Here is a 57,671-nt window from a genome sequence, read left to right as displayed (position 1 = left end):
TGATTTTCTTACTCATTTAAATATATTTTCAATCATAAAAACCCTTACAACAATGGGCCAAACAACACTTATAATCTAAAGCTAATGATTTTATAGTAAATTAATCACATTTATAATTTTCGATTAAAATTATATGTTCTGTATTATACACTATTATGAAAAGTTTGTGAAGTCAAACACAAAAAAAGAACGAAAGTCCTTTCACAGTAGACTTTCGTTCTTTCATTTTATATACCATATAGGGTTAAAATCATCTAATTTTCATGGGTATTTTCTGGTACATCAGCTCGCTTTTTATCGCATGAACGTAAGATGAAACAGGTATGAATTACATGCCTAAACGACTCATAATAAGAGCCAATTGTCGCTTAGTTTCTTCGTTATCTTTCTGTAGACGAAGGTTGTCTTCTTTCAATGCCGCATAATCTGCAGTTAATTTTTCATCCTGCGCTTTCATGCGTGCATTTTCAGCTTTCAAAGCAGTCATTTCATCCTGCATTACGTACATAGAGCTGATAGGGCCACCCTTGTAACGCTCAGGAATAGCCTTCTTCTCATCAGAAGAACCGAATTTACGAGTTACACCAGCATTCACCATATTATGACGACTACCAACAGATACTCCTGCATGGAACATAGTATCTTCCGATGTGTAGTGAGCAACACCTAACGCCGCTGCGGTTTCACCTCTGTAATTGCCGATACCAGCCATCACTTGAGTTGGTTCTAACGGATCATATTGAATCGGTTTCAACGCAGACATAGCTGCCGCATGAGCACCTACACGTTGCGTTTCGCCCGCTACGGAATTAATAGCATTAGCCATTCCCTCCGTAACTCCCTTCAATTGATTTACGTTAACCGCATCCGTGCCGTTTACACCAGGACCTACATTGCTAATTGTTTTACCACCGTTATTCAATCCATCTTTAGTAAGACTTACAGTGTTACCGCTAGCAGGAGTAATGGTTATGCCACTGCCGTTCACAACCGTAGAGTTACCACCAGCATCCTTAGTCGTTACTGACGTAAGACCTTTCAAATCTTTCGCCATACGAACTTTAAGATTAGTACCGTCAGATACGACGCCTACATTATCTTCTGTAGTCAACTTGTTAGCATCAGTAATGCCACCGACTACGTTTACCTGTTCGTTAAGCTTTTTATTAATCACATTACCGGAATCGCCACCGTATTTCATACCATCGTCTTTGGTTGCCACTTGATGTGTCTTGCCCTGTTCATCTTGGTACTTAATACGAGTAATAGCATTGCCTCCGAGATCAGAATCACCCTTATCAGCAATTATATCCGCATTGCGACCATCTTTGCCAGTTAAACCGATGTGACCAACGCCGTCTTTGCCCGACATAGATACAGCATCTTTACCGTCTTTACCTGTAACAGCTACTTTGCCGTCTGTACCATTCGCAGCGTCTGGACCTGTAATGGAAACGCCATCTTGACCATTTTTGCCGACTTTCACCTTATCAGTATTGACCGTATCAGCAGTAACTGTTTTGGTAGTAATACTGTCGGTCTTAAGATTCTTAGCCATTTTAATAGTAACATTACCATTTTCGGCTACTGTTTTGATATTTTCGCCAGAATAGTCGCTATCGGCCCCTTGGCCTTCACCTTTTATGGTAACCTTTTGACCTAAATCACGGTGGAAATCACCTGTATTACCGGCAAAATCCATGCCTTTCTTCGTAATGTCATCACCTAAGTTATTAATCTTATTATCCAAGGCTTTATGGGACTTCTGCAATTGATCTTCTGTAGCAGCACGACCGCTTGTGATATTGTTAGGATCCCAATCTTTGTTTTCCAAACCTGTCACATGACCGTCCTTGCCATCAACAGAGACCTTACCTGCTGCAATCTTACCATCTTTACCATCAATAGTTACCTTGTCACCGGCCTTAATCGTACCGTTTGTACCGTCAATCGCCACATTACCAGCCTTGATTGTGCCCTTATCGCCATCGATTTCAACTTTATCACCGGCTTTAATGGTGCCTTTATTGCCGTCGATTGTAACCTTGTCACCGGCTTTGATCGTACCGGTTGTACCATCCATCGCAATTTGTTTCGTAGCATCAGATCCCATTGTTATTTGGTCTTTGAGGCTCACTTTGTAATTTGTAGATCCATCACCATTAGTGGTCTTATCTACTTTGATATTATTACCTTCTGTTACGATTGCCGTAGCAGCGGCTGCAGCTTTATCCAATTGAGATTTATTAACTGCATCTTTAGGATTTGTACCGTCAGCTACATTTGCAATCTTATTGCCGGCTGCATCAATACCATCCTTCATCATAGATGGACCATTAGTAATCTTCACGCCGTCCTTTGTAACAGCAGTCAACGGGTTGCCGTCCTTATCCTGAACGGTCATACCTTCACCATTAACAACGGTTTTACCGTTTACACCATTAGTGCCATTGTTGAAAGTTATGGAATCCAGGCCTTTAAGATTTTTTGCTAAACGAACATTAAGAATATTATTTTTACTAATAACACCAATATTGTTTTCGGTCAACTCAGATTCATTGGTAACACCACCCTTAATGTCCAATTGTTCATTAAGTTTCTTCTTGATGGTAGTACCGGAGTCGCCACCGTATGCCATACCATCATCTTTGCTTGCCACTTCATGGGTTGTGCCATTTTCATCTTGGTATTTAATGCGCGTGATTTCATCTCCATTGAGATTAGCAGCGCCTTTTTCAGCGGTAATATCCACACTTTTTCCGTCTTTACCGCTTAAACCGATGTGTCCAACACCGTCTTTACCGGACATGGACACAGCATCCTTGCCGTTTTTATCTGTAACAGCTACCTTACCGTCAGTGCCATTCGCCGCATCTGGGCCTGTAAGAGATACCCCATCTTTACCGTCTTTGCCGACTTTCACGGATTCAGCCTTAAGGTTTTTATTCATCTTCACGTCGATAGTCGTATTACCTGTTGCTGCATCTTGTTTGATGAAAGTCTTAATATTATCACCGCTATAGTCGGTATCAGCAGCTTTGCCTTCCCCTTGTACGGTCACGATAGAGCCTAATTTATTGGTTTGTACACCGCCTACATTGGCATTAAATTTAAGACCTGTATCAGTTTGACCTGCCAAGGCTTGTTTCAATTGATCCTCTGTTGCAGCACGACCGGATACAACATTACCTGCATTCCAAGTCTTATTATCAAGGCCAGTCACGTAGTTGCCAGTATTAGCAGGGGTTGCACCATCGGACTGTTTACCCATGGTTACAGTGCCAGCTTTCACAGTTTCCGTAGCAGTAACAGATGTAACATTAAGATCTTTCTTCAATTTAAGACCGATTTTCGTATCGTCACCGGTTTGACTGATTTCCGTCGTAATATTGTCGTCGCCGTTTACTGTTACCTTGGAGCCCAGTTTATTCGTTTTTTCGTCGTTATTATCCGCGTCAAAACGAAGACCTTTATTGGTAAGTTCAGTCTTAGCATCATCAATATTTTTGTTGAGTTCAGTTTTGGTGTCACCAATTTTTTTATTGAGCTCAGTCTTGGTATCACCGATATTTTTATTCAACTCGGTCTTAGCGTCGCTAATATTTTTATTTAATTCTGCCTTAGTATCACCAATGTTTTTATTCAACTCGGTCTTAGCATCACTAATATTTTTATTTAACTCAGTTTTAGCGTCATGCAATTGACCGCCGTTAACCGCATCTTTGGAGTTAGCCGCCACGTCACCATCAGCAACATTGGTAATCTTTTGATCGTTCGCATTGATGCCGTTTGGAGATACATAGGTCTTACCGCCTACGATCAAACCGCCACCATTGATGGTTGTACCGCCGGCTGTTACGCTGTCCAAGCCGGTCAATGTTTTTGATAACTTCACGTTCAATGTATTGCCATCAGATACAACGCCAATATTGTTATCCGTTAAATCTGCCGCCGCAGCTCCGCCTTTAATGGCAACAGTACCACCTAGCTTCTTATTGATAGTCGTACCTGAGTCACCATCAAAGTTCAAGCCTTTATCCACTTCAGATTTAGACGCCACATCTTTAATCGTTACGGTTTTCGTTTGATCCGGATGGTTCTTATCTTGAACTGTCAATGCCACGTCACCGTTAGCATCTACAGTATAGTCACCATTGGAGCCTGCCGTAGGATTCGCAACGAGACTGAAGTCCGTTGCACTGGCACCTTGTTTCTTAACTTCATCACTAACCGTTTTCAATTGGTCTTCCGTTGCTGCACGGCCAGATGCAATTGTAGGGTTATCAATACTCCATGACTTATTATCAAGACCTGTTACGTAATTACCCGTATTAGCAGGGGTTACACCATCAGATTGTTTACCCATAGTTACCGTACCAGCTTTCACAGTTTCCGCTGCCGTAACAGTGGTAACGTTAAGATCTTTCTTCAATTTTAGGCCGATCTTCGTATCGTCACCGGTTTGTGTAATTTCTGTGGTGATGTTATCGTCGCCGTTTACCGTTACCTTAGAGCCTAGTTTATTAGTTTTTTCAGCGTTATTATCCGCATCAAAACGAAGGCCTTTGTTGGTAAGTTCAGTCTTAGCGTCATTAATATTATTGTTGAGTTCAGTTTTAGTGTCAGCGATATTTTTGTTTAATTCGGTTTTAGTATCACCAATGTTTTTATTTAATTCAGTCTTTGTATCAGCGATATTCTTGTTTAACTCAGTTTTAGCTTCATGTAATTGACCGCCGTTAACCGCATCTTTGGAATTAGCAGCAATATTACCATCAGCAACATTGGTAATCTTTTGGTCGTTCGCATTGATGCCGTTTGAAGATACATAAGTCTTACCGCCTACGGTCAAACCTCCACTGTTGATGGTTGTACCGCCAGCTGTTACGCTGTCCAAACCAGTTAATGTTTTCGCTAGTTTCACATTTAACACACCGCCATCAGATACGACACCAATATTATTGTCCGTCAAGTTAGCAGCCGCTGCACCGCCTTTAATGGCAACAGTACCACCTAGCTTCTTGTTGATAGTTGTGCCAGAGTCACCGTCAAAGTTCAAGCCTTTATCCACTTCGGATTTAGACGCTACATCTTTAATCGTTACGGTTTTTGTTTTATCCGGATGGTTCTTATCTTGAACTGTCAATGCCACGTCACCGTTGGCATCTACAGTATAGTCACCATTGGAACCTGCCGCAGGATTTGCAACGAGACTAAAGTCCGTTGCATTAGCGCCTTGAGTTGTGATGGCTTCAGTAACTGTCTTCAATTGATCTTCTGTTGCAGCACGTCCGCTGACAGCAGTCGGATTAGTTACGCTCCATGTCTTATTATCAAGACCTGTTACGTAGTTACCCATAGTAGCAGGGGTTACACCATCAGATTGTTTACCCATGGTTACAGTCCCGGCTTTCACAGTTTCCGCTGCCGTAACAGATGTAACATTAAGATTTTTCTTCAATTTAAGACCAATCTTCGTATCGTCACCAGTTTGACTAATTTCTGTCGTAATATTGTCGTCGCCGTTTACCGTTACCTTGGAGCCTAGTTTATTCGTTTTTTCAGCGTTATTATCTGCGTCAAAACGAAGGCCTTTGTTGGTAAGTTCAGTTTTTGCGTCACCAATATTTTTATTCAACTCAGTCTTAGCATCACTAATGTTTTTATTTAACTCAGTTTTAATGTCATGCAATTGACTGCCGTTCACCGCATCTTTGGAGTTAGCCGCCACATCGCCATTAGCAACATTGGTAATCTTTTGGTCGTTCGCATTGATACCATTTGGAGATACATAATTCTTACCACCTACGGTCAAACCAACACTATTGATGATAGTGCCACCAGCTGTTACGCTTTCCAAACCAGTTAATGTTTTAGCTAACTTCACGTTTAACGTACTGCCATCAGATACGACACCGATATTATTGTCCGTCAAGTTTGCAGCTGCGGCGCCACCTTTAATAGATAACTTATCACCCAACTGTTTATTAATTACAGCGCCGCTATCTCCATCAAAGTTAAGGCCTTTAGCAATAGTCGTATTGATTGTGGATATAGCATTTTTATTAGTCGTAATATCTTGCGTATTTTGAGCGATATTTTGCTTATTTTGTGCAATATCAGTCTTATTCTTACCGATGTCAGTTGTATTTTGAGCAATATCAGCCTTGTTCTTAGTTATATCTTGTTTATTCTTACCAATATCAGTCGTATTCTGAGCAATGTCAGTTGTGTTTTGAGCTATTTTATCCTTGTTCGTATTAACTTGCGTATTAACAGATTTCAACTGATCTTCCGTTGCAGCACGACCAGTTACGGCTTGTGGATTATCTACATCCCAAGCAGTATTGGTAAGACCAGTTACCGTGCCTGCAGTACCATCCACAGATACAGGATTAGCAGTTCCTAAGGTGATTTTATCCCCTAATCCGACAGTATATTCCTTACCGCCGGCTGCATTTGTACCTTCATCTACAGTGATATTGCTGTTTTTAGCTTTCACAGTACTTGCCTTAGCAGTTCCACCGATAGCATCCTGCAACTGACTGAAGTTAACCGCATCAGTAGGATCTGTGCCTTTTGCTAGACCGGTAATCTTTTGATTATTTGCATTGATACCGTTTGGCGTTACGTAGGTCTTGCCGCCTACGGTCAAACCACTACCATTAATAGTTGTTCCACCAGCCGTTACGCTATCCAAACCAGTTAATGTTTTAGCTAGTTTCACATTTAATGTGCTGCCATCAGACACGACACCGATATTATTATCCGTAAGATCCGCCATAGCACCACCTTTAATGGTAACAGTGTCGCCTAATTTTTTATTAATCGCAGCACCGCTATCGCCGTTAAAGTTTAATCCTTTATTGATATTGGTTACATTTGTATTGACCTTATCATTAACGGATTTCAACTGATCTTCCGTAGCAGCTCGACCACTTACAGCTTGAGGATTATCCGCGTTCCAAGACTTATTATCGAGCCCTGTTACAAAGTTACCGTTTGCACCGCCTGCACCACCTGATTGTTTGCCCATAGTCACAGTGCCGGCTTTCACAGTATCAGCAGCAGTAATAGTAGTAACATTGAGATCTTTCTTTAATTTAAGACCGATCTTAGTATCGTCACCAGTTTGGCTGATTTCTGTCGTGATATTATCATCGCCGTTTACCGTTACCTTGGAACCCAATTTATTGGTCTTAGCACCGCCTGTATCCGCATCAAATTTGAGACCTGTATTAATCACATCATTCTTCGCAGTCGATATATTATTGTTTAGCTCGGTTTTAGCATTATCTATATTGCCATTCAGTTCAGTTTTAGCGTCATTAATATTTTTATTGAGTTCAGTTTTGGCATCACCGATATTTTTGTTTAATTCAGTTTTAGCATCATTAATGTTGTTATTTAATTCGGTTTTAGCCGCATGAAGTTGACCGCCGTTAACTGCATCTTTGGAATTAGCCGCCACTTCACCATCAGCAACATTAGTTATTTTCTTGTCATTCGCATTAATACCGTTCGGAGTTACATAGGTCTTACCGCCTACGGTCAAACCACTACTATTGATAGTTGTACCCCCAGCCGTTACGCTATCCAAACCGGTTAATGTTTTAGCTAGTTTTACATTTAATGTGCTGCCATCAGATACGACACCGATATTATTATCCGTCAAATTCGCAGCCGCTGCACCGCCCTTGATGCTAAGCTTATCGCCCAACTGTTTGTTAATTACAGCACCGCTGTCTCCATCAAAATTTAGACCTTTAGCAATAGTTGTATTGATTGTAGAGATAGCATTTTTATTAGTCGCAATATCTTGTGTGTTCTGAGTAATATTTTGCTTGTTTTGTGCAATATCAGTCTTATTTTTACCGATATCAGTAGTATTTTGAGCTATATCAGTCTTGTTCTTAGTTATATCTTGTTTATTCTTACCGATATCAGTCGCATTTTGAGCAATGTCAGTTGTGTTCTGAGCTATTTTATCCTTATTTGTATTGACTTGCGTATTAACAGTTTTTAACTGATCTTCCGTTGCAGCACGACCAGTTACGGCTTGTGGATTATTTACATTCCAAGCAGCATTAGTAAGTCCTGTTACAGTTCCTGCGGTTCCGTCCACAGTTACAGGATGTGCCGTACCTACCGCAAGTTTATTGCCCAATCCAACAGTGTATTCCTTACCACCATTCACATTGGCACCTTCTGTTACGGTTACATTTGCATCCTTTGATTTTACTGTAGTCGCCTTTGCAGTACCACCGATAGCACTTTGTAATTGACTGAAATTAACCGCATCGTTAGGCGCTGTACCATTAGCAACACCAGTAATCTTTTGATTATTAGCATTGATGCCATCAGGTGTTACATAGGTTCTAGCACCTACACTCAAACCATTTTTACTAATAGTAGTATTTCCTGCATTAACGCTCTCTAATCCTGTTAAATATTTTGCCAACTTTACAGTCAATCTACCGGTACCATCGGATACAACACCAATATTATTATCGGATAATGCCCCTGTAGCACCGCCTTTAATGACTAGAGTATCACCTAATTTTCTCTTAATCGAAGCACCTGTATCGCTGCTAAAATAGAGCCCTTTTTCAAGAGTATTATTGATAGTGTTAATATCATTCTTATTAGTAGTAATATCACCTTGTATTTTTGTGATATTTCGTGCATTGGCACCAATACGGCTTGAGTTATCTGAGATATTCTGCGTATTTTGATTAATAAAATACTGATTGGAATTAACTCTCTCATTAACCCGCTTTAACTGATCTTCCGTAGCAGCACGCCCTGTAACAGGTGCTGGATTATTTACATTCCATGATGTATTGGTAAGACCTGTGACCGTTCCTGTACCACTATCTATGGTTACAGGATGCGAGGCCGCCCCTTTCCCTACAGTAATCTTATAGTTTAAGCCGACAGTATATTCTTTACCACCTTTCGCCGTTGAGTTTTCCCTTATCGTAATATTACCATCATCATTTGCTTTTACAATGGCTTCTTTAGCTGTACCGTTAATTGCTCGTTGCAACTGACCGTAGTTAACTGCGTCCTGACTACCTGTACCGTCTGCAACACCTCTAAGCTGTTGATTATTGGCATTAAGGCCACCGGTTGACACATAGAGTTTATTGCCTACAGACACCCCTTTATTATCAATCGTAGCAGTTCCTGCTGTTACGCTATCCAAACCAGTTAATTTTTTAGCCAATTTCACATTTAGTGTGCCATTTCCGTCTGCTTGAACCCCAATATTGTTGTCAGCCAGAGCACCGCTAGCGCCACCTTTTATTCTTACTGTGTCACCTAATTTTACTTGGTTCTAAACAAAGTTATCACCATAAAAGAACAATCCCTTATCAATATTGTCTTTATTATATCTAATAGCATCGTGGATCGTGCTTTTACCTGTAAAACCGATATCGCTCATCGTTAATTTACCGGTATCAGGATCGAGCGCCGCATTACCGCCAAGGATATTTTTAGTAGTAGTGGCTAAATTGCCCAGGCTATTTGCTACGGCATATAACTGACTACCGTTAATAGCATCTGTAGACGAAGCATTCATGCGTCCCGCCGCCACATTGGTAATCGTACGTTTTACCGTATCACTACCCACACTAAGCGTGGAGTCAGCACTGCCGCCAGCTAAATTCTTATACCATAAACCATTTACATGCTGATTTGGCGTACTTACCACATTAGCCGTCTTGGAGTTGGCACCTAATGCAATTGATCGTTGTTGATTCACATCAACTAATGCATTTTTACCGATGGCAATGGAATCATCTGAAGCTGCGATTGCAGCTTTACTCATAGCAATAGAATTATTTTTCGTCGCTTTTGCCGTCTCACCGATAGCAATAGAAGCCTCACCGCTAGCCACGCTATCCCAACCCATAGCAGCAGCATTAGTAGCGTCAGCTGTAGAGTTCGCACCGATTGCGCGAGCACCCGCTGCCAATGCTCTTGCACCGTTACCGATGGCTACGCCCCACTCGCCTCTGGATTGAGAGCCGTTACCCATAGCAACGGCACCGCCTTTAGATGCCTTCGCATTATTACCAAATGCCATGGATGATCCACCCCAAGCTCTGGCATTGGTACCAAATGCCTGATCATTATCGGCACCCACATAGTTACCGGCCTCATCATATCCAGCCCAGGATGTATTACCAAGGGCAAAGCCATTTAAAGAAGCTACTTTTGTCAAATTACCGATAGCAACACCATTATTTACTTCAACTGTTGCATTTCTTCCGATTGCAACACCTTGCACATTACCAACATTAGCCCTATTAGTTTTTGTAACAGTAGCACCTGTACCCAAGGCCACACTATTATCTGCCATTGCTGTACTATTGTCACCTATCGCTACAGTACCATTTTTAGCCTGAGCATTATCACCCCATTTTAATGTAGATGCCTGCGCTTCAGTTGGTATAATCCCTCCTGCTAACATAACAGTACAGATAGAAATTCCGAGCATCTTGGCAAACACAGATGTCATTGTCGAGCGTTTCGACATATTCTTCGCTGTTTCAGCCACAACGACATAACATCCTTTTGTACGACTCCAGATTACTTTAAAAATTCGGTTCATCTCATCTTACTCCTTGCATAAAACTATCAAATTATACGAATATAATAAAATATTTTATAACTATTTTAAAAAGTAAAAATACAGTTAATATATGGCTATTTATCGATGCATATCATATTAAACATATCATATTCTATACTAAAAGTAAAAAATTTTTCACTCTACACTCACTTCTAAATCATAAATATTTATGAATATACAAAAAGGCCGTCATATACCTTATGAATATGCTAAATGTACTAATTTTTTCGCATAAAATTAACTTCATGAAAAAAATGTATTTCACCTTAGTAAACTATTATGATCCAATTATTATTCACCTATATCACTCACCTATTTTAATTACATTACAAAATACCATGATATATATGCTCAAATAGCCATTAAATCTATTTTTTGCATGCAAAAAGGCGCCAAAAGCATTTCGCTTTTGGCGCCTTTTATAAGCACTGCCATATCAATATGTTATTTCATATTATTTCAAGCCCGCTTGTTGCATCAATAATGCAATTTGTGCTCTCATTTCTTCATTGTCGCGTTGTACTTTTTCGTACTTAGCTTTCAAAGCAGTCATTTCATCTTGCATTACGTACATGGAGCTGATAGGGCCACCTTTGTAACGTTCAGGAACTGCTTTCTTCGCATCGGAAGTACCGAATTTACGAGTTACACCAGCATTTACCATGTTATGGTGGCTACCAACAGATACGCCTACATGGAACATTGTATCTTCTGCTGTGTAATGTGCAACGCCAAGAGCTGCCGCAGTTTCACCTCTGTAATTACCGATACCAGCCATTACTTGAGTTGGTTCCAATGGATCATATTGAATAGGTTTCAATGCAGACATAGCCGCTGCATGTGCGCCTACACGTTGTGTTTCGCCTGCTACGGAGTTAATAGCATTAGCTAAACCGTCTGTAGCACCTTTCAATTGATTTACGTTAACTGCATCAGTGCCGTTTACACCAGGGCCTACATTGGTAATTGTATTACCGCCGTTGTTGAGGCCGTCTTTAGTAAGACTTACAGCATTACCGCTAGCAGGTGTAATTGTTACACCGCCACCGTTCATAACAGTAGTATTACCTGCAGCATCCTTAGTGGTTACTGTTTCAAGACCTTTCAAGTCTTTCGCCATACGAACCTTAAGGTTGCCAGTACCATCGGATACTACACCTAAATTGTCCTCTGTAGTCAACTTGCTAGCATCAGTAATGCCACCCACTACATTAACTTGTTCGTTAAGCTTTTTCTTGATTACGGAACCGCTATCGCCACCGTATTTCATACCATCGTCTTTAGTTGCCACTTGGTGTGTCTTACCATTTTCGTCTTGGTACTTAATACGAGTGATGTTGTTACCGTCTAAGTCTGGATCACCTTTATCAACGGTAATATCCGCATTACGGCCGTCTTTACCAGTTAAACCGATATGACCAACACCGTCTTTACCGGACATAGATACAGCATCTTTACCGTCTTTGCCTGTGATACCTACTTTGCCGTCTGTACCGTCAGCACCGTTAGGACCGGTAATGGATACGCCGTCCTTACCGTTTTTACCAACTTTTACCTTATCGGTAGTTAAGCTGTCAGTCTTAAGGTCTTTCGCCATCTTGATAGTAACATTACCATCTTGGTCGGCTACTGTTTTAATGTTTTCGCCGGAGTATTTATCGTCAGACTCTGTACCTTCACCTTTGATAGTAACCTTTTGGCCTAAATCACGGTGGAATTCACCTGTATTACCAGCAAAATTCATACCTTTTTTCGTGATTTCATCACCTAGGTTATTAATCTTGTTATCTAAGGATTTGTGAGATTTTTGCAATTGATCTTCTGTAGCAGCACGACCGCTTGTGATGTTGTCAGGATCCCAATCTTTGTTTTCTAGACCTGTCACATAACCGTCTTTGCCATCAACAGATACCTTGCCTGCTGCAATCTTACCATCTTTACCATCGATAGTTACCTTGTCACCAGCTTTAATGGTACCGTTTTCACCGTCAATTGTTACGTTGCCGGCTTTAATCGTACCTTTATTGCCATCAATTGTAACTTTATCACCAGCCTTGATAGTACCTGTAGTACCATCCATTGCGATTTGTTTCGTAGCATCAGATCCCAATGTCACTTGATCTTTAAGACTTACTTCATAGTTCTTGGAACCATTCGCATTGGTGCTAGGTGTCACAGTAATATTATTACCTGCAGATACCGTTGTAGATGCAGCTGCTGTAGCTTTATCCAATTGAGATTTATTAACTGCATCGTTAGGGTCCGTGCCATCAGCAACATTCGTAATCTTGTTACCGCCGTTATTTAAGCCGTCTTTTGTAAGACTTACTGCATCGCCACCAGCACGATTGATGGTCATACCATCACCATTGATAACAGTATTATTGCCGCCGTTTGTGAAAGTAGCAGATGTCAAGCCTTTCAATTCTTTCGCCAAGCGCAATTTCAATGTATCGGAACCGTCGGAAACTACACCAATGTTATCTTCAGCAGCTAATTTGCTTTCATCGGAGATACCGCCCTTAACATTTACTTGATTGTTAAGTTTCTTTTTAATTACATTACCTGTATCGCCGCCATACATCATACCATCATCAAGGGTTGCAAGCGTATGTGTATTGCCGTCTTTATCTTCGGTCACTAAACGATTAATGCTTGTGCCATCTACACCGTTTTTAGCGTCGCCACCTTTAAGTGTAACGCCGTCTTGACCGTTTTTACCAGCAATAGCCACACTATTAGCTTTGAGGTTTTTGTTCATCTTCACATCGATAGTTGTGTTGCCATCTTGATCTTGTGTGATGAAAGTTTTAAGGTTTTCACCGCTGTAGTTAGCATCAGCATCATTACCTTCGCCCTTAACAGTAACTGTAGAGCCAAGTTTATTAGTTTTTACACCGCCACTGTTAGCATCGAATTTCAAACCTTTATTAGTTAATGCGTCTTCACTATCTTTGATTCTATCTTTCAAATAATCCACATTAACCGCTTCGCTACCATCGTTGCCTGTAGCATATGCCACGTTTGTTACGTGAGTACCACCAGCTTTATTAGCATAGGTAGGACCTTCATAAGTTACTTTTGTCTTATCAACAGCACCATTATCCAAATTATACTTAACAGCACGATCATTTAATTTGTCGAGGCTAGATTTAGACGCAACGTCCTTAATCTTAACAGTCTCTTTTGTACCTGCATGGTTTTTATCCTCTACAGTCAAGTCAACATCACCGTTGGAATCAACTGTATAAGCCTCATCTGCAGCAGCTGCATTTTTCACCAAACGGTAATCTGTAGCAGCAGCACCTTGATTCTTAACAACATCACTAATCTTTTTCAATTGATCTTCTGTAGCAGCGCGACCGCTTACAGGATTAGATGTATTCACATCCCAATCTTTATTATCAAGACCAGTTACATAGTTCTTAGTATCAGCGTGTTTACCCATTGTTACACCGCCGGCTTTCACAGTATCTGTAGCTGTCAATGTTTGAACATTAAGGTTTTTGTTCAATTTAACGCCGATTGTAGTATCATCGCCCGTTTGCGTAATTTCAGTAGTGATATTACCATCACCATTTACTGTTACTTTAGAACCAAGTTTGTTCGTTTTTTCAGCGTTGTTATCAGCGTTGAAACGAAGGCCCTTGTTGATAAGTTCATTTTTAGCATCAGTGATATTATTATTCAATTCGTTTTTAGCTTCGTGTAATTGACCGCCGTTTACTGCGTCCTTACTGCCTGCGCCTACAGTGCCATCAGCAACATTGGTAATCTTTTGATTATTCGCATTGAGACCTGTTGGAGATACATATGTCTTACCGCCTACAGTCAAACCGCTATTATCAATCTTAGTATTACCAGCTGTAACACTATCCAAGCCAGTCAATGTTTTAGCTAATTTCACATTCAATGTGCCATTGCCATCAGATTCAACACCGATATTACCGTCGGATAATGTGCCTGTTGCACCGCCTTTAACGGATAGTTTTTCACCTAATTTTTTATTGATAACTGCACCGGAGTCACCATCAAAGTTCAAGCCTTTATCAAGAGTTGTATTGATAGTATTGATATCTTGTTTATTCTTATCAATAGCAGTCTTATTAGTGTTAACTTTATCGTTAACTTTTTTCAACTGATCTTCAGTAGCACCGCGACCAGATACAGCTACAGGATTATCTACATCCCAATCTTTATTTTGAAGGCCTGTCACATGACCAGCATCACCGTCTACAGTTACAGGATGTGCTGTACCTACGGTAATTTTATTACCTAAACCAACGGTATATTCCTTACCACCTGCTGCGTTTGTAGTTTCTGTTACAGTTACATTCGCATCCTTTGGTTTTACAGTGGACGCTTTAGCCGTACCGCCGATAGCAGCTTGTAATTGGCTATAGTTAACTGCATCATTAGGGTCGCTACCATTAGCAACATTAGTAATCTTTTGATTATTCGCATTGAGACCTGTTGGAGACACATACGTTTTACCGCCTACAGTCAAACCGTTGCTATCAATCTTAGTATTACCAGCTGTAACGCTATCTAAACCTGTCAATGTTTTAGCTAATTTCACATTTAATGTGCCATTGCCATCGGAGTCAACACCGATATTACCGTCAGACAATGTGCCTGTAGCACCGCCTTTAACAGTTACAGTGTCGCCTAATTGTCTGTTGCTTACAGTACCAGTATCGCCAGCAAAGTTCAAGCCTTTATTAATTTTTGTATTAATAGTGGAGATGTCTTGCTTGTTTTGAGCGATATTGTTGGCATTATTTGTGATATTTTGCTTATTATCAGCGATATCTTGTTTATTCTTGTCAATTTGAGCCTTATTAGTGTTAACTTTATCATTAACCTTTTTCAACTGATCTTCTGTAGCGGCGCGGCCAGATACAGCCACAGGACTATCTACATTCCAGTCTTTATTTTGAAGGCCTGTTACGTAACCTGTAGTGCCGTCAATCGTTACAGGGTTTGCTGTACCTACTTTAATAGTATTACCCAAAGTCATGTTGATAGTTGTATCACCATTGGCTTGTGTAATTGCGGCATTGATATTGCTGCCGTCACCTTTGATGGTAACTTTAGAGCCTAATAGATTGTTTTTCGCACCACCTGTATTAGCATCGAAGTTAAGGCCTTTATCTATAGTGTCTTTATTGAATTTAATAGCATCATGAATTGTGCCTTTACCAGTGTTACCGATATTGCTCATCGATAAGTTACCAGTATCAGGATCAAGTGCTGCATTGCCACCTAAAATACCTTTTGTAGTGCTTGCTAAATTACCCAAGGTATTAGAAACAGCATATAATTGGCTACCGTTAATTGCATCTGTAGATTGTGCATTCACACGACCTGCAGCTACATTTGTGATAGTACGTTTTAACGTATCACTACCTACACTAAGTGTGGAATCAGCAGAACCGCCGGCATAGTTTTTATACCATAAGCCATTTACCAATTGATTTGCTGTGCTCACCACATTAGCAGTCTTGGAGTTGGCACCTAATGCAATCGATCGTTGTTGATTCGCATCAACTGATGCATTTTTACCGATGGCAATGGAATCATCTGCAGCTGCGATTGCAGCTTTACTCATAGCAATAGAATTATCTGCAGTCGCTTTTGCCGTCTCACCGATAGCAATAGAAGCCTCACCGCTAGCCACACTATCCCAACCCATAGCAGCAGCATTAGTAGCACTAGCTGTAGAGTTCGCACCGATTGCACGAGCGCCTGCTGCTAATGCTTTTGCACCATTACCAATAGCTACGCCCCAGTTGCCTCGAGATTGAGAACCATTACCCATAGCAATGGCACCACCATGAGATGCTTTCGCATTATTACCAAACGCCATGGAAGAACCACCCCAAGCACGAGCATTGGAACCGAATGCTTGGTCATTATCAAGACCTACCAATTTATTGTTTTCGTCAAAGCCGGCACGTGAATTATTCCCCAATGCAAAGCCGTTCGCAGATTGTACACGTGCTTCGTTACCGATAGCTACACCATTATTAGCGATTGTACGCGCATTACGGCCGATAGCCACGGCCTGTGCACCTTGACCGATAGTGCTCGTACCGATAGCAATCGTATTGATATCCTTTGTTGTCGCATCATGACCGATAGCGATACCACCGCTCTTATCCGTGATGCCCGGTGTCGCCGTTGCAGGGTTAACGGTTACTGTTGCACCATGACCGATTGCGATACCATTTTGGCTTTCAGATTCACTAGGATCACCAACACCGACAGTTGCCCCTGTACCCATAGACACACTATAATCACCGCGAGCGTTTGTATTATCACCGATAGCGATACCACCGTCATTTTCAGCTTGTGCACCGTTACCTCTTGTAATAGGTGCCCCCAAAGCATCCGTCGGCATCATAACGCCTGTCAACATAACGGCAACTGCTGTAGCACCTACCATTTTAGAGAATACAACCGACAAAGAGGAACGTTTCGTCATGTTCTTTGCTGTTTCTGCTACAACAACATAGCAGCCCTTTGTGCGATTCCAAATCACTTTAAATACTCGATTCATTAATCTTTCTCCTATAAAACTTATAAAACTTACTAACTATCCTATATATTTAATGAAATAACAATGATGGATCGATGATGTATTGAGAATTCATCGATATTCTTGAATGTGTATATCTAAAATACCACATATTACGGGAATTGTAAACTTTTTTTCATTTTATTTTCATAAAACTTTTGTATTTAAGTTATCAATAATTTCGATAAAATTAAATATACTGAATATTCTGCATAAACAATGTATTTTTTTTTACTATTATTCACCTACTTTCATAAATAATACAAAACTTTCCATAATTATGTGCCAATATCACACCATATATAACCAATTTATTTTCTCTTCATCATTCTGATTTATGATAGACCATATAATAGAATGATATCTTTTCATAAACGGATATCGTACAGTGTTTCTGCCATTTTGACTCAATGTACGTACACAATTACTACATACCTACTTAAGCCAATTAACTATTGCACAATCAATGAAGGTAGCATTTTATTATATAGTAAAAGGAATGACAGGTGAAATTCAAATCGCCTTCATTCCTTTTTTTATTCCAAGTCCCTCTAAAGGCGTATCGGCGGGCTTTATAGGTTTTATAGAAATAGAGCATATGTGTATAAAAACAATTTATACGATTACTCCATGTGTTTTTTAATTTTTATTGTTATACTGAAAGCAGAAAGGAGGAAGATTCTATGTCAGAACTCAATATCTTACAACAAAATATAGATAAACCAAATACGGTTACCGAAGAAGATATCGTAGTTACACGAGATAATCAAACTTTCACAATCAAAGGTCGCTTTAATGGGGAAGAAGGCGTATTCACATATGATGCGGACGTTCAACCTAACGATCAGTTACAATTTCTGCATCACAACTTTACGGCCATCGTAAAAAAAATTACATATAAGGTGATTCAAGGTCAGCGAATCACATTGATTGCAAAATTATATGCATAAAAAATATCGGGGTATTGTTAATACAAACAACACCCCGATATTTTTTATCGGTCATACAATTATAAGAAATACAATACAACACAACAACACTTAATTCTTATAATTGAATCATCTAAAATTATTGAATTGTCGGTGCATTAATCGCTTTGCGAAGATCCACTGTGTGAAGTTCATCCATCGCAGGAGCTGCTTTTTCATCTACAGGTTTCACGCGATTATTACCGTCTTTCATAGCTTCGTTCAAGCTGAAGATCACCATTTCGTTCATGTAGAAACGCAATTCATCATCATGTACATTGGCTGTATTGCGATCCAAGATATCGATGATTTGTTGCGCATAGTCCAATTTAGCGTCTTCAGATACAGTCGCATGTTCTGTAAAGAACTGTTTGTAATCGTTGTACAAACGGTCCAACGCCAAACGCCCATAACTATCGTTTTTATAACGATGACTCACGATGTACCAGCTGCGACGAACGTTCATATAATACAACACATTGTTACGGTACCGTTCTTGACCGGTCATAACGCGGGAATCATCCATGATACGTTTGCCCTTTTGGTCCAATTGGAATTGTGTGAAAGCATTAACAACGTCGCGAACTTCTTCGCTAGGTACAGGAACAGCTACTTCCGCTTCAATTACGTTTAATGGTTCAGCCGGTTGTTCTGGCATCATCAATCGATCTTGAGCCGCATCCGCTTGACCTACCGCGCATACACAAGCAAGTGCCAATACAGGCATAAATGTTTTGAATTTCATAAATCCTCCTAATGATGAGCCGCCCCCCGAAGGGCGGCTTTCATATTCCTTACATGATTCTTACATGACTAGAGTATACTAAATAACCCATTTAATCAAGTCAAATTTACTTTGTAAGCCCTGCTTGTTGCATCAACAATGCAATTTGAGCCTTCATTTGTTCATTATCTTCCTTCACAGAGGATAATTCATCAATACGTTGTTGCATACGTGCATTATCAGCCTTCACAGAAGACAATTCGTTAAGGCTTTCTTGCATGCGTGCATTTTCAGCTTTCAATGCTGTTACCTCATCTTGCAACACATAAACAGAGCTGATAGGGCCACCTTTATAACGTTCTGGAATCGCTTTCTTCGCATCGGAGTTACCGAATTTGTGAGTTACACCAGCATTCACCATATTATGATGACCACCAACAGATACGCCTACATGGAACATTGTGTCTTCTGCAGAGTAATGTGCAACACCTAACGCCGCCGCAGTTTCACCTCTGTAATTACCAACACCAGCCATTACTTGAGTTGGCTCCAATGGATCGTATTGAATTGGTTTCAACGCAGCCATAGCCGCTGCATGTGCGCCTACACGTTGTGTTTCGCCCGCTACAGCATTGATTGCATTCGCCATCTTATCTGTTGCACCTTTTAATTGATTTACGTTAACCGCATCAGTACCGTTTACACCAGCCGCAACATTGGTAATTGTATTACCACCGTTGTTGAGACCATCTTTAGTAAGGCTTACAGCATTACCGCTAGCAGGTGTAATTGTTACACCGCCACCGTTCATAACTGTAGTATTACCTGCAGCATCCTTAGTTGTTACTGTTTCAAGACCTTTCAACTCTTTAGCCATACGAACCTTGAGGTTACCAGTACCGTCGGATACGACACCTAAATTATCTTCTGTAGTCAACTTGCTAGCATCAGTAATACCGCCGATAACGTTTACTTGTTCATTAAGCTTTTTGTTGATTACAGCGCCGCTATCGCCACTGTATTTCATACCATCGTCTTTAGTTGCCACTTGGTGGGTTTTACCATTTTCGTCTTGGTATTTAATACGCGTGATTTCGTTGCCTTCGATATCAGGGTCACCTTTTTCAACAGAGATATCAGCACTGCGACCGTCCTTACCATTAAGACCGATGTGACCTACACCGTCTTTACCGGACATGGATACAGCATCTTTACCGTCTTTACCAGCGATACCTACCTTGCCGTCTATGCCGTTCGCCGTATCTGGGCCTGTGATGGATACGCCATCTTGACCATCTTTACCAACTTTAATAGTCCCTTTATCGCCGTCGATTTCAACCTTGTCGCCAGCTTTGATTGTGCCTGCATTGCCATCGATAGCGATTTGTTTCTTCGGATCGGAGCCCAATGTTACTTGGTCTTTAAGACTTACTTCATAGTTTTTGGAACCATTCGGATTGTCACTTGGCGTAACCTTAATATTATCGCCCGCTGTTACCGTCGTAGTCGCAGCAGCTGCAGCTTGATCCAATTGAGATTTATTGACTGCATCAGTTGGAGCTGTACCAGCAGCTACATTCGTAATCTTGTTACCACCATTATCCAAACCATCTTTAGTTAGACTCACAGGGTTACCGCTAGCAGGTGTAATTTTCATGCCGCCGCCATTTACAACTGTAGTGTTGCCTGCAGCATCTTTAGTTGTTACTGTCTCAAGACCTTTTAAGTCTTTTGCCATACGAACCTTGAGGTTATTGCTACCATCGGATACGACACCTAAATTGTCTTCAGTAGTCAACTTGCTAGCATCAGTAATGCCACCGATTACGTTTACTTGCTCATTAAGCTTTTTGTTGATCACGGCACCGCTATCGCCACCGTATTTCATACCATCGTCTTTGGTTGCCACTTGGTGAGTTTTGCCATTTTCGTCTTGGTATTTAATACGCGTGATTTCGTTACCTTCGATATCAGGGTCGCCTTTTTCAGCAGTAATATCCGCACTACGGCCGTCCTTACCATTAAGACCGATGTGACCTACACCGTCTTTGCCGGACATGGATACAGCTTCTTTACCGTCTTTACCAGTAATGCCTACCTTGCCATCTGTGCCGTTCGCACCATCTGGACCTGTGATAGATACACCATCCTTATTATCACCTTTGCCAACTTTTACAGATTCAGCTTTAAGATTTTTGCTCATCTTCACGTCAATGGTCGTGTTGCCTGTTGCTGCATCTTGTTTGATGAAAGTCTTAATATTTTCACCGCTATAATCGCTATCAGCAGCTTTACCTTCGCCTTGTACGATTACTGTAGAACCTAATTTACTAGTTTGTACACCGCCTACATTGGCATCAAATTTAAGACCTGTTGCAGTTTGATTTGCCAAAGCTTGTTTCAATTGGTCTTCTGTTGCGGCACGACCAGATACAACATTACCTGGATCCCAAGTCTTATTATCAAGACCCGTAATATAGTTGCCTGTATTACCAGGATTCGCACCATCAGCTTGTTTACCCATTGTTACGTCCCCTGCTTTCACAGTGTCCGTAGCCGTAACAGATCTAACATTAAGGTCTTTCTTTAATTTAAGAGCAATCTTAGTATCATCACCAGTTTGAGTAATTTCTGTAGTGATGTTATCATCGCCGTTTACAGTTACTTTAGAGCCTAATTTATTCGTTTTTTCATCGTCATTATCCGCGTTAAAACGAAGGCCTTTATTGATAAGGTCAGTTTTAGTATTATCAATTTTATTATTTAAATCATTCTTGGCATTCGTAATTTGGTCACCAAGATCTTGCTTAACTTGATGTAATTGACCACCGTTAACTGCATCTTTGGAGTTCGGAGCCACGTCGCCGTTAGCAACATTCGTTACCTTTTGGTCGTTTGCATTGATACCATTTGGAGATACATAATTCTTACCACCTACGGTCAAACCGCCGTTATTGATGGTAGTATCACCAGCTGTAACACTGTCCAAACCAGTCAATGTTTTAGCCAATTTTACATTCAATGTACCTGTACCGTCGGATACAACACCGATATTGTTGTCAGACAATGTACCTGTAGCACCGCCTTTAACAGCAACCGTATCACCTAATTTCTTATTGATTGTTGCACCAGAGTCCCCATCAAAGTTCAAACCTTTTTCAATAGTTTTATTGATAGTAACGATATCACCAGCATTCTTTGCGATATTTTGCGTATTATTAGCAATATTACCGGCATTTGTTGTGATATTTTGTTTGTTATCAGCGATAGCTTGTTTATTTTTGTCAATTTGATCCTTATTGGTATTAACCGTATCGTTAACCTTTTTCAACTGATCTTCTGTAGCAGCGCGACCAGGAACAGCCACAGGATTGTCTACATTCCAATCTGTATTTTGAAGGCCTGTTACATGTCCTGCATTACCATCTACAGTTACAGGATGTGCAGTACCAACATTGATTGTATTGCCTAATCCAACAATATATTCCTTACCACCTGCTGCATTTGTACCTTCTGTTACAGTTACATTTGCATCTTTTGCTTTCACAGTAGGCGCTTTATCGATAGAGTTAATCGCATTTTGTAATTGACCATAGTTAACCGCATCATTAGAGTTAGTACCATCAGCTACATTGGTAATCTTTTGGTTGTTCGCATTGATACCGTTTGGAGATACATAGTTTTTACCATCTACGGTCAAACCGCCGTTATTGATAGTAGTGCCGCCAGCTGTAACGCTGTCCAAACCGGTCAATGTTTTAGCCAATTTAATATTTAGCGTATCAGTGCCATTGGAAACAACACCGATATTGTTATCTGTCAATTTAGTTGCATCAGTCACGCCGCCTACAACATTAGTTTGTTCGCCTAATTTACGCGTGAATTTATTATCTACAGCTGCTGCAGCTTTTACATCACCTGCATAGGATACGCCTTTTTCCACTTCTGTTTTAACTGCAAACAATTGGCTACCATTGATAGCATCAGTGGATGTAGCAGAAATACGACCAGCCGCTACATTAGTAACAGTCCGTTCCATACCTGCCTTACCTACGCTTACTGTGGAAGCAGGGTTTGTGCCTGCAAAGTTATGAGTGACCCCATTGATTGTAGCAGAAGGAGTAGCCGCAGCCGCTGCTGTTTCAGAGCCATTACCGATGGCTACGGCATTGTCATTAGCTACTTTCGTATTATTACCAAGAGCTAAACCATTAGCCCCTGTCACAGTAGCACTGTTACCTAAAACCATGCCGTTATCTGCGGAAATAGTGGAGTTACTACCTACTACATAGGAATTATCCGTTGTAATGGTATTCTTATAACCGAACGCACCGGCTGTATTACCTTTAACCGTACCAGCAGTAACCTTTTTAATTTTATCGCCATTAGACTCTGTAGTTTCAGTAACAGTAGCCGACCCTACGGTATTTTCACTACCGATAGCATATGCATTATTACCATATACCTTATTGCCTCTACCAAGAGCGCCTGCAGCAGAACCAGATAGAGTAGCATTTGTCATATCAAAGCCTACTATATTCGCATCGCCGAGGGATGTGGATTTCTCACCATACGCACCGGCTTGGCTACCGATAGCCAGAGAGTTATTCCCCCAGCTACGAGCCATAGCACCAATAGCGGAACTAGCCACACCTTTTGACAAGGAGTTAGCACCGATAGCATTAGAGCCTGTGCCTAAAGACTGTGTCATCATACCAATAGCAAGGCTGGCATTTCCGATAGAAGCAGTATTTACATAGTTCTTACTATCATTAAGACCTGCTGTACCCAATCCACTTGGATGTAATGCAGCCACTTCACGGTTAAAGTTTTTCTGCGTACCTGGCACCGCTAAATCAGGAATAACCTTATATAAATCAGGTTTTGCTTTATCGATATCATCACCGCCGATAGCGATAGAAGAGTGTCCAATAGATCTTACATCACCACCGATAGCGACAGATTGTGTGCCATATACCTTCGCTACACTACCGATAGCTACAGATTGTGAAAACAGCTGTCCGTCACCATCAACAGTAGCATTCTTTCTAATTATATTAGCTTCCGCTGCAGCACCGATGACTACGTCACCACGAGAACCGTAAGAAGCAGCTTCTGCACCCATTACAACTGCGCCGGAGCCAGGTTGTTGATGATACATGGAAATCGTGCTCTTTGCTTGACGACCTATTACAATATCGCCATTTTCCTTTGCCACTGACCCTTGACCGATAGCAATAGTACCCGCAGGATATGGAACCTTCACTCGTTGTTGCCCTTCAGCCTTCGCACCATTACCGATGGCAATACCATTTTCACTTGTTGCTAATGTAGCCGCGTCATTACCTATCGCCACAGACTTAGCACCTGCGGATTTTGCATTATCGCCGACTGCCACGCTATTGCTACCAGTAGCAGCAGCGCCAGGGCCTTGTACTACATTTGCTTCTGCAATCCCCGATACTAAACAACCCGTAATAGCAAACACGCATAAAGCTGCACGGAAAGTAATGCTCGTTCTTGCAGAACTCACACTAGCTTTACCTCCACCGCTCTTAACTAACTCAGATACTACAACGTAGCAATTTTTAGCTTTACTCCAAATTACATTATAAATTCGATTCATGTTATTCCTTTCTCACCGAACTACCGGCTCTACCGGTTAAGCCTTCTATTTATAGCCTCATATAAAATACAAAATAAAAGAAGAAGTAATAGACATAAAAAATCATCTACACTTCTAACATAAAACAATAGTACTCAATACTATAGTTTAAGTACTATTACGTATATCTTTTCCTATAAGATACTCACTCTAGCGACTACTATATCAAAAATATTCAATATTGTAAACAACTTTTTCATGTTTCATTCATTTTTATAGTTTATTTAATAGATTTAAAAAATAAGATAGAAATTCTTCATCTTTTCTATATATTTATGGAATTAAATTTACATATTCACATATGAAAGATTTAGTCTATGTATAAAAAAGCCGAGGCAGTTTGTGCCTCGGCTTTCATCATATGATATAGTCTAAATTTTATTGAATTGTAGGTGCATTAATCGCTTTGCGAAGGTCTACTGTAGGAAGTTCATCCACCGTAGGACCCATTTTTTCATCCACAGGTTTCACGCGATTATTACCGTCTTTCATGGCTTCGTTCAAGCTGAAGATAACCATTTCGTTCATGTAGAAACGCAATTCATCATCATGTACATTGGCTGTATTGCGATCCAAGATATCGATGATTTGTTGCGCATAGTCCAATTTAGCGTCTTCAGATACAGTTGCATGTTCTGTGAAGAACTGTTTGTAATCGTTGTACAAACGATCTAATGCCAAACGCCCATAGCTATCGTTTTTATAACGATGGCTCACGATATACCAGCTACGACGAACATTCATGTAGTACAACACATTGTTACGGTACCGTTCTTGACCGGTCATAACGCGGGAATCATCCATGATACGCTTGCCCTTTTGGTCCAATTGGAATTGTGTGAAAGCATTCACTACGTCGCGAACTTCTTCGCTAGGCACGGAAAGTGCCACTTCTGTTTCAAGCACATTCAATGGTTCAGCCGGTTGTTCTGGCATCATCAATCGGTCTTGAGCCGCATCCGCTTGGCCTACCGCGCACACACAAGCAAGTGCCAATACAGGCATAAATGTTTTGAATTTCATACTTCCTCCTTATGATGAGCCGCCCCAGAAGGGGCGGCTTTCATATTCCTTACATAACAAGACTAAGAATTCTTTTTATTTGGAAAGTCCTACTTGTTGCATCAACAATGCGATTTGAGCTTTCATTTCTTCATTATCGCGTTGTACTTGATCGTATTTAGCAGTTAACTCTAAATCATGTTGTTTCATGCGTTCATTTTCAGCTTTCAATGCAGTCACTTCATCTTGTAATACATATGCAGAGCTGATAGGGCCTGCTTTATAGCGAGCTGGAACTGCTTTCTTAGCATCGGATGTACCAAATTTGTAGGATACACCTGCATTAATCATGTTGTCATGACCGCCAAGAGATACGCCCATATGGAACATTGTGGATTCATTAGTATAATGTGCTACGCCTACAGCAGCAGCTGTGCTGCCTTTGTAGTGGCCTACAGCAGCCAATACTTGAGTTGGTTCCAATGGATCATATTGTAAAGGTTTGAGGCCGGAAATAGCTGCACTAGTAGCACCTACATCAGCAATCTTACCATCCACACTACGCATAGCACTGCTCAATTGGTTTACGTTAACCGCATCAGTGCCGTCCACACCAGGGCCTACATTAGTAATTCTATTACCACCATTGTTAAGGCCGTCTTTAGTAAGGCTTACAGCATTACCTTGAGCAGGCGTAATTGTCACGCCGCCACCGTTCATAACAGTCGTATTACCAGCAGCATCTGTAGTAGTTACGGACTCAAGACCTTTCAAGTCTTTCGCCAACTTGATGTTATAGCCATCACCAGCAGCGTTTTTCACAACACCGATATTGTTGTCCACCAAACGATTCACATCAGCACCACCAGTAAGGTTCATAGTATCTCCCAAACCACGAACCACTTTACCGCTATCGCCAGGTTGGTCACCTTGGAATACACGGCCTGTTCTTGCTTTGTTATTGAAGTCGTCATTAACAGCTTTCAATTGATCTTCTGTTGCCGCACGACCAGGAACTGCTACAGGGTTTTCAGGATTCCAAGTTTTGTTATCCAAACCTGTTACGAAGTTTCCTTCTTTACCGTCGGAAGTTTGCTTGCCTACAACTACATCGCCGGCTTTCACAGTATTTGCCGTTACAGAACCATCATTGCCGTCAATCTTAACTTGATTACCGCCATTGCCAGCTGTAATTGTACCTGCAGAACCATCGATGTTAACTTGTTTTGCTGGATCTTGACCAAGAGTGATCTTATCATTTAATGCCATCTTGATAGCGCCGTTGTCCACGGAAGTTTTGATGTTGCCGTCACCTTTTAGGTCGATTGTCTCGCCAAGAGGTTTCTTCACGGATTGACCGTCTTCCGCTTTAAGACCGAAGCCTGTGGATTTGATGTCTTCAATAGCTGTATGCAATTGACCGCCGTTTACAGCGTCCTTGCTACCAGCGCCAATAGTACCGTCAGCTACATTAGTGATCTTCTTATCAGCCGCATCGATACCGTCTTTTGTTACCTTAGGACCGTTTTCGATAGTCAAACCGTCTTTATTGACAGTAACAGCTTTGTTGCCACCATCATTGATTTGCAAGCCGTCTTTCGTCAACTTAGTTGCTTCATTAGCGCCATCCTTGATAGTAACGCCGTTTGTATCCATCTTAGTATCGCCTGTTGTTACAGTGTCTACAGTGATGTCTTTTTTCAATTCTACCTTAACAGCACCGTCGTCTACGGATGTTTTGATATTTTTGTCATCACCTTTAACCTTAACAGTTTCACCAAGAGCTTTCTTCACGGATTGACCGTCTTCCGCTTCAAGGCCAAAGCCTTTAGTTTTAAGGCTTTCAACAGCATCATGCAATTGGCCACCGTTTACAGCGTCTTTGCTATCTTTTGCAACCGTACCGTCAGCTACGTTAGTAACCTTCTTGCCTGCTGCATCGATGCCGTCCTTCGTCATGGATGGACCATCGGTAATTTTCACGCCGTCTTTTGTAACAGCTGTCAACGGATTACCGGCTGCATCATTAATAGTCATGCCTGCGCCGTTTACAACGGTTTTACCGTTTGCACCGTTAGCTCCGTTGTTGAAAGTAATGGAGTTCAAGTCTTTAAGGTCTTTTGCCAAACGAACATTGAGGATATTATTTTTGCTGATAACGCCAATATTGTTTTCAGTCAAATCAGCTTCGTTTGTTACGCCGCCCTTAATGTCCAATTGTTCATTAAGTTTTTTCTTAATCACATTACCGGAGTCACCACCGTATGCCATACCATCATCCTTGGTTGCCACTTGATGTGTCTTACCATTTTCATCAGTGTATTTAATACGAGTGATTTCGTTACCGTTGAGGTCCGGATCACCTTTTTCAACAGAAATATCAGCGCTACGGCCGTCTTTACCGTTGAGTCCGATGTGACCTACGCCGTCTTTACCAGAAATAGATACAGCTTCTTTGCCGTCCTTACCAGTCACAGCTACCTTGCCGTCTGTACCGTTCGCTGCGTCAGGACCTGTAATGGACACGCCATCCTTACCATCTTTGCCAACCTTCACGGATTCAGCCTTAAGGTTTTTATTCATCTTCACGTCGATAGTCGTGTTACCTTTATTGTCTTGGTTGATGAAAGTTTTAATATTTTCACCGCTGTAGTCAGCATCATCAGCTTTACCTTCACCTTGAACAGTGATAGTAGAACCAAGTTTATTAGTTTGTTCGCCGCCTACATTAGCATTGAATTTCAAACCTTTATTAGTCAATGCGTCCGCACTATCCTTGATTTTGTCATTCAAGTAGTCCACATTAACCGCTTCGCTGCCATCGTTGCCTGTAGCATATGCTACATTCGTTACGTGAGTCCCACCTTGTTTGTTATTGTATGTAGGGCCTTCGTAAGTTACCTTGGATTTGTCAAGATTGCCAGCAGGGTCCAAATCATACTTAACAGCGCGATCATTCAATTTATCAAGTTTGGATTTAGAAGCAACGTCTTTGATTGTAACGGTTTCTGTTTTATCTGGATGATTCTTATCTTGTACAGTCAACGCTACATCGCCGTTCGCATCCACAGTGTAGTCTCCATTAGAGCCTGCCGCTTGATTTTTGATCAAACGATAATCAGTGGAGTTAGCACTTTGAGCATCCAACGCTTTTTTCAACTGATCTTCTGTTGCCGCACGACCGGATACAATCTTATCTGCATCCCAATCTTTATTATCAAGACCTGTTACATAGTTGCCTGTTTCGCTGTCGCCGGCCGCGTTGTTAACAGTTTGACTACCCATAGTAGCACCGCCTGCTTTCACAGTCTTAGCAGCCGTTACGGAATCAAGATTTTTAAGGTCTTTCGCCAATTGAAGTTCCAATTTGTTAGTGCCATCAGCTTTTACGTTGATATTGCCGGCTGCGCTCTTGAACGCTGCAGATTCAGCTTCAGTTACGCCTTCACCTTGTACTTTCACCAAGGAATTCAATTTTTGTTTATTCACAGTACCAGAATTGTTACCAGTGAATTGTAAACCGTCCTCCATAGTCGCAACTTGGTGTTCGCCGTTGCCGTCTTTGTAAACGATACGTGTAAGACCGTTTGTACCGTCTACACCTTTTTCGCCTTTAACGCCAGTAGCAGGATCATCATAACCAGGTTTTACGGACAAGTCGATACCATTAGTACCGTTCACGCCGTTTGTTCCGGCAGGGCCTGTCAAGCCGATGTGGCCTACGCCATCCTTACCGGAAATAGAAACTGCTTCTTTACCATTTTTGTCAGTAACAGCTACCTTGCCATCTGTACCGTTCGCTGTGTCAGGACCTGTAATAGATACGCCATCCTTACCATTTTTGCCAACCTTCACAGATTCAGCTTTAAGGTTTTTATTCATCTTCACGTCGATAGTCGTATTGCCTGTCGCCGCATCTTGTTTGATAAAAGTTTTAAGGTTTTCACCACTGTAATCAGCGTCAGCTGCAGTGCCTTCACCTTGAATTGTAACAGTAGATCCTAATTTGTTAGTTTGTATGCCACCTACATTGGCATCGAATTTGAGACCTGTGTTAATCAAGTCATTCTTGGTATTCGTAATTTGATCGCCAAGGTCTTGTTTAACTTGATGTAATTGACCGCCGTTTACAGCATCTTTGGAGCCAGCCGCTACGTTACCATCTTTCAAGTTAGTAATTTTTGTACCGTTAGGACCTTCCAAAGTTACCGTATCTTTATCAGTTTCACCGTCATATTTCACGGAACGATCTTTTACTTTATCAAGTTCAGTTTTGGACGCAATATCCTTAATCGTTACAGTTTTAACATCACTGGATTTTTCGTCTTTTACCTTCAAGTCAACTTGATTGTTTTCAACTTTATAGGAACCGTCTGCCGCGTTGTTCGGATTAGCAATTAAGCGGTAATCTGTAGCACTTGCATTAGACGCTTTCAAAGCATCGCTAACCTTCTTAAGTTGGTCTTCTGTCGCTGCGCGTCCCTCTACATACGTAGGATCTGAAATGTCCCAAGTTCTATTATCTAAACCTGTTACAAAGTTACCAGTTTGGTTGCCACCTTTTTTATCCGCTACCGTATGATTACCTACAGTCGCAGTACCTGCTTTCACAGTGTCGGATGCCGTTACGGATTGCAAGCCTGTCAAGTTTTTCGCCAATTGCAATTGTAATTTTGCATTGCCATCAGCGCCAACAGCCGCAGAAGTAACACCAATATTATTGCCTGTAGCAAGATCGGAAGCACTTGTTACACCACCATTGATGTCCACTTGTTTGTTAAGTTTTACATTAGATGTAGCACCCATGTCACCTTTGAATTTAAGGCCGTCGTTCAAGGTTGCCACTTCTTCGTTAGAGCCATCAGGTTTTTGGTACACGATACGAGTTGTAGTTGTACCTGTTGCACCGTCAACCCCAGGTTGACCATCACGGCTAACGGAAATGTTAGTCGTTACACCGTCTTTACCGTTGATACCGATTTTACCGTCTTTACCGTTTGCACCAGTAGCAGTAATCGTTTCAACTTTGAGGTCTTTGCCAAGTTTCACATCAATTGTGCTGTCGCCGTTACCGTCTTGAGAGATTTCCGTAATGATGTTGGAGTTATCCCCTTTAACTGCTACTTTGGAGCCCAATTTATTTGTTTTTTCGCCGCCTGTATTAGCGTCGAATTTAAGACCTTTATCAATAAGATCTTGTTTAGTTGTATCAATCTTATTGTTTAAATCATTTTTAGTATTTGTGATTTGGTCACCAAGATCCTGCTTAACTTGATGTAATTGACCGCCGTTTACAGCATCTTTAGAACCAGCCGCTACGTTACCATCTTTCAAGTTAGTAATTTTTGTACCGTTAGCACCTTCTAATGTTACTGTGTCATGACCTGTGTTACCATCGTATTTCACAGAACGATCTTTTACTTTATCAAGTTCTGTTTTAGACGCAATATCCTTAATTGTCACAGTATTAACTGTACCGGATTTATCGTCCTTCACTTGTAAATCAACTTTATTGTTATCAACCTTATAAGAACCATCTGCCGCATTGTTCGGATTAGCGATTAAACGATAATCAGAAGCACTTGCGTTAGCCGCTTTCACAGCATCACTAACAATCTTAAGTTGATCTTCTGTTGCCGCACGGCCAGATACATAGGCAGGATCAGTTAATGTCCAATTTTTATTGTCCAAACCGGATACAAAGTTACCGTTCTGAGCAGCACTTTTGTTATCTGTTACAGATTGGGTACCCATAGTAGCAGTACCAGCTTTTACAGTTCTTGTAGCAGTTACCGTATTAACATTGATATCTTGACCCAATGCAACCTTAATCGTTGTATCGTCGCCAGTTTGTGTAATTGTAGTGTTGATGTTAGTACCATCACCAGCTACTGTTACCTTGGAGCCTAATTTATTTGTTTTTTCGCCGCCATTATCCGCATCGAATTTCAAACCTTTATTAATAAGCTCTGTTTTTGTATCATCAAGTTCTGTTTTAGATGCGATATCCTTGATAGTTACAGTTTTCTTATTCGCAGGGTTTTTAGCATCTTGTACAGTTAAGTCAACTTTATTGCCAGATACAGTGTATGCTTTATCAGCAGCACTGCTGTTTTCAGTCAATTGGTAATCTGGAGCGTCTACGTCAACTTTATATGTTTTATATGTACCGTCAGTACCTTCTGTAATCGTTGTATTTTTACCAGCAACAACTTTTACTGCTTTTTGCGCTTCATCACGAATAACGGATTTACCATTGTCAGTAATATTGGACAAGTCTTTATTTGCCGCATTGTCGATTTTATTCTTAGTAGCATCAGTCAACGCCACATCGATTGTTTGGTTGTTAACAGATGTCGTAACATAAGAACCATCGCCTTTTACAGTCAATGTTTGGTTGTCCAATAAAACGTCATTGTTACCGCTGTTGCCGGCTACTTTCAAGTTAACATTGCGCAATTGTGCCACATTAACAGCATCAGTATCCGCAGTACCTGCAGCCACGTTTGTGATTTGACGAGTTTTCGTACCGCCGTCACCTACGGACACCGCACCCATAGTGGATGTCAACGCAGCGCCTGTCAATCCGCTATATCCGTTTGTACGGCTGTCTGCAGTTTTAACATTATAACCTGCTTTACCGGCCGCAACGGAAGCAACGGAATTCGCACCCAATGCAACGCCGTCATCTACGCTGGATTTTGCTTTATAACCGATAGCAGTACTGTTCGCATTAGCTGCAGTCGCATCAGCACCGACAGCTGTAGCGAAGTTACCTGCTGCAGAAGTACGTACACCGGCTGCTGTCGCATTATTGCCTGTAGCACCTGTGTTATCGTAGTTCGCATCAGCAGATGTGCCTTTAGCACTGAAGAAATTCGTTTGCGCCGCTTCAACAGCCTCTTTTACCGTATGGTATGTGCTGTTCTTGATATTGAAATCAGGCGCTTTATATGTAGAACCATTCGCTTCATAGCCCGTATAAGTAGGACCTGCGATGGATTTTGCCAAGTTACTGTTTACAAATTTTAATTGTTTAACATTTGTTGCGTCAGTATCGTTTTCACCACCTGCCACGTTGATGATACGGCGTTCAGAACCTACGTTACCTACTGCAACTACACCGTTTGCAATATTGTTATTTTGTTGGTTAGTGAAAGCAGAGTAACCATTAACCAAGGCACCTCTTACTTCCGTACCAGTACCCAATGCCAAGGAATTATTGGATTCTGCAACGGCATTTGTACCGATAGCCATGGAGTTAGTACCTGTAACAGTAGCACCAAGACCGATAGCTGTCGTATTAGTATTGTTTGCTTTCGCTTCTTTACCGATTGCAATGGCACCATCTTTAGAGGCATTAGCCGCACCGCCAAGTGCAAGCGCATCAGCACCCAAGGATTTTGCATTACCACCTAATGCGATAGAGTTCGATAATTTAGCTTGGGAAGAACTACCCATAGCGATAGCATCAGCACCAGCAGCATTAGAGCTACTACCCATGGCAAAGCTGCTTACACCACTTGCATTGGCACTTTTACCCATCGCTACCGCATTTTGTGCGGATGATTGCGCCGTATTACCGATAGCAAAGGCATTCTCTGCACTAGCATTAGCACTATAACCCATAGCTACCGCATTAGCGCCACCAGTACTGGATGAAGAACCGAATGCCATAGAATCATCTGCACCAACTGCAGTACGAGCTTTTGTACCGAAAGCAAGAGAACGAGCCCCTTCTGTTACGGTATTACCATCGCCATTATATTTAGCACTTGGAGTACCATGTTGTTGACCAGGTAATTTTATAGTTTCTGCCGCACCAATTGCGATAGATTGATCCGCTTTTGCTGTAGCGGAGTAACCCATGGCAAAACTACCATTACCCTTTGCCCAGGATGCAGTACCCAATGCTGTGGAGAACTCACCTTCTGCGGCAGATTGACGCATCATAGCCAAGGAGTTAAATCCGCTCGCCTTTGTAGCTGTACCAAGAGCCATAGCAGATGGTGATAAAGCCTGAGCATAATGACCTAAAGCAAAAGAAATACCACCTGTGGCCTGAGCATAGTTACCGATAGCTAAACCGGAATAATAAGTTGGATTACCAGCTTCCTGAATATTTGTATTTTTACCGATAGCAATGCCAGCAAAACTATTTTCTGTATAGTTACCTCTATCTGTACCATTGTACAAATGACTGTTATCAAATGGTGTCAGGTTCCCAGGGTTTTGATAATTGTATAAATAACTACCTTCACTATAAACTACATTACCAGTAGCATAACCAGCGCCATTTACATCATTAATCGTCATAGCAGTATATGTAGCAGCATTAACCGTAGTAATATTACCACCCATCAATAATGCAGCCACCGCCATAATCGCACTCATGCGTGCCCAGGTTGTACCGTTTTGTACGGATTTTACCTTACCGCCACCTGTTTTTACAATTTCAGATACTACTACGTAGCATTTTTTTGTCTTACTCCAAATAACATTATAAATTCGATTCATAATTATCCTTTCTTACCGAAAACTCAGTAAAACACACCACTTGTGTTGCATAATATTGCAAAGATAATAAAAAGAAGAAGTATAAAGATTAATTATCATCTACACTTCTTACACCAAATATTAGTATTCCAAATTACGATCTGAATACTATAATTATTCATGATTCTTCATCATATACTCATCCACGGCAATACAATATCAAAAAATTTCTATCTTGTAAATAACTTTTTCATCTTTTCTTCATTTTTTTCGTTTATTTATTTCTAATTTAATACTTTTTAATTTTAAGAAATAGAGTCTTCATCTTTCCTATCATTTATTGCGATAAATCCACATATCGAGATATAACGATTGTTGTAATTGCGTAATCAATTTCATATTTTTAGACGTTTCAATTTAGTACTTTCATAGATAAGATAATTTTATATACAGAAAAATTATCACCTACAGGTACGCGAAAAAGCCGAGGCCCTAGAGCCTCGGCTTTCACAATATAAATCATATATATAAGTATTCTATTTTTTATTGACCCTTACACGTTCAATAGTTGGTTGTCCCTCATGGTTCTTGGCAATAGTATCCACACGGAATAGTGCCATTTCAGGACTAAATTCAGATACGAGTCGATCATCGACAGCAACGCCGTTTTGAATAGCTCGGTACACAATTTGAGCAAATTCATAACGGGTCAACATACGGTCTCCTCCGAATGTACCATCAGGATAGCCTTCCACAAGACCACGTCGAGATAGATCACTAACCGCCGCATATGCCCAGTGATTATTCGGCACATCAGGGAATAATGTGCTACGGTCTGCTTTCATATTCGTTCCAGCCAAGCCATTCAAAAGAGCAGTCAACTTTTGAATCTGCGCATTTTGTACCGCTACAGTTTTCTTAAGTTCCAAAACTTCCTTACCGATAGCTACACGAGAACGAGATACATTACTGTGAGCACCTACTTTCACAGACATACCTGCATTTACAACAGTTTCGCCATTACCAACAGTAGATCCTACACTAAACTGCAAGTCCTCATTCGGTCTGTAAAAAGCCCCCAATGCAGCGGCGTTGCCATCATGGTAGTGGCCATAACCAGCAGCAAAGTCCCATTTTGCATCAGGATCGAAATCCAACGGATGCAAGGCGGCAAGTGCAGCCGCTCCAGCCACAGATTTGTTAACCTTTTTATCGAGACGAGCTACATTCCTCCCCATATTGGTTACATCCTGCTTGATATTAGTAATGTCACCTTGAATATTGGTTACATTCTTTTTAATATTGGTCACATCACCTTGTATATTGTTAATATTTGTTGTGTTATTTGTAATCTGATTCGTTATATCGTCAGATAGGCTTACCTTATAATCCTTAGTAGTTCCGTTCGTCGTAGTTGTCACATTAATATGCTTACCTGCACTGACGGTAGTGGAACCGTTCGCATTCACTTGATTTTGCAACTTTTTGAGCTGTGCCACATTCACCGCATCCGTATCCTTTGTGCCGGCTGCTACGGATGTAATCTGACGCGTAATATTGTTATCCGCATCACCGACAGATATGGCCGATTTAGTCGCCTTCCACGTAGAATCTGTATTCGTAGACTGTGCCTTTGTACTCGGATCATACCCAACGGCGCCAGCCGCTACAGTAGACTTCGATTCACTGCCCAATGCAACGCCACCCTCTACGGTTACATTCGTATTATGTCCGACAGCGACCGCATTATTAACAGATGTCGTAGTCTTGCTGTCTGTGGAACCAATGAGAACTGCATGATTCGCATCTTTCACCTCACGATTATCCCCCATTACAAGACTATTCTTAGAATTAGTCACCGTATTTTCAGACCCTATTACGGTCGTATTAAACACCTTATCCGCCGTATTGTGAAAGCCCGTCAACATGGTATTCGTACTTTCATTGCCTTTAGAGCCAGTCAATGTATTATTGACACCCATAAGTGCGGAGCGAAGTGTATAATCCGCCTTATTACCGCTACCAAATGCCATAGTAGAACCGCCACCATTAGAATTTTTGACAGCAGAACGTAATTTCTCAGCTAGTTCTTTAGCGGAATTACCTCCCGAACTTGGCGCTGAAATATCGGCTACAGAATTCGTTATTTCATTCCCAGCACCAAAAACGAGAGATCCATTGGAGTTAAAGGTTCGATTGGCAGTGCCTACGATACTATTTGCAACCCCAGAGTATTGAGAGCTAGCACTTGCCGATTCAATACTATTTAAAGACCCTGTAATAGTAGCACCAAAATTCTTAGTGGCATCAGCGGTAGTGGTAGGATAACCTGAAGAGGCAATCGAATAAGCCCCTACAATAGAAGAAAACAAACCATTAGAATAACTATTCGCTCCTATAGTTGTGGAAAATAAATGTCCATTATTATTTTTGGTATTAGAACTATCTACATCCACATCACCTAATTTTCCTTTATAATTATGGGTCCCCAACATAATACTGCCAGAACGAGCATAGGTGTTTTGACCAATAGCCATTCCGGTTACCATCTTTTCAGGATTTTTTGGGAGCCCGAAAGGTATACCAAAAAGATTTTTGTATCCAGCCTGATTAAAATCAAACGCTCTTTCCATTCCGCCTACCATATTTTCGACGAATGAATTCGCACCTATGGCAATGCCGCCACCTTGATCAATATAATTATTAATATGTGCCTTTCCACCAATTACAATATCACCTGTGGACGGCTGTCCGACACCACCCGAATACTCTATAGTAGCCCCTTTACCAATGGCTACGTTTTCCGCCTTTGGTGCATTGCTACCCGTACCGATGGCTACACCGTTACCGCTACCCGGTGCCACATCCACCGCTCCGGCCACATATAGGCTCGATAACAACACACCATTAATCAACACCGATAATATAAGTTTACGCTTGCTCATTTTATCCTCTCCAATCCCTAATGAATTCCACGTGTAACTTATTCTTCATTATATTTTCATGAATATTGTGCCACTCTTTTTCTATTTTGTAAACAAAATAAATTTTTATGAATTAATGTATAAAAAAAGGAACTGTCTTTTCATATCAGATGACAATCATCTGATATGATAAAACAGCTCCCTATGTTGCTTTTATCTAAAAAATAAATATGGATTCTTATGCTACTTTTATCAAAATAATAAATATATATATATCAATCTATCAATCAACGTGCACCGTATGTTGGCGGCGCACATTTTCTAGCATATTCGCACGAACCGATGCTTTTGCATCCGATCGATGGTTACCACCAAACCATGCCGTATCAACCCCGGCTAGACGGAACATGATTTTTCCGTACGGACTGCCATGCTCATGCTCGGGCTTATTATAGCCCATGTCCACGGAAATCCTCGGCGTGAGCTGCAACTCCGTACCGATACGCAAGCCATGCTTATCCTCACTACGCCGCAACTGCCAACGATAGGCTTCCATGTACACGCGCGCCCAACGGGCATTCTTAAAGCTAGTCCCATATTCCGCAGTATATCCGTTAGACACGCTCTCCAAGCGTGTCGCACCGTCAAGGGAACGCTCGCTGGACACACCGCGATACCAGTTCATGCGAAATGCACCGATACCCGATACATACTCCAGCCCGACACTCATGCGACTGTGATTACCTCTGAACCGATGGTCATAAAACAGATTACCACCGTAATAATGGTCATCGTTCGCTGCGATTCGGCGATAGCCGATACCCACATTCGCCGTCGTTCCTGTATCCGCTGCATTCGCCAACCTCTCCTGTGTAAACCACACATGACGAGATGTCTCATCATAGTAACCTAGTGGTTGCAATGTTTCCACACCGTACAAGGGCTTCCAGTTTTTCTGAAAGCGCAATGACACGACGGTTCTCTGCATCCACGGTTTTGCCTTCGATCCGTGCATTGCGGAATGAACACCAGTCATAACCACCGCCTGCAACGCAGAGTTGACTGCATCCGTATCGGAATAACGAGTCGTCTTTTTATCTGTGGAGTCCGGCATCTCCAATCCGCCCTGACCGATGACATGATCTGGAGTATGAGACGAATTAACATGGAATGTATCTGAGTCGTCAGATAAGGCGACCGTACTTTCACTATGAACTTGTTTTACCCTAGTCCCCTGTATAGGCTGCTCTGCTTTACTTACCTGCTCCCCCGATACAGGCATGACAAACATATAAAGGGCACTCATCAACACGATTATATATTTCATTACACACTCTTACGTACAAACACACTTTTCATTACGCACATAATTATTTATTTAATTATGTACTTAATACGTCATTACACACGCCGATGACTCATGATTTTATCATGAACAAAACATGAAATTATTTCTATTTTATATAAATATATAGAGGCTTGTCAATGCATATAGAATGCAATTTATACATATAAAATGCTAGAATACAATTTATAGAATAAATAAATATTTAAATTTTATAAATATGTGTCAAAGGTTTCTTATTAACTATAAATACCTATAGAATATATTGTATATTTATTGAATTTATATGAATATTCTATTTACAATATACCTTTTTGGTATTATAGTAGCCATGTAAGTCTTTTTATGAAAGTTTTGTGAAAGTTTGTTTGTACACAAAGGAGTGTATACGATGAGTAAGAAACGTTTTGTATTAGCAAGTGTTGTAATGGTAGCTTTATCCACCACAGTTTATGCGGCGCCGGTCAATATCGTTGATAACAACGGTAACATCGGCAAGGAAGGTCAAACTTTCACCGCAGGAACAGGCGGTAACATCACCCTCGGTGAGAACGCCGGTGCGGCGAACGGAAAAGGTAAGGGGCCCAATGCCCAAGGCAATAACATAGCCTTGGGTGCAGCTGCTGGGGCCGGCTCATCAGGTGGCGGCAATATCAATCTTGGGGCGAAGTCATTCCGAGGCAGTACTGGCGATTTTAACGTAACCGTCGGTTTCGCCGCAGGTAATGCGAGCCAGTTGACGAACTCCATTGTCATGGGGACTCAATCAGGGGAAAACTCCGCAGGTGATAAAAACGTGTGGATTGGTAATTTTCAAGGTGCTAACAGTAAAGCCAGCAATTCTGTAGCCATCGGCTCGAATTCAACAGTAAACGGTCAGTTCGACCTCGCCGTAGGGCATTATGTGAATGTAAACGCCGCCAAAGGGTTAGCTGTAGGCTCTTATAATACACTATCAGAGAAAGCGACCGCATCCGGTGTATTCGGCCAGGGCGAATACGGTAAAACAGCTATTGATGCGGCCAATTCTTACAGTATAGGTAATTACAACCACATTTCCGGAGAAAACACCTTTGTTCTCGGCAATAATGTGACTACCTCTCTAAAAAATGGCGTTGTCCTTGGCAATGATTCCGCTGACGGCGATGTAGTCGGTACAGCAAGCCATACCTTTGAAAATGGTACTACCGTCAACTATGCCGGCACCGCCCCTGTATCAACAGTATCCGTAGGGGCTAAGGGCAAGGAACGGACGATTACCAATCTCGCAGCAGGTCGCGTGAGTGCTACCTCTACAGATGCGGTCAACGGATCCCAACTCTACGGCGTTCATCAAATGATTGATACCCTTGGTAAAAGTACAAGTCAACAGCTTAATAATTCTATTAGCACTATTGAAAAATCTGTACAACATGTATCTCAAGAGGTACAACGTGTTGAATCGGAATCCAATAAAGGTGATGCTCGTGCCGCTGCATTAGCTGCATTACATCCATTACCATATGATCCGGATAATCGCGTTCAATACATGGCGGGCTACGGTCATTATAAAAATGCAAATGCAGTAGCTCTAGGTGTAGGCTATTATCACAAAGATAATCTTTTACTCACCACAGGGTTTACGATGAACAATCACGTTATGGCCAATGTAGGCATCACCTATAGACCAGGAAAATCTTTATCTACTGCTATGTCCCCTGCCTCTTATAACGCACTAGAACAACGCGTACAAGCATTAGAAGCTCAAAATAAAGATCTACAAGAAACAGTAAAATGCTTAGTAGACAAACTTGAAAAATAATAAGATCCCTTTATGGTAGTCCTATGACTACTTTCACAAAAACACACTAAAACCAAAAAGCTGTACACACATAATCGATTTTTGAACCGCCTTTGATGTTACATTCGTTTTGACATCAAAGCCGTTCAGTCTAATCTATGTATGTACAGCTTTTATCATTATTTATATGTAGTTATTATAATAATGTATTTCATCTCAATTTGACGATATATATTTTTATCCCTATAATATAGGTAGATAGCCAAGCGAGTAGTCACGTCGGGCTCATCTCGAAACTTAATAGAAATTAGGAAATGGCCTTTTCGTTTTATCTAGCTACCAAGCGGTAACGAAGGGCTATTTGCTTTTTCCAAAACAAATAAGTGCTACTAGTGCTCCGAAAGCGATGACAACAGCCATTACTTGAAGCAGGAGCATGATTAGTTCATAATCACTCATAGACACCCCTCCCTTCATTAACGAAGAGAGGCCCAACCTCGCTGACTATCCTAATCCAATTATATATCGAACATATAAGCGAGTCCATAAGAATCTATAAATAGAAATATACAAAAATATATAATAAAAAGCAAAAGAAAAGGCAGAGATTATATAACATGTCCTCCATTACTAGATGTTCAGTAATGGAGGACATATCAATAATTCCTGCCTTTTTTGTTTATCTACGAGCCACGCGCATGGCTGCCATCATGCCTGGCGACTTCCATACAGATTGGCCATTATCCGATACGAGTTTATTATTATCGTAAAATACGTCTGCATTGTAATAGTTGTCATCACTAGATGTCACTTTATAGCTAAGACCTGCTGTTGTGTACACCGTAAAGTTGAGTATATCTCCCACTCGCTTTACAGAGTCTTGATCTACATACCAGTTATTACCGAGATATGTCGTAGCATACACATCTTGACGAGCTTCTACATCATTTGTGCTAATCCCAATTAATACAAGCAACGCCGCTATCATATATAAGAATTTACGCATTATAATTACCTCCCGTTTTATGGTAAGAATACTTATATATTATACCAAAAAACACCGATAATCGCATTATAATGGCAGTACTTTCTCAACCCTTGACTGAATCCGTTCAAGGCTCGGCGTGATTGCTTTCATCACAGGTTTTTCTATGAAAGCCAACCGCACATAGTCTACAATCATACCGATGACAAAAATAAGCACCACCACAAGAATTGCATACAGAGGTAATAGCATTAAATCATAGTACTGATACGTTGCCAATACATTGTCCCACATGTAATGAAGGAATAGCTTATTATCATGTAATAGGTATATGCCAAAGGTAGTAGATGCTATCACATTGATCCAAGGGTGATAAGTGATCTTTGCTTTCAAAAAAATAATAAATAAGCCAATACCTAATAGCAATTGAAAGAAACCATAATCATTTTGCGTAAAGTAGAAAATCTGTTTCATATACGCTGGATCCGTCATGGCTAGTACATCGACGAGGATATCCCCTAGAAAGGCCCCTACAAAGCCTATGGCAGTAAAAATAATACCTATTTTCTTTGTTATATGTGAGCCGTACAGTTTGATATACGCCCCTAGCGAATAGAATACGATAAATGAAAAGATATGTTTAAATCCAAAAGTGGTATGCGGTACATTAGGCCACAAATTCAGCACTGTCGGCATTAAGAACCAAATTACCGTGGAAACCACTAGGAGTATAACGTAGTATGTATGCTGCAGCCAATGAAGTACTCGATTAATAACAGGCGTTAATAAATAGAGTACTAAAAAGTTCTGGGCGAACCAACTCATGGCACCAATGGGCAATAAGGCTAACATCATATTCCTTGACGTCACCGTATCGAGTCCTAAACCCATAGCCATTCCGAGCATGGCAATGCTGTAAAACCATATTTGCCCAACTAATTTGGCAAACTTGTGCAACTTGAAGCTACTAGAAATCATAAAATAGCCTGTTATCATAACAAAGACAACTACACCAGCCTTGCCTCCAAGTCCAAATACTTGGAGAAACACCTTATTAAACGTTAAATCTGGTGTAAAGGGGAAACAACCGTGCACGCTAAAATGATGCACAATAATTAGTATCATCGAAATGATACGCAACAATTCAATATTGCTCGCTCTCATTCTCTATACCTCATATTCTTCCTCTCAAACTATATGAATACTACGCCAACTGGTAACTACCTAGATGACTTGTATACATCATAAAATACATGAAATATATGAGAATGTTGTGACAATTTTTACACATAAAAAAGACAGCTGATATAATCAACTGTCTTTACAAATTATATATTATCAAGTTACTCTAATATACTTGTTTTTAACATATACGATTCGGTACGACTATTTTTTACCCTTATGAGATGTTCTTCTCATATTTTATATAATCAATTAAATTTCTATATCCTGTTACCATGTTAATCTTGGGTTTCCACCCTAACGACTGGATTTTTTCACTATTTAGAATAAATTTTACATCATGTGCATATCCATATTGATTGGCATTATCTGGTATATCAAATACCACGTCTATTTTACCCTTAGCGACTTCTTTCGCTACTAAATTTGCAATATCTTTGATGCTTCTTGTTTCATTACTATTACATATATTATATGCTTCTCCACATTCTCCTTTAAACAGTAATAGTACCAAAGCGGAAAGTACATCAGTTATATAACAAAAGTTTGATACAGATTGTCCTTTGGTATGTAAAATAATATTTTCATTATGCATAACACTTTTAGCAAATTGCATAGATACACGATTATCTAAAAGTGAAAGACCTGGACCAAAACATTGTGCAACGCGAGCAATACAAATTGGTACATTATATTCATGAAAATAAGCACTACAGTAACATTCACAAATACGTTTACCTTCAGAATACGAACTTCTAACATCTAAATGATTAATATAACCTAAATCATCTTCAGTCATATTTTGATAATCTACTTGCTGAATACCATATTGTTCCATAGAGGATAAATATACGATTTTTTTAACTCTATTCTTTGTTGCATATTGCAAGACGTCTAATGTTGTACTAATGCTACCATTTAACGTTTCAACTGGCTGTGTAACAAAAAACTTAGATGTAGTAGGTGCTGCAGTGTGAAATATATAATCAACAGAATCATTACATGCAACAAGGCCATTAGTAATATAGACTAACTGTTCTGAATTCTTAAGGTTAGAGAACAAAGCCTCTGCCTTTTCTATATTTCTCACGGAACAAATAATATTAATATCTGTTCCATATTTCATATTACTAACTAAAAACAATCGGGTGAGCATAGATCCTATGAATCCGGTTGCCCCCGTTATCAAAATAGTTTTCCCTGAAAGTTTAGATAAGAAAATATGAATATCTTTAGCAGTGCGTTCCAACTCATAAGATAAAACATCATTCATAAATACTAGCCCTCTACTGTTTTAAAATACTCATATGTTTTTATTAACCCATCGTGTAAATTATATTTTGCTGTAAATAAAAGCTCTTTTTCTGATTTATCAGTTGCCAAAACAGAATCTCTAATATCGCCTAATCTAGGCTTATCATAAACTACCTCTATATCTTTACCGCTAATATTTCTAAACTCATCCACTAACAAATTGACGGAACTTGAGATGCCAGTACTTACATTATAAATACCTGTAACCTGGTGTTGCATACCTAAAATATTAGCTTCAACTACATCATCCACATATATAAAGTCCCTTGTTTGTTTTCCATCACCGTAAATAATAATAGGAGAGCCTTGTACAATCGCTTTAGCAAAAATACTAATAACGCCCCCCTCTCCACCATTACCTTGTCGTGGACCAAACACATTAGAATAGCGATAACATATATATGGTAATCCAAAAGCTTCATGATAAATACGAAGATAATGTTCTGTAGTTAACTTTGTTAATCCATAAAATGAAGACGGATTTCCAATCATTTCCTCATTTAGTGGTAATGTATCTAAATTACCATAAACCGCTGCAGAAGATGGCATCAAAAACTTTTTAACATCTAGTTTTACTGCTGCATTAAGTAAATTGATTAACCCCATCAAATTAATATCACAATCTAACATTGGATCACTCATAGATGTGGAAACTTCAGTTTGTGCAGCCTCATGAAATATATAGTCTGGACGAAATTCTTCTAAGACAGAGTATAACTTTGGGTCTCTAATATCCAATTCTACGAATTGTGCTTTCGAATGAACAAATTCTTTGTTTCCTGTATATAAGTTATCAATAACCTGTACAGTATGACCATCCTCTATTAAACGATCAACTAAATGGGAGCCAATAAACCCAGCCCCACCAGTTACAGTTATTCTCATTATTATCCCCTTCTTATAGCCTACTTTTTATTAAATCAAGATAAAACCTTAATTCTTTACTTCTAATAAATAATATTCCCCATGCCACTATTATAAAGATGCTATTACATACAACCCCCAGTAAAAGCCCAAACCAGCCACTATCCAAAGCAATAAACTGTGATAAGAATTTACTGAAATAAACTAATATAAATGTAATTAGAGTATAACGGAAATAAAGTTTAAAATAACTAACCAAAGACCAACGTAATCCGTATTTAAACAAAACATATGGTTCAACTATAAAAGGCATACAAATCGTACTAATAAACATAGCCAATAACACGCCCCAAACATCAAAATATTGAACCAAAACAATGGAAGATCCTAAATTTATTAAGGCCTCTATTAAGGACATATATCGATTTTGCCAAAAGAGCCCCATAGCATCTTTAAATACTAAGACGCCTTTACGCATAAACATTAGATAGAAGTTGATAACCATCCAAAGCACTATACTTTCATCAAAACGATAGCTACTTCCTAGCCAGATGGTAATAAATGGATTTAACAAAAGGTACAAGTTACTACAGATAAAACAAGCCAAATAGGCTGTCATAAATTCTAATCTCTTGAAAATGACTAATTTATGAGCATCATCATGAGACTCATTCAAATTTCCTACAGATGCCTTTAGTGCATTAAATACCTGATCAGACAACTTATCGATACCATTAATAATCAAATAATAATTCGTATATAACGCAACAGCACTTAAACCTACAAATTTTGATAAAATAATATTTGATGTTCCAAAAACAGTAACACCACCAATTTTATGAAGTATTAAAGCCTTTATATTTCTAATAATATTTTGGTATATATCTTTATTTAAAGGCTGAATATTCTTTTCATTTAAGAACGAATATAAGTGATCGGCTTTTCTAGCTATTAAAAAATTCTCAGAAAAGGTCATACATATACGTAGAATAATATATACCCAAAAACTATGAGTTAAAATGACTAAGGCAATTTGGAATAAACTCCCTATCAGTTGAGTAATCCCTCTGTAATAGTTAGCTATATATTGTTTTTGGTCAGCTATAAGCAAGCATTTTTTATAAGAGTAAAAATAACTAATACCCGTATCAACAACAAAAAGTAAAAAGAAAATATTTAAATATGCAATATTAGGAGGTACCTTTATAAGATATTGAACAAAAGGCGATATACATAACCCTAAGAATAGAATAAGTGTACCAATATAAATATATGCTTTTTTAAATATTCTCATGATTGATTTTGCTGTTTCTAAATCATGATTAGCTAAAGGAGAATATAAACTAAATATAATAGCTGGACCAATGCCCAATTCAGTAAGAGATAATACAGTCAAAATATTATCAAATAAACCATTCAAGCCTAAATATTCAATAGATAAATAATATAGTAATACAAAACGGATAATGAACTGTAATACCATATTTAATCCATATACAATTAACGTGGAATTTATATTCTTAATTGCACTAACTGTCCGCATAATATCAGCCTATAATCCCATAATATTGAGGCTATTTTTTACTTCTAAATAAGCCTTAAATGTATAAAAATCAATAGGTGTTGTAATCTTAATATTCTCAGCTGGTCCTATTACTGTAAACAGTTCAGTCCCATAAAACTGCATCATAGATGCCGAATCTATGAACTCCAAGTTTTCAGATCTTGCTTTGTCATGTGCCTTATAAATATCTTTTAAATAGAAACATTGTGGAGCTTTAGCAAGTAAACATTCATCTCGAGAAAGTATTTTCCCTACATGAGAAAGCTCATTATCTTTTAAAACAATAGTTTCTATAGCTTGTGAAACAGTAATGGCATTGCCATATGTTTTTGTGGACGATATACACGTATTAATTAGCTCATCAGAAATAATAGGTCTAACCCCATCATGTAGTAAAACTATACTATCTTGATCATATAGTCTTGAAGACTCTTGAATTCCAAGATAAATTGACTCTTGCCCTGTTTTTCCACCTGGAATAATCGATTTGACTTTATCCAAACTATACTTTTGTACTAATTTACTAACCTCTCCAATAATAGACTCTAATACTACCAAAACAATTCCATCAATATTATCATTATTTTGAAAGTGTTCTAGCGTATACACTAATATTGGTTTCCCATTAACTTCTAGCAATTGTTTCGGTGTGCCAGTTGAACTCATGCGTTGTCCAGTTCCTCCAGCAAAAATAATACCTATATTCATGCTATACCCCTATACATTAAATCTCATATGCTCTAATACTTGATATTTTACGTTTACCTTCTGGCGGTATTTCCATATAGTTACGACCATATAAATTACTTAAATATGTATCGTAACATGAAAAAACCTCTAATTTTAAATCTCTAAACTCTATAGGGACACGTTTTTCAAAAGCATCCTTTACCATACATTCAGCTTCACCATAAACGCCCCCAGTAATAGCGCCTACATAATCAGAAGTATTATAATCATACTGTTTTGCTAATTGATCTAATTTATGAGCCCAATATTTATATCCCACACATTTAGCAAAAATAATTAATATAGACTTGATAAATGCTCTACTAAATGATTTACCATGACCTAATTTAGCATCACATAATTCGAGCATTTTACTATAAATTTTACGTTTTTTATAGATACTAACAACTTCATTTTTATCATTTGGTAATCCATCAACAGGCATAATATCCATAAATAAAAACTGATTAGCATTGCTGTACTCATCTTCAATCTTGATATCAAGCTTTTCTAATCGCGCAAAAGGATATTTTGAGTTATTACGCTCAATAGATCTAAGCAGGTAATTGCTATGAAAAACCTTTGGAAATATAGTAATTAATTTTTCATAATCTGGTCGACTTAAACAAATGTCTATATCATCATCCCAAGGAATAAAACCTTTATGCCTAATGGCCCCCAATAATGATCCTCCTGATAGCGAATATTTAATATCATTCTCTTTACAAAAGGAATCAAACTCTTTAAGCATTATATATAAATGATCTTGAATTTCAGATATAGTCAACATTATAAAAATCCCCTAATTTTCAAACCATACTAACTTCATTTGTCGTATAAATTCATCTTCTGACCAGTCTTCAATGCCGAATCTAGGTATAGAAAATGGATTAGTATTAGAATGAAGCTGTGCTCTTTTAGTACTAACTGAATATGTGAATCCTAGATCTTGAACAATTTGTTCTGTTACTTGATCAAAACTTTCTTTATGACCAAAAGGATACGCAAAAATATCTATATCCGTATGTAACAAGTTCTCTAAAAAAAGCTTAGAAGATTGTATTTCTTGTATTTGTTCTTCTCTACTAATTTGTTTCAACGCTGGATGATGAATAGTATGCGCTCCTAATGTAACTAACTGACTTTGATATAACTCTATTAACTCCGATGAGGTCATAGTTCTATTATTAGGATTAACCTTCAATCCATAAGACTCATACCATCTGTCTAACATCATATCTCTTTCATTAGGATGTAGAGAAAAAAGCATATGGTGTAATGTATAAAAACTATGTAATCGCTTTTTATCATCAGATACATCAAATATATGTCTTTGATTTAATATATCTAACTCAATTGATTCTCGTAGATTTTTATTTTCGAATAAAACAGTTTCTAATCGATCCCACCAAAACTCTTTACCCGTATCTACACCGCCAGATGTTATAAAAATCGTCGCTGGGACTTGATACTTTTTTAAAATTGGAAAGGCATATTTGTAATTATCATAATATCCATCGTCAAAGGTAATAATAACAGATGGTTCCTTTATATCATTGCGTTTTAAATCATTAAAAGTTATTACATTGTAGTGATTTTTTAAGATTCGAATATGTCTCTCAAAATTATCAGGAGTTACATTAATATTAAATAAATCACGATTCAAATAATTAACTCTATGATAAAGTAAAACAACTACTGGCTTATCATAAATATTATGGATTAAATTAATTGGAGCCAATCTTTTTCTATAAATAGATCGAATCCATGGTAGATTCTCTTTTATATAACCTTTAAGACTCATTGTTTTCCCTTGTATATATTTTCAATCTTCTTTATAGCAACACTGGAGTCATAACCTAACTCTTTAATTCTAGCTCTATAATCAATATATTTATTCTTACCAAATTTAGATATAATCTCATAAGCCCATGGTTTAGGATTATCAATTGGTAGAGTCCTACATAAATCAGTTAACACAACCTCTTGTGTAATCGTATCAGATACTAATATTGGTATACCTAATGCTTGAGACTCAATAGCAATTAGGGGTAGTCCTTCAAATAAAGAAGGTAATATCATAATATCTATAGCTTGCATAATATCCACAGTGTTATTTACATACCCCATAAAAATAACCTTGTCAGATATAGCTGCTGATTTTACAAGACTTTCAATCTTATGACGTTCTACACCATCCCCCAAGAGAAATAAATAACTATTAGGATTTTGTTTTAATACCTCTTTAAATATATCGATAATAAAAGGATGATTTTTAACAGGCGTAAAACGACCAATATGTCCTACTACCAATGCATCCTTAGGAATGTTGAATTTTTGTCTAACCTCCAACCCTAGATTTATATTTCTATCATATAAATCTAAATCAATCGCATTATGTAATAAATAATATGAATCACTATCTATACACTTTCTAGGAAACATCCATTCTGAGGCCTTAGTAGAGCAACCTACATAAGTATCAACCAAATAAGGTAATAAAAATCTTCCAACCTTATGTAATCCTGTCTTTAGAAAGCGTACGATTTTTCGATTATCATCTATACTAGAGCTATGCGCATGTAAAATAATAGTTTTAAATCCAGCTAATTTAGCAATCAAAATAGGAATAATATTGACATAAGATTGATGAAAGTGAATGATATCTTTTCCTTCAGAAAGCAGACACTTCATTTTTTTATAAAACTGAATAGTATGATATGGTCTACTAACCGTCTCTACATTATAATTTACATCAAAATTTTGAGGATCATCATAACTCAGTAATGTTAATTCAAATTCTTCTTTATCAATCATTCTATATAATTGAAGAACATAAGATGTTAAACCTCCCATATCTTTATCTATAGGAAGTTCTATTACCTTTATCATAGTCAGTATATTATCTCCCAAATAATTTACGTTTTAAAAATAATCCACCTTTTTTAATCCAATTTTGAGGTTCCATGAAAGATACATTTTGTTCTTTATAGCTAATATTATTAGCTTCAATCCATACATCAAGCAAGATTTCGCTAACAAAACCATAGATACGCGCTTCATATGTATCATAATCAGAAATATCAACACGTTTTTCGATTTCTTCTAAGATGGAAAACATCCATTCACAGTATTGATCAAATAAATCTCTACGCATCACGAACATGTTGAACATATGAGCCCAGGTGCGATTGCATACCTTTGTGAAAGCAGCGCTATATTCGGGATATTTTTCAGCGATGATTTGCTCTGCCGCATCTAGTCCTGAGCTATGGTGGGCATTATTATAGTGAGAACGATTGGACTCAATATAATATTTACGCTTATCTGCTACTACTACAGGATATTGTGAAAGCAGATTCTCCCATTCTGCTCCCGTTAAAATTTGATTCTTTTTGTCCTCCACAGAGCGTACCTCTTTACGTGTAAAGTAACGTCTGTAATGAACGAGACCAATATAATCCGCATCAAGATTTTTCCACGCCCAATAGAGACCCGTCAATTCACAGTAATTTGCATTCTTTGAAGATATATTATCTCCTGTATGATCCCCTGTATAACCAATATCAGCCTTACCGTCTCGTCCTACATGAATCGGCATATAAACAGAATCTTCAGGCATCCAATATTGTTTATGTGTTGCTACTAAAATCTTAATATTCACTAATTTCATCCACCTTATTACGATATGAATTTCTCGTATATACTAATGCATAACCAAACCCTAATAATATCCAAAAATAATACAGTTCATTTAAAGTCGTTCCTATCCCTGTCAACAAAGACTCTATATAAGCAATTGTAAAAAATATGATCCATATATCTTTTGGATTTTTAAATACATAAATAAGCAATCTAACTAATAAGAATGCAATAGGTCCCATAAACAATACAAAACTTATGATCCCTGTTTCCGATAAACGAGAGGTATATTCTCCTAACATGGGAATAGAAATATTAATTAGGCCCTTATTTTTAATATTTTCAATCCACATTTTTACTTCCGCACCATTTAATGTATCTTCATCTAAATGATTCAAAACATATGGGGTACGTAACCCTTGTCCAATTCCTAATAATGGATTTTCTTTGAAAATATCTAGGTCAGCTTTCATAACACCATATCTTTGATTATTACTTCTCCTGTCTTTTTTAGATAGTGAAGAAATATTATTTTCCCCATAAGATTTAATTTCATTTGCAACCTGCTGAGTTGATATATTTTTAACTGTTCTACTAGTTGTACTTTTAATAGAAGTATCTTGTACATAAAGAACATTAGATGTATATACTATATTTCCTATAAAAGCTAAAAGACCTATTAAAGTTACAAGAACTGTATGTACTACAAATTTTTTGTTTCTAAACTGAATACAAAGTGCCACTACAAGCAATATGTGATCTATTATCAATAAAACAGTTGCCGTTCTACTATTTGCCAATAAAGTGATCATTTCTAAAAGTAATAAAAGAATAGAGGAAAAGATTAGCAATTTCTTATTTTTAGATGAAAAAATAACATTCCATATAAAAGGAATTGTAATAACAGTATAAATACCTAGAAAGGACGGCTCTGGGAAAAGAGAACGAAATTGTAATTCAGGCCAAAACAATGGTGGCCACCAAGTATTATTAATCTCAATAGCATGAACAATAGGCCTTATATATGTTAATAATGAGAGTGCCCATTGTTGTTTACCAAAATAAAATAGTTCAATGACACCAAAAATAACAACTAGAGTAGCAGAAATTAATGAACCCTTACTTACTATTTTCAAAATTGTTTCCGAACGATCTTTATACCAATAGAAAATTAAATAAGAAAATCCAAATGTAAAAATAAGTTGAGTCAAAGAGTTCTTTAATACTCTAAAACCAAAATGAATGACCGATAAAGTATATTCACTAAAAGCTTTATTAAATATAAATTGATTTATGACTTCCAATTTATGATTTATATAATTAGTGCCAGGAACTAAATCATAATAAGGGAAATTAATTAAACCATGAATTAAAGATACAGTAATACTGAAACCTAAAAAAACTATATATAATAATTCTTTCCAATATAAATGGTATTGACGTAGACTATACCTTTTTAGCCATACACTATATACTAAACAAATAAATAGTGTATAAAATGATGCTTTTGCTGAAAACTCGCCCCCCAAAAAACCTACTCGTAAAAACATAGGAATTACAGGGAATATTACAAATATAAAACTTAATCCTATTAAACTATCAATATATTTATTACTAGACATATACTCTCATCCTACTACTCTCATCTTATGATTTCAATTATATTAACTTGGAATTACCAAAGAAAGATGGGCTATATAAATATCCATTAAATCAACTAGATTAAAATGATTACTCATTTAGATAGTCTCATACAATGTTGCATAATATTTAGATAACTAAAATACAATTGCGATTAACATGACCAACAACAACTAAAAATATAGCAAAACCCTTTAGCGAATCTAGCCACTCCATTCTCATTCCTGAAACTCCTTATTACATAGTGCTAAAGCACTAGCAATGACTTTATCCATATCGTAATATTTATATTCCCCTAAACGACCACCAAAGATAACATTGGAAATCGTTTCGGCCTTTTTAACGTATTTAGCATAAAGATCTAAATTCTTCACGTCATTTACTGGATAATACGCTTCTTCACCAATTTTCCAGTCTTTTGGATACTCTTTTGTTACATATGTAACAGGCTGTGTACCAAATTCAAAATGCTTATGTTCAATAATACGAGTATACGGAATTTCTCCTTCCGTATAGTTCACCACCGCAACACCTTGATGATTTTCCTCTTCGAGACGCTCTGTTTCAAAGCGAAGACCACGATATTCTAATATCCCTTCAGAATAACCAAAGTATTCATCTATAGGGCCTGTGTAGATAATCTTATCTGCCAAAGATTCGTATTCATTCCTATGTTTAAGGAAATCTACACCTAAGCGGACTTCAATGCCTTCTAACATGCGTTCAATCATCTTAGTATAACCACCCATAGGAATACCTTGGAAGCGATCATTAAAATAATTATTATCGTATGTATAACGCACAGGTAATCGTTTAATAATGAAAGCTGGTAACTCTGTACATTTACGGCCCCATTGTTTTTCCGTATACCCTTTGATGAGCTTTTCATAAATATCCGTACCTACAAGACTAATAGCTTGCTCTTCTAAGTTCTTTGGCTCCCCTGATATAGCAGCTCGTTGTTTAGTAATGATATCTTGTGCCTCTTTTGGAGTTCGAATATTCCACATTTTAGAGAATGTATTCATATTGAACGGCAAATTGTACATCTCGCCTTTATAGTTTGCTACAGGACTATTTACATAGTGATTAAACTCAGCAAATTGATTGACATAATCCCACACATGTTTCAAGGATGTATGGAAAATATGAGCACCATAGACGTGAATATTGATATCATCTTTGCTTTCACAATATAGATTACCTGCTATGTGATTGCGACGGTCGATGACAAGTACAGATTTACCACGCTTGTGCGCCTCATGAGCAAATACAGCACCAAATGGGCCTGCCCCAACTACTAAATAATCGTATTTCATTAATAGGCCCCTTTCGATTTAGCAACAGCCAATACAGTTTTCAACAGATATACAATATCAATCCATACAGACCAATTATGCACATACCAAGAATCCATGAGAACTCGTTCTTCATAGGTGGTATCACTGCGACCACTTACCTGCCAAACACCAGTAATCCCTGGTGGTACAAGGTAAAAGTCATTAATATAGTCGCCGTATTTTACAATTTCATCTCGAACAATAGGTCTTGGCCCTACGAGGCTCATGTCCCCAACGAGAACATTCCACAACTGTGGCAATTCATCAAGACTTGTCTTTCGAAGGAATTTTCCGATTCTTGTAACGCGAGGATCATCTTTCAATTTAAAATCTCGCTCCCATTCTTCACGAGCAGCTGGATTATCTTTTAGATATTGCTCCAAAGCCTCTTGTGCATTTGGCACCATGGATCGGAATTTATAACAAGAAAATGATTTCCCACCTTGACCAACGCGTTTATGTCCAAATACGATAGATCCTGGAGAATCTAAGTAAATCAATATAGCAATGATACCGAGAATTGGTAAAATCAAAAAGCCACCACATACCGTAGCTACAATATCAAAAATACGTTTGAAAACACGGTTAGATTTGCGTGCTAGGTTATTTTGCACACGCAATACGACGGCTTGTTCTTCCATCATGCCACGTGCTGTAATATTACTGGCTGGTAAACCGAATAATTCAGGAACAAATGCTACTCGTTTTACTAATACTTGTAATCGATTAATCAAGGATACTAATTTTTTAGACTCAAGTCCCGGAGCACAAATCAGTACAGTTTGAACGCCTGTATCTTTAATAACGCTTTCTACATCTTTAAAGGCTCCAAGGCATGGATATTCTTTAGCGATGGATGATGATTTAGGATTATCATCTACATAACCAATAATCTTATAGGTAGTAATCGGCATACGCTCTAATGATCTCTGTACAAGTTCTGCTGTCTTTCCCGCCCCAACGAGAAGAATCGGAATTGTTAAATATCCTGCTTTTGAAAGTAATTTTCCTACAATAAAACGCTCGCTAAAGATAAATACGAGCATACATATATAAGCAAAGGCAACAAATAAACGAGACACATCATTAATAACATGTCCTGTGTACATGAGAACAATCGATACGACAACCCCTATGGTAATGCTGCGAAACAAATTTTTCATCGTATCCCAATAAGGTGTTACCACAGAATAGACATTATTAAGCAACAAGATAGTTAAAAATACGATAGGCACAATACCATATACGTAAATTTCTTCTACCTTAAAATTTGAACTTACTGGTAAAATTGATAAGTTTAAACGCAAATAATAGGCTGCTAATATCCCCAAAACAATAGCAATATAATCTGCTATAAGTACTATGAGCTTACTTATAAATAACTTTTTATTATTGTTATTACAGATAGAACGATTCATACTAATACCCCAATTATAAGAAAAGGTTGTTTTCTCAATCTCAAAATATTAAGAAAACAACCTCTCTATCATACGAATACAATGTACCAATATTTACATATATTGTATCATATTTAAATATATAAAACTATAAAAAACATAGATTTCACCTATCTTTTATGTAGTTATTTATTCTTTAAGTCTATTTAAATCCTACTTAATTGTCTATTAAATAGTAGTTAGATGCCTTCCAATACAGCTATATAATTCTCAATTATCCCGCAATTGAAGCATAATCCCCATAACAACCCAAAAAATGCGAATACCCGATGAATTACCCCAAGTATAATCAATAGATCCAAATAAAAATAAATAACTAATAAAACCTACAATGATTGATAAATCATAAGGATTTGTAGATATAATATAGCTTTTTACTGATTTATAGATTGTGAAAATTGAGAATCCTAAAAACCCAATTAGACCTAGTATGCCAGATTCAGAGGCTATTTGTAACATATTATTATGAGAATGACCTAAGTCTTGGGTTTCTTTTTCTGATTTATACTGCTCTCGATATGTTTTCTGCCACAAACCTGGACCAACACCAATTACAGGATGATCCATAATCATTTTTCTATCCGACTCCCATACATAGATACGGCCTAAATTTGAGCCATCAGTAGTTACATTAAAGGTGCTTTCAAAACGAGCCATATAAGCTTGATTACTAGTAAATATAAAACTGATTCCTATAACAGCCACAAGAAGTACCAATAAATAACGAATGTTAACAAAGGAATAGCGCAATGTAATAAGTACACCATTAATACCATTAAATAGCCAAGAACCACGGCTTTGATTGCCTAACATTCCCAACACTATACTAAATAAAGAGAATACAGCTGATTTTTTTACATAAGAAGGAAATGTTTTATCATAAACAGTAATTAAAGCTAATGGAAAAGCGAGCGTTAACAACATAGCTAGCCCCATCATAGAGCCATTAATGACACCACCTGCACGACCCTCTGTTCCTACATTATACCCCAGTAAATATTGTACAAAGGCAGATAGAGCATCGATGCCTATATACACAAAAAATATTGATAAAATAGTATATAATTTGCGAGAACTCTTGATAAATAGCAAGATTGGTACGATAATTAAAATCTTCCAAATCCAAATATTAAAGAAGTACTTAGTCGTCACTCGTATATTATCACTAATAAATGCAGACGGTAATATACATAACAGCATACCTAAGTACGCCCATCCATATTGGCGTATCGAATTTGGTATAGAAACTTCATCTCTTTTATACCACCATGTTAAAAGTGTAACGAGTACTATAAGTCCATAAATAAAATTACCAAAAGCCATAGATGACCGCGTCGTACATATCATAATTGAAATGAGTACAGTAAGTATCATTTCATAATTCTTAAGTATCCAAGATTTCATACTAACACCCTTATCCCCTTATTGTTATTATCTAATAATTAAGTATAGTTACGACTTACATATAACGTATAAATGTATACTTATTTTATTAAATTTTTCATATGTTCTTGAATTTCTTGTTCATATTGATCGAGTAATTCATAGCGTTTACGATATTGGCTACGTTTTTGTGATTTAATCTCCTCAATAGGCTTACGATATTCCTCTAAAGGAATTTTGAAAAAACGTTCATCACTACATAGTACACCGCCAGATTCCTCCCACAATGAATCTAGCTCAGCTACCTTTGCACGATGACCGCGAACTAAATGAGTATTCGCGTAAAAGCCTTCATCAGATACAGCGTAAATAGATTCTACTTTACAAATGACTGCAATATGACGTAATAGGAACATAATAAAGTTTTTTGGACGATAGCCAAACATCTTTTTCGTAACTGTTTTAGCATTATCAAGACCATCTTTATAACCTTGAATTGTACCAATCCACATAGCAGATTCCCCATTAAAGCCTTTGCCAAAGCGAAAATTAGCATGGTATACGCCCTGCTTACCCAAGGTGAGTAACAAGGTCAAAAAACCTTCTTTACGCTGACCAGGTCCATAATATAAACGGGCCACCATATCAAGGTCTTCTGATTCCCATACGATAAAGCCACGATTCATACGACTTACATCATCATAAATATTCTCTGGATCTACAGAGTACATTTCACGAATCGCCTCATCTGTAAATATATCTTTCAAATAATCAAAATGATTAACAATGGCCTCTAATCGTTCCTGAGGTGTAGAACTTTTAAACAAGAAAAATCTTGTCATCAACTCAAATAAACCAACTTGACGATCTAATAGTGTTAAATCAGGCGTGTAATTTGCAAAGTAGTTCTCTAGCGCCTCTATTTCTCGTTTATTTCGTATGGAGCGCATTGTATGTAAAAAAGTACGACGTGTTTCCCTCCAACTACGCTTTCCGTAAATCTTACGACCTCGTTGCCATTGTGTTTGTAAATATCCCATCTCTTACTCCTATCCACTAATACAACTAACAAACTTTATCATTAATGATTAGTGGAGTGTAAATTATCTATAATCGCAACTAATTCATCAGCTACACGATTAATGATGAATCGTTCCTCAACAACACGTCGTGCATTTGTGATAATACTTGATAAATCTACCGCATCACTCATCACATGCTCCATCGCTTGTTGTAATGTATGTTCATTCAAAGGATCAACAATAAATCCAGATATACCATCGTCTATAATTTCTCTCTGAGCCCCAGATCCACTCGTAATGACTGGTACACCGCAATACATAGCCTCACAAATAACAAGACCAAAGGCTTCACGCGTTACAGTTGGCAATAACAAACAATCAATTGATCTATATAAACCTTCAATATCAGGTGTAAAACCTAT

27 protein-coding genes (1 of these 27 cut by a window edge) are annotated in these 57,671 nt (G+C 38.6%); 2 read left to right on the top strand and 25 right to left on the bottom strand.

Annotated elements, in window-relative coordinates; all coding sequences use genetic code 11:
- Positions 1-328 precede the first annotated feature (328 nt).
- The 3 genes from B1A77_RS03090 to B1A77_RS03085 form a co-directional block, all read right to left on the bottom strand.
- Positions 329-9,235 carry a YadA-like family protein gene (locus B1A77_RS03090; protein WP_237301815.1) on the bottom strand — a complete coding sequence of 2,969 codons (8,907 nt, stop codon included), beginning with the start codon at positions 9,233-9,235 and terminating at the stop codon, positions 329-331.
- A 105-nt stretch (positions 9,236-9,340) separates the two neighbouring features.
- Complete coding sequence (locus B1A77_RS10215) at positions 9,341-10,621, bottom strand: ESPR-type extended signal peptide-containing protein (protein ID WP_237301813.1); 1,281 nt, start codon at positions 10,619-10,621, stop codon at positions 9,341-9,343.
- A gap of 475 nt (positions 10,622-11,096) precedes the next feature.
- Positions 11,097-17,204 carry an ESPR-type extended signal peptide-containing protein gene (locus B1A77_RS03085; protein WP_077707890.1) on the bottom strand — a complete coding sequence of 2,036 codons (6,108 nt, stop codon included), beginning with the start codon at positions 17,202-17,204 and terminating at the stop codon, positions 11,097-11,099.
- Between the two features lie 701 nt (positions 17,205-17,905).
- Between B1A77_RS03085 and B1A77_RS10310 the strand changes: the two genes are divergently transcribed.
- Entirely contained in the window at positions 17,906-18,172 is a 267-nt protein-coding gene (locus B1A77_RS10310; RefSeq protein ID WP_004692901.1) for a hypothetical protein, read from the top strand.
- 118 nt (positions 18,173-18,290) lie between these two features.
- Here B1A77_RS10310 and B1A77_RS03075 read toward each other — a convergent pair whose 3' ends face one another.
- The 6 genes from B1A77_RS03075 to B1A77_RS03050 all read right to left on the bottom strand — a co-directional run bounded on the left by B1A77_RS03075 (position 18,291) and on the right by B1A77_RS03050 (position 38,328).
- The gene (locus B1A77_RS03075) at positions 18,291-18,935 is read right to left on the bottom strand and encodes a hypothetical protein (protein ID WP_004692902.1); all 645 of its coding nucleotides are present in this window, start codon (positions 18,933-18,935) and stop codon (positions 18,291-18,293) included.
- 106 nt (positions 18,936-19,041) lie between these two features.
- Complete coding sequence (locus B1A77_RS03070; protein ID WP_077707889.1) at positions 19,042-24,540, bottom strand: ESPR-type extended signal peptide-containing protein; 5,499 nt, start codon at positions 24,538-24,540, stop codon at positions 19,042-19,044.
- Positions 24,541-24,957: 417 nt separating this feature from the next.
- The gene (locus B1A77_RS03065) at positions 24,958-25,602 is read right to left on the bottom strand and encodes a hypothetical protein (RefSeq protein ID WP_077707888.1); all 645 of its coding nucleotides are present in this window, start codon (positions 25,600-25,602) and stop codon (positions 24,958-24,960) included.
- A gap of 75 nt (positions 25,603-25,677) precedes the next feature.
- Positions 25,678-34,098: a YadA-like family protein gene (locus tag B1A77_RS03060; RefSeq protein WP_077707887.1), complete on the bottom strand. Its 8,421-nt coding sequence runs from the start codon at positions 34,096-34,098 to the stop codon at positions 25,678-25,680.
- Between the two features lie 515 nt (positions 34,099-34,613).
- Positions 34,614-37,022: a YadA C-terminal domain-containing protein gene (locus B1A77_RS03055; protein WP_077707886.1), complete on the bottom strand. Its 2,409-nt coding sequence runs from the start codon at positions 37,020-37,022 to the stop codon at positions 34,614-34,616.
- 262 nt (positions 37,023-37,284) lie between these two features.
- A complete protein-coding gene (locus B1A77_RS03050; protein WP_038125593.1) occupies positions 37,285-38,328 on the bottom strand; it encodes an inverse autotransporter beta domain-containing protein in 1,044 nt (347 codons plus the stop codon).
- Positions 38,329-38,737: 409 nt separating this feature from the next.
- On the opposite strand from B1A77_RS03050, the gene B1A77_RS03045 reads away from it, so the two are divergent.
- On the top strand, positions 38,738-40,147 hold the full coding sequence (locus B1A77_RS03045) for a YadA-like family protein (protein WP_077707885.1): 1,410 nt from the start codon (positions 38,738-38,740) through the stop codon (positions 40,145-40,147).
- 658 nt (positions 40,148-40,805) lie between these two features.
- On the opposite strand, the gene B1A77_RS03040 is transcribed toward B1A77_RS03045, so the two are convergent.
- From B1A77_RS03040 to B1A77_RS02965, 16 genes are all read right to left on the bottom strand, one after another.
- Positions 40,806-41,132 carry a Tat pathway signal protein gene (locus B1A77_RS03040; RefSeq protein ID WP_077707884.1) on the bottom strand — a complete coding sequence of 109 codons (327 nt, stop codon included), beginning with the start codon at positions 41,130-41,132 and terminating at the stop codon, positions 40,806-40,808.
- A gap of 66 nt (positions 41,133-41,198) precedes the next feature.
- On the bottom strand, positions 41,199-42,275 hold the full coding sequence (locus tag B1A77_RS03035; protein ID WP_077707883.1) for an acyltransferase: 1,077 nt from the start codon (positions 42,273-42,275) through the stop codon (positions 41,199-41,201).
- Between the two features lie 235 nt (positions 42,276-42,510).
- Complete coding sequence (locus tag B1A77_RS03030; RefSeq protein ID WP_004692912.1) at positions 42,511-43,566, bottom strand: NAD-dependent epimerase/dehydratase family protein; 1,056 nt, start codon at positions 43,564-43,566, stop codon at positions 42,511-42,513.
- A gap of 5 nt (positions 43,567-43,571) precedes the next feature.
- Complete coding sequence (locus tag B1A77_RS03025; protein WP_004692913.1) at positions 43,572-44,492, bottom strand: NAD-dependent epimerase/dehydratase family protein; 921 nt, start codon at positions 44,490-44,492, stop codon at positions 43,572-43,574.
- 13 nt (positions 44,493-44,505) lie between these two features.
- Complete coding sequence (locus tag B1A77_RS03020; RefSeq protein WP_008601795.1) at positions 44,506-46,014, bottom strand: lipopolysaccharide biosynthesis protein; 1,509 nt, start codon at positions 46,012-46,014, stop codon at positions 44,506-44,508.
- A gap of 9 nt (positions 46,015-46,023) precedes the next feature.
- Positions 46,024-46,743: an IspD/TarI family cytidylyltransferase gene (locus B1A77_RS03015; protein ID WP_008601797.1), complete on the bottom strand. Its 720-nt coding sequence runs from the start codon at positions 46,741-46,743 to the stop codon at positions 46,024-46,026.
- Between the two features lie 16 nt (positions 46,744-46,759).
- Complete coding sequence (locus B1A77_RS03010; protein ID WP_008601799.1) at positions 46,760-47,554, bottom strand: LicD family protein; 795 nt, start codon at positions 47,552-47,554, stop codon at positions 46,760-46,762.
- Positions 47,555-47,566: 12 nt separating this feature from the next.
- The gene (locus tag B1A77_RS03005; RefSeq protein WP_008714500.1) at positions 47,567-48,568 is read right to left on the bottom strand and encodes a polysaccharide deacetylase family protein; all 1,002 of its coding nucleotides are present in this window, start codon (positions 48,566-48,568) and stop codon (positions 47,567-47,569) included.
- Positions 48,565-49,656, bottom strand: a complete 1,092-nt coding sequence (locus B1A77_RS03000) for a glycosyltransferase (protein ID WP_024062523.1) — start codon at positions 49,654-49,656, stop codon at positions 48,565-48,567. The genes B1A77_RS03005 and B1A77_RS03000 overlap by 4 nt, the downstream gene beginning before the upstream one ends.
- A gap of 10 nt (positions 49,657-49,666) precedes the next feature.
- Positions 49,667-50,428 carry a DUF4422 domain-containing protein gene (locus B1A77_RS02995; protein WP_038125716.1) on the bottom strand — a complete coding sequence of 254 codons (762 nt, stop codon included), beginning with the start codon at positions 50,426-50,428 and terminating at the stop codon, positions 49,667-49,669.
- Positions 50,418-52,028 (bottom strand): O-antigen ligase family protein, encoded by a 1,611-nt coding sequence (locus B1A77_RS02990; protein ID WP_077707882.1) that lies wholly within the window; start codon positions 52,026-52,028, stop codon positions 50,418-50,420. Before B1A77_RS02990 ends, B1A77_RS02995 begins: the two co-directional genes overlap by 11 nt.
- A 237-nt stretch (positions 52,029-52,265) precedes the next feature.
- On the bottom strand, positions 52,266-53,366 hold the full coding sequence (gene glf, locus B1A77_RS02985; protein ID WP_008714508.1) for a UDP-galactopyranose mutase: 1,101 nt from the start codon (positions 53,364-53,366) through the stop codon (positions 52,266-52,268).
- Positions 53,366-54,805: an undecaprenyl-phosphate galactose phosphotransferase WbaP gene (gene wbaP, locus B1A77_RS02980; protein WP_008714510.1), complete on the bottom strand. Its 1,440-nt coding sequence runs from the start codon at positions 54,803-54,805 to the stop codon at positions 53,366-53,368. The genes glf and wbaP overlap by 1 nt, the downstream gene beginning before the upstream one ends.
- 249 nt (positions 54,806-55,054) lie before the next feature.
- Positions 55,055-56,248, bottom strand: coding sequence for an O-antigen ligase family protein (locus tag B1A77_RS02975; RefSeq protein WP_077707881.1), 1,194 nt, complete (start codon positions 56,246-56,248; stop codon positions 55,055-55,057).
- A gap of 80 nt (positions 56,249-56,328) precedes the next feature.
- A complete protein-coding gene (locus tag B1A77_RS02970; protein ID WP_077707880.1) occupies positions 56,329-57,267 on the bottom strand; it encodes a VirK/YbjX family protein in 939 nt (312 codons plus the stop codon).
- 41 nt (positions 57,268-57,308) lie between these two features.
- Positions 57,309-57,671, bottom strand: partial view of a glycosyltransferase family 4 protein gene (locus B1A77_RS02965; RefSeq protein ID WP_008714515.1) — the 3' end only. 723 nt of this gene lie beyond the right edge of the window; only the last 363 of its 1,086 coding nucleotides appear in the window; its start codon lies off the right edge, out of view — the gene reads right to left on this strand; its stop codon occupies positions 57,309-57,311.

The organism is Veillonella parvula (genome assembly GCF_002005185.1).
Lineage (GTDB): Bacteria > Bacillota > Negativicutes > Veillonellales > Veillonellaceae > Veillonella > Veillonella parvula_M.
Note: the sequence above shows the minus strand (reverse complement) of the source record. Positions and strands in the feature narration are given on the sequence as shown.

Excerpts from the sequence above, each read along its gene's own strand:
- B1A77_RS10310 (WP_004692901.1), top strand. The coding sequence starts at position 17,906 with ATGTCAGAACTCAATATCTTACAACAAAATATAGATAAACCAAATACG.
- B1A77_RS03005 (WP_008714500.1), bottom strand. The coding sequence starts at position 48,568 with ATGAGTCTTAAAGGTTATATAAAAGAGAATCTACCATGGATTCGATCT.
- B1A77_RS03020 (WP_008601795.1), bottom strand. The coding sequence starts at position 46,014 with ATGCGGACAGTTAGTGCAATTAAGAATATAAATTCCACGTTAATTGTA.
- B1A77_RS02970 (WP_077707880.1), bottom strand. The coding sequence starts at position 57,267 with ATGGGATATTTACAAACACAATGGCAACGAGGTCGTAAGATTTACGGA.
- B1A77_RS03040 (WP_077707884.1), bottom strand. The coding sequence starts at position 41,132 with ATGCGTAAATTCTTATATATGATAGCGGCGTTGCTTGTATTAATTGGG.
- B1A77_RS03045 (WP_077707885.1), top strand. The coding sequence starts at position 38,738 with ATGAGTAAGAAACGTTTTGTATTAGCAAGTGTTGTAATGGTAGCTTTA.
- B1A77_RS02975 (WP_077707881.1), bottom strand. The coding sequence starts at position 56,248 with ATGAAATCTTGGATACTTAAGAATTATGAAATGATACTTACTGTACTC.
- glf (WP_008714508.1), bottom strand. The coding sequence starts at position 53,366 with ATGAAATACGATTATTTAGTAGTTGGGGCAGGCCCATTTGGTGCTGTA.
- B1A77_RS03060 (WP_077707887.1), bottom strand. The coding sequence starts at position 34,098 with ATGAATCGAATTTATAATGTTATTTGGAGTAAGACAAAAAAATGCTAC.
- B1A77_RS02990 (WP_077707882.1), bottom strand. The coding sequence starts at position 52,028 with ATGTCTAGTAATAAATATATTGATAGTTTAATAGGATTAAGTTTTATA.
- B1A77_RS03070 (WP_077707889.1), bottom strand. The coding sequence starts at position 24,540 with ATGAATCGAATTTATAATGTAATTTGGAGTAAAGCTAAAAATTGCTAC.
- B1A77_RS03075 (WP_004692902.1), bottom strand. The coding sequence starts at position 18,935 with ATGAAATTCAAAACATTTATGCCTGTATTGGCACTTGCTTGTGTATGC.
- wbaP (WP_008714510.1), bottom strand. The coding sequence starts at position 54,805 with ATGAATCGTTCTATCTGTAATAACAATAATAAAAAGTTATTTATAAGT.
- B1A77_RS03030 (WP_004692912.1), bottom strand. The coding sequence starts at position 43,566 with ATGAATGATGTTTTATCTTATGAGTTGGAACGCACTGCTAAAGATATT.
- B1A77_RS03050 (WP_038125593.1), bottom strand. The coding sequence starts at position 38,328 with ATGAAATATATAATCGTGTTGATGAGTGCCCTTTATATGTTTGTCATG.
- B1A77_RS03085 (WP_077707890.1), bottom strand. The coding sequence starts at position 17,204 with ATGAATCGAGTATTTAAAGTGATTTGGAATCGCACAAAGGGCTGCTAT.
- B1A77_RS03055 (WP_077707886.1), bottom strand. The coding sequence starts at position 37,022 with ATGAGCAAGCGTAAACTTATATTATCGGTGTTGATTAATGGTGTGTTG.
- B1A77_RS10215 (WP_237301813.1), bottom strand. The coding sequence starts at position 10,621 with ATGAACCGAATTTTTAAAGTAATCTGGAGTCGTACAAAAGGATGTTAT.
- B1A77_RS03025 (WP_004692913.1), bottom strand. The coding sequence starts at position 44,492 with ATGAGAATAACTGTAACTGGTGGGGCTGGGTTTATTGGCTCCCATTTA.
- B1A77_RS03015 (WP_008601797.1), bottom strand. The coding sequence starts at position 46,743 with ATGAATATAGGTATTATTTTTGCTGGAGGAACTGGACAACGCATGAGT.
- B1A77_RS03010 (WP_008601799.1), bottom strand. The coding sequence starts at position 47,554 with ATGTTGACTATATCTGAAATTCAAGATCATTTATATATAATGCTTAAA.
- B1A77_RS03000 (WP_024062523.1), bottom strand. The coding sequence starts at position 49,656 with ATGATAAAGGTAATAGAACTTCCTATAGATAAAGATATGGGAGGTTTA.
- B1A77_RS03065 (WP_077707888.1), bottom strand. The coding sequence starts at position 25,602 with ATGAAATTCAAAACATTTATGCCTGTATTGGCACTTGCTTGTGTGTGC.
- B1A77_RS03035 (WP_077707883.1), bottom strand. The coding sequence starts at position 42,275 with ATGAGAGCGAGCAATATTGAATTGTTGCGTATCATTTCGATGATACTA.